This is a genomic window from Psychromonas sp. MB-3u-54, assembly GCF_002836415.1.
In the GTDB taxonomy this organism is placed as follows: Bacteria; Pseudomonadota; Gammaproteobacteria; order Enterobacterales; family Psychromonadaceae; genus Psychromonas.
Window position 1 is genome coordinate 1 of the sequence record NZ_PJBP01000126.1, and the last position, 42,860, is coordinate 42,860.

Genomic DNA, 42,860 nt, shown 5'->3' on the forward strand with positions numbered 1-42,860 from the left:
AAGCATGAATTTAATGGATTGGGTATTACATACTCTTTTTTCTGATTTAAAAGGACAGATATCAATATGGATATTCAACAACAAGCCATCGGTTTTTTAGGGGGCACTTTTGATCCCATTCATTTTGGGCATTTACGGCCGGCACTGGAAATCACTGAAGCGCTTTCTCTGCAGCAGCTTTTTATTATGCCAAATCATATTGCGCCTCACAAATCAGCCAGCCATGCCAGCGCCAAACAGCGCAGCGAAATGGTGGCATTAGCAATCAGTCAGCAAGCTAGAATGACCATTGACAAGCGTGAATTAAAACGTCACAAACCCAGTTATACCATTGATACATTAAAAGAATTAAAAATTGAATACCCCGATACCCCAATCTGTTTCATTATGGGAATGGACTCGTTAATCTCTTTTGATAAATGGTTTGATTGGAAAAATATTCTTTCCTATTGCCATTTAATTATCAGCCATCGCCCCGGTTGGGAGAATAAATTCAACCAACAAGTCGCTGCCCTTGTGGCAAAACACCAAACGACGGATAAACACGATTTACATAATATTCAATTTGGTAAAATTTACTTTCAGGCCACCAGCCAATTAGCGATTTCATCAACTGAAATACGCGAACTATTAAGTCATGACATCAGTATTGACTTTTTAACCCCGGACAGCGTAATCAGCTATATTAAAGAACAGCATTTATATACTTAACACCAAAAAAATAATCTGACCCAACGTATTAATAAAGCAATCAGATTTAAAACAGACTTAAAATATTAAGAGATTGATTTAATAGCGTATTTTCACCTTTTAAATTAGAACGTAATTTTATTTGTTTTGATATAAATCACTTAAAGAGGCAGGAATCAACAGACGATAAATGAGCATATTCCAGGCAGAAGGCTGATAAGCTACTGATTCCAAATCAAAGCCTGCTAACAACAAAAAGCATCATTTAGAGAGAGTCGTCCGAAAGCTCGACACCTGAAAAGGGGATAAAAGCAGATGCTCAACAAATAATTTTGATGCATCCACTGCCCCATAATATTTAAACCATACTGCAGCAACGAATTATGACAGCTTGATTTTTAAGAAAAATTTTTTATCTATAAAATGGGAAATAGTAGCGTTGCTTTCTATCGAAATAGCCCGCGACAAATCATACATCACTCTGCTCTTATTCCTTTTTCCTTTGCAATCCCAGATCACTTTATTAAGCCGAATGGTATTTTTAAATTTATTCTGCGGACCTTGTCATTGTACCCAGCAATCGGCAGTCGCTATTAACGACGGAATCCAAGTTCAAGGGTACAAACTATTTATCTACAGGAAGCCCAAATATTAGTCAAAAAGCAGTTTCCTAAATACTAATTGAAATGTTAAATTATCGTTACCATCGCGTAATTGCAAAACTAAATCAAAAGGCCCGTATCTTTATGCAGCAGCAGGGAAACATTCAAGTAGCACTTATCGAAGATGATACCATTGTCCGCCACGCCACCAGCCAATGGCTGCAGCTGGCTGGATATCAAGTACTTGAATTTGCAGACGGGCTCTCTGCCCTGCGGGGGATTCCAATTGATTTTCCTGGTGTCGTCATTAGCGATATACGTTTACCCGATATCGATGGTATGCAGTTATTACCGCAGCTTCTAGAGCGGAAGCATGATCTGCCTGTTATATTAATCACCGGCCACGGCGATGTCGATATGGCTGTTCATGCACTGCAGGATGGCGCCTTTGATTTTTTCGAAAAACCCTTTGATCCTGATAGATTAATCGAGGCCATTGCCTCAGCCGTTGAAAAGCGTCAGCTGCAGGATAGTGCCAATGAACGCGAACAATACCTGCAGCAAGTTCAGGGATTGGAAAAAACGCTTATCGGACGATGTCCTGCAATGGTCGCCCTGCGCGAGCAGCTGGTGAAAATTGCAGCTTTCGATACTAATGTGATAATTTACGGGGCCACAGGCTGCGGCAAAGAGCTTGTTGCACATAGCCTGCATCAGGTAAGTACACGAAGCAAAAAAGCTTTTGTGCCCATCAATTGTGCAGCAATCCCTGAATCATTATTTGAGAGTGAATTGTTCGGTCACGAGTCAGGCGCCTTTACCGGTGCTATAAGACAACGCATTGGTAAATTTGAATACGCAGACCAAGGTACCTTGTTTTTTGATGAAATTGAAAGCATGCCCGCTAATATGCAGGTCAAGGTACTGCGTACCCTGCAGGAAAATACCATAGAGAGGATCGGCGGTAATAAACAGATACATATTGCTTTACGGGTTGTAGCCGCAGCCAAGGAAGAGCTGCTTGACCTCCCGCAATTCAGGCAGGATCTATTCTACCGCCTGAATGTTGCCCAGCTGTATTTGCCACCGCTTAATGAACGAGGCGATGATGTATTACTACTGTTTAGCCACTATACTCAGCAGATTAAAAAAGATTGTCGAAAAATAAGCCCCAGTGAACAGAATATTCTGCTCAACTATCCTTGGCCGGGTAATGTCCGTGAACTGAAAAACGTCGCCACCCGTTTTTCATTGGATAAGACCCTCAGTGTCGGAGATATATTATCAAGGGGACCTAATCAAAATAGCTCACAACCCCAAACTAAACACTCTCAGCTTTCGTTGGCGATCCAGCTGCAAAGCTATGAACGAAAAGTACTGCATGAAACTCTTAGCTTTTATAACGGCAGTATCATTGATGCCATGGATGCGTTAGATCTGCCTCGTCGTACGTTGAATCAGAAGATGGTCAGATACGGGTTATCACGCGCCGACTATACTAACCCTTAAATTTCATAGGCAATTTATTGCCTATGAAATTTAACATAAAAGTTACATCCCACCTTTTCTTGCAACATGCCTCACTGCAACGCTACGTAGCAGGGCCGTTGTACAAAACCAACAATAGGCTGTTTTTTGCTTATATAAAAGCAGCTAAATAAGCTAAAACTTGCCTATTTGTAGACATCAATATTTAAGAACCCCTTAATATCAACAAGTTGAAAACTTGGCACTAAATTTGCTCTACCTAGTTAACTGAAGATGATTTTAGTTAACCTTTCATAATGCACTATACGGAGAGTAAAAATGTTTAAGAAAACACTGATCACATTATTATTGGCATCAAATATCAGCATCGCTTCTGCGGCTGAAGAACGCAGTTATATTTTATCAACCGCTTCAACGGGCGGTACCTATTATCCTGTCGGTGTGGCGCTTGCCACCTTAAGTAAAATAAAGCTCGAGCCTAAACACAATTTTTCTCTGGCCGCTATCAGCTCTGCCGGCTCCAGTGAAAATGTTAAACTGTTAAATGATGACGAAGCACAGTTTGCCATTCTACAAGGGTTATACGGTGCTTGGGCATGGCAGGGTGAAGGTCCGTTCAAAACTACTGGCCCGCAGACCAAACTTCGTTCAATCAGTATGTTATGGCAGAATGTCGAACATTTTATCATTCGCTCTGAACTGGCAAAAACCGGCACTATTGAAGACTTGAATCAGCTGTCAGGCAAAAAGTTTTCAATCGGCAAGAAAAACTCAGGAACCGAAGGATCCGGTCGTCAAATAATGTCTTCGCTCAATATTGATCCTGAAACCTTCAATCTGGCTTACCTAGGTTACGGCGGCAGTGCAAATGCATTGCAGAACGGCTCCATCGACGGTATGAACATACCTGCTGGCATGCCTGTTAGCGCAGTTACCCGCGCCTTTGCCGTATTGGGTGAAGATATTAAGATTCTTGACTTTTCTGATAAACAACTCGAACAGGTTAACCAGAAGTTTGATCTGTGGAGCAAGGTTGTAATACCAGCCGACACTTATCCAGGTCAGGACAAAGCAGTAAACACCATCGCGCAACCAAACTTCCTGGCAGCACGTGCAGACGTCTCTGAAAATGATGTTTACCTGTTAACTAAAACCATCTATGAAAACCTAACTTTCCTAAACGGTATTCATCAATCGACCAAAGCAATGGCCATTGAAAAAGCGATTGCAGGCCTTCCGTTGCCGCTTCATCCAGGTGCAGCACGTTATTACAAGGAAGTGGGTATTACTATCCCTGCCAAGTTAATTGTACAGTAAACGTTTCCTCTAATATTCCAACGACCTCAAACCACTTAACTTGCTGGTTTGAGGTTAACTTCTCCAAGGATATCTACCCATGAATGATAAAACCGAGCTGGATTTTGAAAAATTTGAAGTCCCGACCAGAAGTGATTTCCCCTGGCTAAAAAAACTTGTCTCCATATTTGGAGCATCGCTAGCTCTGCTCCATATTTGGTTTAATACTCTTTCTACCCTGCCGGAACTCTGGGTGTCTGCAACTCACTTTTCTGGCTTTGCCATTATTTGTGCCCTGTTATATCCGCCTCATAAAAGTTTAAAAAAAAGTAAAGTCGCCCTTGTCTTTGATATCTTTATCGCCATAGCCGCCTTCAGCTGCATGCTCTATATTCCCTTCGCTGAAGATGCGCTTTATGAAAGGGGCGTACGTTTTGTCGCCACCGACTGGTTCTTCTCTATTCTCGCAATCACTATCGTTTTAGAGTTAGTGAGGCGGACAATGGGCTGGTTTATTCCTGTACTCATTATACTGGCATTAAGTTATGTCGTCCTGTGGGGGCAGTGGGTTTCGGGTATGTTTCATTTTCCAGGTCTGAGCTACGAAACCCTGCTTTACCGTAGTTTTTATAGCTCTGGAGGTATGTTCGGTGCAATTGCACGGATCAGCTGGAGCTTTGTGGTGATGTTCATCCTGTTCGGCGCATTTTTGGTGCGCTCAGGTGTCGGTGATTATATTATTGATGTCTCCCGCGCGGTTGCCGGAAAAATAATCGGCGGCCCAGGTTTTATTGCGGTGTTGAGCTCAGGATTAATGGGTTCGGTATCCGGATCAAGTGTTGCCAACACAGTATCAACAGGCGTCATTACTATTCCCTTAATGCGACGTGCCGGATTTCCTGCGCGTTTTGCCGCCGGTGTTGAAGCGGCCGCGTCAACGGGTGGACAGTTAATGCCGCCCGTTATGGGAGCAGGCGCATTTATTATCGCTTCCTACACGCAGGTTCCTTATCTCGATATTATCGCAGTATCTGTTGTTCCGGCCCTTATATATTTTTTATCGGTCGCATTTTTTGTACGAATTGAAGCTAAACGAAGTGGTGTTCATCAGGTATCAACTTCCGATAAATCTCTGTTTAAAGTATTTATCTCCGGCTGGCATAACCTGATACCGCTAGTGGTATTAGTTAGCTTGCTTGTAAGTGGTTTCACCCCGACCTATGCCGCAGGTTTATCTATCATCTCAGTCGTGGTCTCATCATGGTTTTCACCGAATAATAAAATGGGCCCGAAAGCAATATTCGAAGCACTTGCACAGGGTTCACGTAATATGGCCACTACTGCGATTTTGTTAGTCGCTATTGGTTTATTAATCAACGTGATCAGCACCACAGGTGTGGGTAATACCTTCTCTTTAATGATCAATGAATGGGCAGACGGTAGCTTGATTATCACGATCCTATTAATCGCCCTTGCATCATTAATTCTCGGCATGGGTTTACCCGTCACAGCCGCTTATATCGTGCTAGGCACCCTTTCCGCTCCTGCTTTATATACATTGATTGCAGAAAGCCAAATAATCCAGCTGCTGGTAGACGGACAGCTACCCGAAGAAGCACGTACCATCTTCTCCTTGGTTGCACCCGACCAGCTCTCTGCACTTAGCGCACCTATGCTACCAGAACAGGCTCACTCATTACTGGCATTAGTTCCTGCCGATTTTATGGGAACACTGTTAGAGCAGGGACTTGGTGCACAACAGGTTGCATTAGTCTTATTAACCGCACATTTGATTATTTTCTGGTTATCACAAGATAGTAACGTGACACCGCCAGTCTGTCTGACTGCTTTTGCAGCTGCAACCATCGCGCAGACCCCGCCAATGCGCACCGGATTAACAGCCTGGAAGATTGCTAAAGGTTTGTATTTAGTTCCCTTGTTAATGGCTTATACCTCTTTAGTTAGCTGGGATTGGGTTGAAGTGCTAACCGTCGGAGGCTTCGCAATTATCGGCACCTACGCATTTATCGGGGCAATGGAAGGATACCTCGAAGGACCGCTTAATTTATTTATTCGGCTTGTTCTACTCATCACAGGCCTTGCTCTGACTTGGCCGGATATGCCAATTTACGTTAGGTTGATATCTATAGTAGTTTTCGTCTTCCTATTTATGTTCAGTCGTAAAAATACAGAGGATGTTACTAACAGCCACCAAGAAACAGTAGCAAGCACAGCATGCTAGCTTCCAAAAATACAATAATAACCGACCACTTACTAAAAATTGGAGTATAGACCTGTGGATAAAATTTACGATTACATTATTATCGGCGGTGGCATTGTTGGTGTTTCCACCGCTTGGCAACTGCAGAAGAATGAACCTGAAAAATCAGTTCTACTGATTGAAAAAGAAACGCAGTTATCACAACATCAGACCGGCCATAATAGTGGCGTTATTCATGCTGGCGTATATTATGCGCCGGGAAGTTTAAAAGCAGAATTTTGTAAAAAAGGCGAGCAGGCAACGGTTAATTTCTGCCGTGAGCATGATATTGAAGTTCAGAACTGCGGGAAATTACTGATCGCCACTAATGACGTTGAATTAACGCGTATGCAAGCGCTTTACGCTCGCTGCCAGGAAAATGATATTGATGTTGAGCTACTCGACAAAAACCAGCTACAGCAGCGTGAGCCAAATATCACTGGAGTAGGCGCTATTTTGGTTGCTGCTACCAGTATTGTTGATTACCGTTTGGTCACAGAAAAGATGGCGGCGGAATTCAGCAAAATTGGCGGTCATATTCAACTGGAAACAAAAGTTGTCGATCTTAGTGAAACAACTGAACTGATAAAAGTAGAGTGTGAAAAGGCAGGCCTGCATCAGCAGTTCAGTTGCCGTTTTTTAATCTCCTGCTCTGGTTTGATGGCAGATCGCGTTACTCGTATGCTAGGCATCAAAACCGATTTTCAAATCATTCCTTATCGTGGTGAATATTACCGATTAGCACCAAAATTCAACAATATAGTGAGTCACCTGATATATCCTATACCGGATCCCGATATGCCCTTTTTAGGGGTGCACTTAACCAGAATGATAGACGGTTCGGTAACAGTCGGTCCCAATGCAGTACAGGGGTGGAAGCGCGAAGGGTATGGTAAAATCAATATCGATCTAAAAGATATTGGTGATATGCTCGGTTTTGCTGGTTTTTGGAAAGTATCAGCGAATAACCTGCTGACGGGTTTAAAAGAGACTAAGAACTCTTGGTGGAAACCCGGTTACTTAAAGCAGGTTAATAAATATTGCCCGCAGCTGAAAGTTAATGATTTATTACCTCATCCAGCAGGCATTCGTGCTCAGGCAGTATTAAAAGACGGCTCCCTTGTGCATGATTTTCTGTTTGCAGAAAGCCCACGCAGCCTGCATGTTTGTAACGCCCCTTCACCGGCGGCCACTTCAGCCATTCCGATCGGAAATTATATCTGTACTAAAGTATATGAAAAAATGAACACTTAATCTGAGGAAGCGATTAAAAAAGTCAGGCGGAAGGTCATTCCCGGCACATTGCCGTCCTTCCCCATGATTTTAGCATTATTAACGGCAGCGATAGTCCCCTGCATATCGCGTACGCTGTTAGCCGTAATGGCCAGCCCTAGGCCTAAACCTTCACCTATTTTTTTGCTGGTATAAAAGGGCTCGAAAAGGTGTTCTAACTGCTCTTCACTAACCCCGGGTCCATTGTCAGTCACCTCAATAATAATGTTACCCTGCTCCTGTACTGCCGAGATATTCAAGGTCTGACTATCATTGCCCTGCATCGCATCCAGCGCGTTGACAATCAGATTTCCGAGCACCTGATTCAGCCTGTGTGATTCGCCAAGTATTGAGTTGAGCTGCGCCGGCATACGCACCCTGACATCACATTGGGCTAACCGATGCTGATGAATTCGCAGCACCTGCTGCAGCGTATCAGATACCGAAACGGCTTGCAGTTTCTCGGGACGGTTAAATGCAAACATTTTCAACTGCTTTGTCATGGCCGACATTCTGTCAATAAGTGTATTTACCAGCTTCATATTAGCGCTTAGTATCTGCATTTCACCACGCTCAATCAACAATTTATTGCTTGATAAAAGCGTCCGTAGCCCTGTTAATGGCTGGTTCATTTCATGGGTGATCGCACTGGACATTCGCCCTAATGCAGCCATTTTACTGCTCTGCACTAACTCTTCTTGAGCATCACGCAATGCTGCTGTTCTTTGTTCAACACGCACCTCTAACTGCTGGTTAACAGAGCGCAGTGCATTCTCAGCTTTTTTACGTTTACTGATATCAATAACAGTCAGCAAATAAACCTGTTGCTGATGAAATGACAGGTTTATTAACGATAATAAAACGGGGAATTGCGTTCCGTCACTTCGTTTAGCGATACTTTCAACAGCAGAAAACTCTGAAACTGGACCTTTGTTACACAGGTTTTTCAGCCATAGCTGAATGATATGGCTGCAATCCTGTAAAGGGAATAACTGATTAACGGAAATATTTTTAACCAAAAAGTCGGATAAGTAAAAATAACGTTTCGCAGTGTGGTTGAGATACTTAATCGCACCGTTTGTGTCCAGCAGCATTAGTCCGACATTGGCTTTATTAAATATCAACTGCAGTCTGTGTTCCGACTCTAACAGCAATTGTTGAAACTGCTTTTTAGATAATAATTTCTGACGTCGTTCATAGATAAACAGCAGTAAAAACAGCAGCAGAACCAGCAAAGTCAACACCAGTAATGTCACTATATTAATACTTTTATTAATGTCGGAAATTGGCGCTAAATAATAGATATTCCATTTTAAATCATCGAGCAGTACCTGCTGCACTAAATATAACTGCCCTTCAACTTCCCATATATGAAGTCTGGTTCTGTCAAATAACACACGCTTCTTCCATAGATCCGGCTCAAACTTCTGGGTATTTATCTTCTTGTTAGTGGAGAGAAAAAACGTCTGCTGCTCATTACTGAAAAGTACAAATTCGTCACTGGCTAACCAGGACTCCGTTAAGGCACTTAAATTAACTTTAACGACTGCTATACCCAACCGTAAATTACCTTCATAAATGTCAGCCGCAAGATAATAATGTCCGTTACCTTCTGTGATATAACTTAGTGTTACAACCTCATCCTGCTGCTCAGCAAGACGTTGTGCTATCAGCTTGCCGTCATTTTTTATCCAACCGGAATGATCGCGGCTGGATGCAATTAATACACCCTCTGGATCGAGAATATACCAGCCATTTGTTTCTGCAGATTTATCTAGCTGCTCAAGATGCATCTCCACCTCGGAGATACCCGCTTTATCTCCTTGAAGCAGTAACTTGTTTTTACTGTTTTCTGCAATAAGGGAAGGTAGATAATAATAACGCTTTAGCACCCGCCGAGTATCTCCGACATAATTTAAAAAGCGGTTTTCACTCTCAGTCTGAGCTGCGGATAACATCCACTCTTCACTGATAAAGCGACTCAACAGTGCAGTTGATACAAAAGCGCACAAAACAAAAAAGATAATCAAATATTTTTTAATGCCGGCAGACAAATTACATTTCCTTTATTGTTGACGGGAGGAAGAAGATTATAAAATATGGAGATAAATTAACATAAGATAATGAGGATATTCAAAATAAAACAACAATTGCAAATATATAATGATGATTTTTGAATTCCAGAGGTATTAACATTTCTCGCTAGGCTTTAAATTGGGATCACGGCAACAGTCCTGTCTTGATTTCTAATATAATCAAGCACCACTTTTTCCTTTCAAATATCCAACAACATTTGAAACTGGAAACTTTGCAGGGATATTCAGGCAAATAGATACATAATTTTTTATTAAGTGGATTATCACTCCTTGTTTTTGCTAATTAATGAAACGTATCACCTAAATGTTCTCTCGTCGCTCCATATATCCACTTTTTTCTTTCCATATATCCACTTTTGTCTTTTTTAGAGATAATACCAATTCCACTCATTAAGTGATCTTTTTAGGCGCCGGAAAAATGCATGAAAACAAGGCATTGATTGCAGTAACTGTTCTAATTATACAAAATAGCAGGAACTATTTTAAACAGCTTCAGCTGGACACAAAATGTTTAATAACAGTCTGTTATAAATAAAATTAATAGCAAAGACTAAAATGTAGTTTTCTGTCTAGCGAGCATGTATTTTAATCGGTATAAATAAACATAAAATTATCGGCTTTGGTATTATTTACCTGAATCACCCTATTCCTGCGATTGGTCCCGATAAAATAAAGTAATAGTTAGTTTTAATCCGCAAGGTTATTTAGAGATGCACGTCATTTAATATAAGATAGGGATCTGTTTACTACCTCCGGGGCTGAAATGTTCACTATTATTAACATAGTTATGTATATCGTTATTACCTATTTTGTCATTGGGTTATTATATGCTTTAAAGCTAAATGCCAAACCTATTGAGCAAAAACCGCTTTGGACAAGCAGTCACGAACCATTAAAAAGATTATTTGCTATATTGATATGGATGACAACCTGGCCGCTAGTGTTTGTGAAAAAAAACAATAAATAATAACCGCTGTAATCCCCCTGTATCAGCCCCTCCCGTCACTAGTAACTTAGTGACGGTTTTTTTAACTGCTAGCATCAGCCTATAGGCCAACTGCATAGTTTATAATATGGCCGTATTTTTTTGTGCAACAATCTGTGCATTACGCACTTGTGAACAAGCCCGTTTCAAGACTAAATTCTCATTCCCCTGCAAAATTGCAATCTTTCCTGCTCTCATACATTCCCACTCGCTTACGGGGTACATCTTATTCCAAGCATTCATTAATTGTCGTTGTGAGTTGTTCATTTTGTAACGCGGATAAGTATCTTCCATATACATATAAGTTCGAGCAATGCGCCCCCTTGCTCTTACCGGTGGCTCTGTTTTACGATTATCTATTTTCATCTCACAGCTACCAAAATTACTCTTTTTATTCGGTAACATAGTAAAATTATAATTGCTCCTAAGACCATTCACAGCACCGACAGCAGGATAAAGGTTAAACATGTCAGCCTGCATATATCGATATTCAGTATTTACTTTTTCAGCACACTTCCTACCTTTAAAGCTTTTACCTTTACTGGTTACGCATTGTTTATCACCTTCACGCCACTCTTTGAAAGTACGTCCGAAGTTTTCCGCAGGCACAACATGCTCCCACTCATTTTTTTGGGATCTCTTAACGTACTTATCAGTATAAAAACCTTTAGGTGGAATAATGTTTTTCTGAGCATCAAAGGAAGCACCACAATAAAGGGTTATCCTGTGGTTCTGATACACATCTGTTTCAAGTATTTTCTTAGCCTTGCGGAATGAGTCATTGGTTTTATTAGCGGCAAAAGAAGGGAGAGAGACGATTAACAGCGTGAATACTGAACGTTGTAATAACTTCATTTATATATCCATATTTTACAGGTGGTAAGTAAAGGTAATTTAATTTAAAAATTCTATCAAAATCAGAATGTTATAGCTAGTTATTCTGTTTTGAAATGAAAATATGAATTGAATTTAAATGAAAAAATAAATAAAGGCATGCTTATCTTATTTGAGGAACAATCTGAACAATTAGAGCAAGGGCGAAAGGCAGAACAGCCAATCTTTTTATTGAAATTAGATATTAATAAAGATGTACCTTAGCGCCTAATATAAGCGGGTATTTGTGCTATAACGCCACAGAAAAATATTTTAGAAGGGGTTGAATTAAATAATAGGGCACTGAAAAAGCTGGACGGTCAATCTTTTGATTGAAATGAGCTGTTAATAAAAATGTACCTTAGCGCTGAATATGCGGGAAGAATAGATTTTCGTTTACAAGCCGCCAACGCAGAACTTATTTAAAGCCTATAACGAAAATGCTACAGCGGAGCGCACCTTTAGCGCATCCGCTGTAGCATTTTGTTCTATTTTGGAACCCAATTGTTGTTACTGCTTAGGTGGAAGAGGCCATTGAATGAAGGCCGTTGTCGGCTCTATTCCGGGAAGAAGATAGGACGGGACGGAGCTGTTAACAACACCAAGATGCTGGATGTACTTGTAGATTGCACGCAGATCTATTTCAGTCATCCTATTTAACGCCCACCATGGCATTGGCGGCCTTGTTTTAGTGTCTTAGCTTTACTAACCCAATCATCTTCGGAAAGTCCTTCGACATATTCGCGTAAGTTAGCAGCATAGGTCGTACCCCAGTCTCCTCGGAAACCCAGAGAGTCGCCTAAAAGCCACTCTTCCTCGAGTATTGCACCACCGCTTTGGCCGTACCCGGCGGTATGGCAATCATTACATCCGCCTATTTCCACGAGATACTTTCCTTTTGAGATATCAGATTCACCCGCTATAGCCGCACTGCTAATAAATAATAAAATGCTTCCGGTTACAAAAAATTTGATGATTATGGTTTAACATTTAGGGTCATTATTCTACTTCCTGTGATTGAGGCATTGGAAGGTACTTAAATATACACTTGTTAGATTTTAACCCAGCCCCCAAGCACTCTTTTCTGTATCAGACATCGCGTTATAAATACTGTTAAATGTATCACCGTATTCATTGCTCGCATTACCAAAGACCTTATAATTTGTTATGAGGTATCTTTTTACTGTCCTCGGCCATTTTCCAGAATGATGAGCATCATTTATGATACCTTTTGCATCGAGGTAACTTGTCCCTTTTCTAAGCTCTGACAAACGGTTTTCAAAAGAACCATAACTCCACTCATCAGTTCTGGATTCAAATTCGTTTAATAATTCGTCTTTATACTTTTCCATTTTTGGCATAGGGCAGATCTCCATTTTATTGAGCTAAAGCTAACGGCGTATTAGCCTGCATTCGCACTAATGTGTGAATGAAAACTGTTTATTGAGAGTATTTATAACAGGTTCTTTCGTGGGGGACTGATTATTATGTTGTTTTCTTGACTTACCGTTGACTTTTTTAACGTAAATCGTACATACCGGCCTATCAATGCGAAAATCAAATACTGACTCTCAGGGTCATCTTCACTACTAATGACTTTTAACTGGTTTTTAGTCAACAAAAAAGTCAACTTGAAATCAAAACACGGTTCTATCTGACTGTTTTATAAATCTATTGCGATATGGTTTTTATCAACACATCAAATTTTTACAGTGTATTGCTGAGAATGCAGACTAATACCAAAAGAACTAAAAAGGTGATCACCCTTGCTGGTTAAAATCATCCCTAACTGCGTTGTGAGTTTTGAAGTGAGAATAACTATCTCCTGCAACTCACGCCTTATTAGTGCTGATTTTTCCTTCGCAATCATTGATCACTTAATTAATTCTTTTGGTATAATACACTGTTAATCCACACCAGGAGTGAGCATGAAAAAACTATTAATATTCTTTGCAGCGGGTTGCTTGGGAGCACTAGCCAACAGCATCGCTGTTTGGCAATTTGGACAGCTTGGTATCACTTCGGAGTTTGGTGTTTCAATTGCCCCCTCTTTAAGCCCTGCATGGCTGTATCCAAGGATTGTGTGGGGCGGTCTCTGGGGATTTCTTTTCATTTTACCAATGATGCAATCAAGGCTACTTCTTAAGGGAACAATCTTAAGTCTCTTTCCAACCGCTGTTATGCTCTTGATAATTTTCCCATATGTGGCAAACAAAGGCATTGCTGGCATAGAGCTTGGACTGATGACACCCGTGTTTGTCATATTCTTTAATTGGGTGTGGGGTATTATTACAGCTATCACAATTAAATATGCAAAGTAATAGGGCTAATATGGTAAAGGCTGGATGGCAAGGAAAGGAAAGCTTGAAGGCAGGAAGGCTTGAAGGCTTAAGGGCTGGAAGCAGGAAGGCAGGAAGACTGAGCAGCCAATCCTTTTATTGAAATTTTGTGTTATTAAAAATTCATATGATCGCGTATTTGTGTTGTTACGCCATAGACAAAAATATTAGAGGCTGTTGAATTAAGTCATAATGATTTTTAAGGGATTAGAATATCAATCCCTTAGTCAGGCGCTGGTCAGCTGTATTTTTTATCAATTTTTTTTAGAGAGCGTAAAAACAGTCCTAGGCCACCTACCGCTAAAACCAAAATAACAATAAGATCAAACGATGACATAGTGCGTAAACTAAAACGAACGGATGATATGACTCCAAATATTAATGCTGTCATTGAACATATTGATAGTAGCCACCCTAAAATATTTTTCGCGTTATAGAAAACCAGACCCACACCAAAGATAAACGGAATCATCACCGTGCCACCCGTAAGCCCTACGCTAGTGCCAAAAGCATTCAGGTTATATAACCTATTCCCTAATCCAAAATTTGAAGTCACTGTGATTGCATTTAGCAGCAGATAAAAACCACCGCTCATCATTAATAAACCAATAAAAAAATGCCCTATGCCACCCGAACTTCCACCTGCTCCTTTCATTATCACTACCTTCCTTAATATGACTAAAATAATTTTTCCCGTACGAATTTTAAGTACAGCTAATGACTTAATAACGCGAGGAATTCTCAGTATATTATAGGCAAAAGGCTGGACAGCCAATCTTTTTATAGAAATTCTGTGTTAATAAAAAATGCACATTATCATCAAATATAATCGAGCAAAAAGAAGTGGCTACCCTAAATTAGGAGCAAAGCCTGGATGGCAGGAAGGCTTAAAGGCTGAACAGGCAATCTTTTTATTGAAATTAGATGTTAGCACCTTATCGCCTAATATGATCGAGCAAAAAGGTTTGGCTGTCCTCAATTAGAGTGTCGCCAGCACGCAACATAGGTTGGCTAGATCTCATATGTGCTCTTGCTCTGTCCTGAAATAGAAACATTCAACAGAGGGAATTGTTCAACAAGTTTAAAAATTTCATCTGGAGAAAGAGTCAATTCAGCGAGTCGGCGTATTTCTACACGAAAAAGATACTCTTGCTTTAAAAACGAATCAATCATCCCCTCATCAATTATCGCTGTAACATTCAAGATAATTGTCACTAATTCAGGCTCTTCTACGGACTTGGGGGACGTATTAAAAAACATGTTTTTATCTAACTCAATGATTTCTTTTAGCTTCTTGTCGCTCAAATCCAATAAGAATGAAGTACTCAAGTCTAGTAATGTTATCGCCGCATCTACAATGGGCATTGCATCGTCTTTTAACGACTTCTCTGTTCTTTCGTGTATGAGTAGTGAAAAATCCCGGAATAGCAAAGGACCCTCGTTATTGTTTTGGTTGCTTGAATTCGCTTTGGACTCATGTTTTGTAACCAATGAATTGATTACTTCGTCATAAATCTCGCTCGATGTAGCATTCCTGATTGCCTCAGTAACATAATAAACGCATGCCCCAACAATTTCTGAGATAAAAGGCAAGGCAACTTCCTGTTGGAAGGGGATTTCCTTTATCTGATCCGCTTGATGTAGAAGCTCCTTTCGCGAGTCAGATTTATGAAGGCCCGCTGTAATGGCGTGTTTTATAAAATCCGCTGTGTCTTTATCGCAAAGCATAGCGGAAAAGTCAGATAGATTAGAGAGCCCCTGATGGGAAACATCTTTCTTAGCAAATGCGAGACAGTGTTCAGTAACAGTGAAAGCAATATCTGACACTGATGTAGGGCGACTAGTAACTTCAATATAGTGGCTCAAGCGCGTTCGCAGCTTAGTAACTGAACTGCGAAGGGCTGTCAGTTTTTGCGTTTCCTTCTCGGAATTGAACTTTTTTATTTGATAATAAATACCGATTGCCGCAAGTAGAACGCTTGCTAGAGGAAGGTACATAAGAATCAATTTCTGAGTCGTTTCTAGCATACAGCCAACCCCCATCCAATAAGTTATAAAAACTTCACATCACTCGTTTGTTACCATAAGGGCAGAATTCTATAGCAATATCAACGTGTCAGCACACTTGTTAATATGCTCGTCTCTCATAACTCAATTCCTCGAATCTCTACACAGATAACGCCTCGCATCAGCGGGCACTTTGGCCCGACTGCCTGCGCTTGTTAGGTGGCACCAGAGGTTGGCGCCCTTGTTAAGAATACATAAAGTGTATAAAAGCTCAGACATATACAGGAAACTAAAAGGACATCTAGAATACCTGAAGCTCCCCACCAGTCCCGCACCCATATTGCCATTCCGCAACCTAGAGCGAAGACTACGGCAATAAACCCCATTACGAACTTCGCCCAGGTAAGACCCCGCCAAAGCCAGAAAGCTGATACGAAGACGGAAGTTGCCGATAGCAACATCAGCATGATTTCTGCTATGACCTCTGTATCATTGAAGGGGTATAACTGAATTATTTCCACTAAGTAAAAAAAGAAAAAGAAGATGCCTAAAGCACCCCAAATTACAGACAGAAATAGGTAGTATGGCATTGTATATCCGGCACCTAACTGCATTATTACTAATACACATTTTAAAATTTTTTTATTGTTAAAGATTAGACCAGAAAAAGCATAAAAACAGTTAGAAGGTATTTATAATAATTTGTAAATTGAATCTTTATCTGGGGGAAATCAGGCATTTGTATCTATAGAGATCGCTATAAATGCAAATCACAATAAAACAATTCTTTATTTTCAATAAGTTTAACGTATTAAAAATGTGGAACTTTTGCATAACGTATTCATATAATGAGCAATAAAAGTGGATAAATGAATCAAAACAATTATAACTGCATATAAAGACAGTAATTCGTGAGGTAGTTGATATATCAGCTCTTCTCTCACCCTGTCTTTAGAATTGTCATATCGTAATCCAACTAATCAGAGTAAATAACTGAATTTACAATTAGCAGTAAGTCCACCAGCGGTATCTTACAAAAAATGGGACATCCAAAGCTTTCACTTCTAAAGTACCAAACCAATGCGGCTAGGCAATTTCCGACCATTTTTATTGATCAATCAATTCCTTTAGCAAGTGGAAAATGGAGCGACAAATTTGTCAGGAAAAAATTTGAACGTTGGAGTTTACGACAACGACCTGAAAGGCGTAGGGCAGGACGCTGAAGTCATTTACACCAGTTCCGGATCATCAGCGGGCTAAGGTCTGCGTGCCCTTGTTGTTTCCACAGACTTGGCTCTGCACAGGGATGTGCTATTCAAGCCGGAGCCCTATTTGTTAAAAAAGAATAAAGGGATTTATTTATCAAGATAAAAAACGTCTAGGAGAATTGAATGGCGGTTCAGGCTTATGAGCGGGACAGGCCCTGTATACGTGCACTCTTTTGGGCGAGTTGATTAATAATTAGGGTCAGGTTAAATTTAATAATTAGGGTCAGGTTAAATTTAATAATTAGGGTCAGGTTAAATTTAATCAGCCATTGAGTGAATTATAAACAACAATTTAATTTTAACCTGACCCCATTAATACATTAACCTGACCCCATTAATACAATAATTATGGGTGGCTATGTAACTTGCTCAGGGCTGAATAAAACAGAGAAGCTGATTAATATTCCGTTAATTAGATGGGTGTCGAGTTATTTTATAATACTCAATAACTATTACTGGCTTCAATTATTAACTACTACATGACTCATTTAATTTTTTGTGCTTGAAGTTAATTTGGTTCATTAGAAGATTATTAAGTTGATCATAAATGCATCCGATAATACTCAATAATTGCGGTAATCGCTTTTTATTGAGCTTTATAGTACTCAATAACCATTATCATCGCTCACTATTGAGTCTTATAGTACTCAATCACTAGTTCAACCGCTATATATTGGGGCATGAGCGTCAGGTCTTTTATTTTGCACAGTCAAAGACTCGCGATGAAGCTATTGTCAAATATTATCAATCCGGTAATAATTAGGGTCAGGTTAAATTTAATCAGCCATTGAGTGAATTATAAACAACAATTTAATTTTAACCTGACCCCATTAATAATCAAGAGAGGGGTCACTTACAGATAGTTGAAAAATTAAGCTTTAAGCACATAACCAGCGTTGGCAGTTTGCTGCACCGTGGCGTCGCTTTCGGTCTAAATGTTCACAGTATTCTGTTAATGCCGGTAAGGCACCCACCGCCCCTTTAAATAAATGACCAAATTCGGTGGTAATTTTAAGCCAGTTGTCTGCAGGCATATTAAGTCGGTTTAGAATGCCTTGGCTGCTTGAGCTAATGGCACCGCGCCTACCTTCTCGTATCATTCGCCCGGTATCTTCAACAAGCACAATGTAATCTTTGACACTAAACATCAGCCCGTCAGGCATGTTTAGGCATTCATCACCTACAAACGGCAGTAATTCTGCTGGCTGCTCACCTTTTATAGCTGAGCGAATTCTTCGCTGAATGCTGGTGTGATCTGAGGTTTCAGGGGTTGTCGCCATCTTGGCGCGAATGGGGTTTAAATCAACATATGCCATACAAGCTAATACGGCTGTTTCATCAAGTAATGCCTGGGATTTAAAGCGTCCTTCCCACTCATTTATAAGGAATAAATGAGAACAGCTTTAGCTGGCCCGAAGGGTGAGCGCCATGGATGGCAGCGAATAAAATCTGCCGGTACAGCTATCTTCTTTATTGGCCTGCCTGGCAATCGGCTCACTGAGTGAACGCATAAACCAACGAATATCGATTAAACGTCGACGATATTCGGCAATGCAGCCATTAACAGTTTCAAGTTCAAACTCATTAAGGTCTCCATTGTTAACAAACTTCTGTGTCAGTAACGTCCCTTTAAAACCTTTGTGCCATTGAATCAGTACTGCTTTATCTGACCAGCTTTTAGCTTTATCAGCATCCACTTTAAGGACTACATGTAAGTGATTACTCATGACTGCATAGGCACAGATATCAATCGCAAAGATGGTCGCAAGCTCAATAATGCGTAAATCAACCCATTCACGACGATGCTCATAGTTGTCACCTGTTGTGTTATCAATGCCACATAAGAATGCTTTGCGTACAACACGTGAGCAGCAGTGATAATAAGGCGTGTCATCTAAGCTCACTATCGTTTGTCTTGGTCTGGCCATCATTCATTACCTGCAAGTAAATAAAGGTAACTAAAGACTAGACCAGTGCGCAAATATTCGCCAATAATTATGGGTGGCTATGTAGTTAGGTGGCTATATAGTTAGTTCCGAGACGTTTTTTTATCTTACTAAATAAATCCCTTTTTAACGCACCAGTCCGGACAGCACATCCATGTGCAGAGCCGAACTTAGTAGAAACATCCATGTTTCCACTTGCTAAAGGAATTGATTTAACAAGAAAAACGTACGGAAATTTTCGTAGCCGCATTGGTTTGGTGCTTTAGAAACGAAAAGCTTTGGATGTTCCGCTTTAGGTGCTTTTTTCGTCGTGGATATACGCGGCAATATTAATATTTAATTGATTAGAGTATGATATTTATTTTAACGTAATGATTTAAAAGAATATAAGGAATGCGTGTCCAGCCTTTTTCTTTTTATAGTTATTAACTAGCCACAGAAGTATTGTATTAATACGCTAAGCATATTCCATATTTTTCGGAGAATTAAATGAATTTACAATATATACAGTTTAAGCAAGTTAATTTAGCGGATCCATTTTTTGATTCATTAAAGGCTGATTATGCAGAGTTTTCTGATTGGTTCCATAGAAAAGCAGATGATTCTGCTTATGTATTTATCAATGAGAATGGAATGATCGATGGTTTCTTATACTTAAAAGAAGAACCTGAAGCGATGATGGATGTGATCCCTCCTCTTCCTCCTAAGAATAGATTAAAAATAGGTACATTAAAGATAAACCCTCATGGCACCAGAATGGGTGAACGCTTTATAAAAAAAGCAATTGATCATGCATTGTATCTGAGGTCCGAAGAAATATATGTAACCATCTTTCCAGCCCACGAAGCTCTGGCTAACCTATTCAAGCGTTATGGTTTTCAACATGTCGCAAATAAGCAAACTGGTCAGGATACTGAGCTTGTCTTAGTAAAAAAAATGGAGGGATTAGTATTTGATGTGAATAAAGACTATCCATTTATTAATGCAAACAGTAGAAAATTTTTACTTGCCTTGCAACCTATGTGGCATAGTCGGTTATTACCAGATTCAATTCTAAATAATGAAGATTCTACTGCGACTGTTACTGATGTCTCTCATACAAATAGCATTCAAAAAATATATTTAACAGCAATGAGTGGTGTGGAGAATCTTAGAGCCGGTGATACTCTATTAATTTATAGAACTGGCGATGGGCAAGGTCCTGCGTATCATCGCGCTGTAGCAACATCTCTTTGTGTTGTGGATGAAATTCGTGATATTAATAGTTTTGCTACTCTAGATGAGTTCATACAGTACGCTCGATCTTATAGTATTTTTTCAGATCATGAGCTAGTTGGCTTTTACCAAAGAAGAAAATACCCAACTATCATTAAATTCACCTATAACTGTGCCTTTAAAAAACGCGTAAATCGAGCGTATATGTTAGATGAATTAGGTATGAATGGTTCTCGATATTGGGGCTTTTTCCAACTTAATGATGCTGATTTCTTTAGAATCGTAGAGCGTGGAGAAGTTAATGATTGTCTTATTATCAATCCAGCCTGCGTATCGATATAAATTAAGATGAATTATCTGAAGTAGGTCTTAAAACAAGGTGACTATCGGAAATTATGGTCAGCCAACGGAATAAGTCTGTTGGCTATTACCTCTATCCAAAACTCTTTTTTTTCAACCAAAATAGGAAATGTAGATGAATAAAAACATTTTTTTTGTTGGCGGCATTCATGGTGTCGGTAAATCATATTTTTGCAAAGATGTTTCCAGTAAACTGGGAATTAAGCACTATTCTGCTAGTGAACTAATAAAGTTGATGAAATCAGAGCTTGTGAAAGCCAATAAAAAGGTTTCAGATATTGAGGGTAATCAAGACGTTTTAATTACTGCCATTGAAAGACATGTCAAAGAAACTACAATATTGTTGGATGGTCATTTCTGCTTATTCGACAATGAAAATAAAACACAAAAAATACCATTAGATGTGTTTTATTCATTAAACCCAAAAGCTATTCTTGTAATTCAAGATGATGTTAAGAAAATATTAAATAGAATTGCAGATCGTGATAGTTTAGAGCATAACGAAGAATTGTTTGATGAGCTTCAAGTTAATGAGATTAGCCATGCCAAAACAGTATCTGAATGTATAAATACTCCTCTTTATCAGCAAGTCACTGGGACTGTTAACGAAGACTTCATAATGTTAATAAGAAAAATGATGGAAGACAATACCGATTGAACTAGGTCATGTTTTTTTAAACAGTGTTCTTCGTAAATATATCGTGAATAAATATACACATATTTTAAAATTTATTTATAATGCGGCATCCACAAAAAGAGTAGCCAGAGGCCTATTAATTTCACTATATGGTCAATAAATGTCGATTTATGGCATTTAGCCTTAGTAATCAGCCGTTTATCAGATAGCTCTATTAGGTAAAGTAAATGAAAGTATTATTATCGATTAAACCTGAGTTTGTTGAAAAAATTCTCGATGGAACTAAAAAGTTTGAGTTCAGAAAAAGTGTATTTAAGAGAGAGGGAATTAAAAAAGTAATTATTTATGCAACGATGCCTATAGGTAAAGTAGTTGCTGAATTTACTATTGAAGAAATATTACACGAAAAGCCAGATACAATTTGGGATTTAACAAAAGATTTCTCAGGGATAACACGTAAGTTTTTTGATGAATATTATGAGGGGAAAGAAGCGGCCGTTGCTATTCGAATAGGTAACGTAACTAAGTACTCAAAGCCTCTTTGCCTGTCAGAGCTCGGAGATGGTATAGTTGCTCCTCAATCGTACCGATATTTAAATTAAGAACGAACTCTTTAATAACAATAAGCCTTGTATCTTGTGATATATGATTCTAGGTCAAGGCCGTATTATTAAACATATTCAGTATCTTCTCTAATACTAAGAACAACATACTCATTGGCGATCCCATGTTGACCCCCTTTTAAAACATGTGTAATTACCACACGCTGTTCATTCCCTGTTAATTTATCCCCATCGAATTCTTGCAATATTAATAAGTCATTACTTTTATAGCTGCGATCGTTATACCTGACTTCAGAACGTTTTTTACCAGCCACAACATCGGCGAAGTGTTCAGTATCAATTTTTAATTTGTGTGTTTGTCTATTCACGATTATTTCCTTTTTTACCTAGCAGTAACAAAATGAAGGTCAGCAGGTAGTCATAAAGTAGTTTAAATAATTTATAGGTGGCCGCAATGTGGTTACTGCCCACTGTGACCTATTGATTGCATGGTCTGTCGTAAATTAAAAATTACTGGTTGATAAATAAAAGTCAGCTTATGGGTACACTGTTACTGAAATCTGTAATGTAATATCCCCAAGCTAATATTGAAAAAATTGATAAAAAGTAATGTGCAAAACTAAAAATACGATAGGTAAATATTTTTAGTTTATAATTAAAAATTATTTTTGGAAACGAGGGTAATTCATCGTATTCTTTTTTATAATCATAACTAGCGATCAAATAGTCTTGAGGAATATGGTTCTCATGACGATTCAAATTTCCGTAATACTCACCTACAAATTTTGAATGTTCATATTCACTAGATTCATAACATTGAATAACTTTATAATTAATTTTTCTCGCAAGTTTTGCAAGTTGCAAACCACATTGGTGAATATTTGATGAACGAGCAGAAAAGTCACCCATACCTAGTAGTAACGAGTAGGTTAACACTACAACAGCAAAAAATAGAGAAGCCATGTCTAATTGGCTTTCTGGAATACTCGGGTCTACTAATTTAAAGGCCGAGAGTAGAGCAAAAACTATTTGCCCTACAGCCAAAAATGCTAATGTCCATTGAGAAAACCAACTATGTTGCATAAGTCTTTTGCTTCCTTCATAACGAGCTTTTGAAGTTATAAGTATTCTTTTATGTAAATATCGATATGAATTCATATATGAGCTTACTTAGTTAAATTGTTGGAGAAGTAATTGTACTTTATGCGATTGGTGTTAGCTATTTGTTATACAACTGTTGTTGTGGATTGTTCGTTACAATTTTTAAAAAAAAGGCTGGACACCCATACCTTATATTCTTTTAAATCATTACGTTAAAAAAAGATAGGACAGCCAAAGGTTTTCACTTCTAAATTACCAAACCAATGCGGCTAGGCAATTTCCGAACGTTTTTCTTGATCAATTAATTCCTTTAGCAAGTGGAAACAGGAAGTTTCCACTTGGCTTGGCTCTGCACATGGATGTGCTGTCCAAGCCGGTGCGTTAAAAAGGGATTTATTTATTAAGATAAAAAAACGTCTCGGAACGGCATTCTTTTGGGCGAGTTATGCAACAGCATAATGTCACGAGCGGGCTTAGCTCTGCGTGTCCTGTTTTCTTTTGCTGTTGAAAGAGCATGACTCCCTCGAACTGCGAAACTGCGTTTCGGTTTCTCATCATCTACACGCTGTCAAGGGCGGAATACCAACAATAAAAGTTAAACCAAACGCCTACAAGCGAAAGCTTACAATAACTCAATACGCCATCAACATTGCCGCGCAGAGTAAGGGAATGAAACAGATAAATTGGACACCCATAATTTTTTGCTAATAATCCAACCAATGCGGCTACGAGATTCCCCTTCCATTTTTCTTGCAATGAACAAACGCTTTAGCAACGGAAATCATGGAGCGAATTGAACGCCAGTTCAGGATTATGAGCGGGCTAAGCTCTGCGTGCCCTTGTTGATTTCATTAAGTTCGGCTCTGCACATGGATGTGCTGTCCGAGCTGGTGCGTTAAAAAGCGGTTGGGCAGTGCAAACAAAAAATGGGACATCCAAAGCTTTCACTTCTAAAGTACCAAACCAATGCGGCTACGGAAATTTCCGTACGTTTTTCTTGTTTGAGAAATCACTTTAGCAAAGGAAATCATGGAGCGAATTGAACGCCAGTTCAGGATTATGAGCGGGCTAAGCTCTGCGTGCCCTTGTTGATTTCATTAGGCTCGGCTCTGCACATGGATGTGCTGTCCGAGCCGGTGCGTTAAGAAGTTATTGAGCAGACAAGAATAAAAAACGTCTCGGAACGGCATTCTTTTGGTTACTTTTCTTTTGCTGTTGAAAGAGCATGACTCCCTCGAACTGCGAAACTGCGTTTCGGTTTCTCATCATCTACACGCTGTCAAGGGCGGAATACCAACAATGAAAGTTAAACCAAACGCCTCAAGCGAAAGCTTACAATAAACCAATACGGCATCAACATTGTCATGCAGTGTAGGGGAATGAGAAATTCTCGCCGTCAAGGGCGAAACCACCAACAAAGAAAGTTAAACCAAACGCCTACAAGCGAAAGCTTACAAATAACCAATGCAGCATCAACATTACCACGCAGATCGTGGGAACGAGACGATCACTCTCAGGCAAAGTTTGTATCTTAGAAATGAAAAAACCCCGTTACAATTGCTTGTAACGGGGTTTTAAATGGTTGGAGTTGGCCTATAAGCCGGGTTTTGTCGTTGAATCGTCATTCGTCTAGGCCTGCAATCACTCACAGGCTCAAGCAACCTACCCGCTTCCAGTATGGGCCATACCTCAGGAAGCCTATTTGGTCTTGCTTCGGGTGGAGTTTACCTTGCACCAAACTATTACTAGATGGCCGGTGCGCTCTTACCGCACCCTTTCACCCTTACCTGCATTTATTTACATAAACACATAGGCGGTTTCCTCTCTGCTGCACTTGTCGTTAGCTCGCGCTACCCAGGCGTTACCTGGCACCCTGCCCTGTTGAAGCCCGGACTTTCCTCCCCTTTTATTGCAAGCAATAAAAGCGGCGACGATCTGGCCAACTCCGCGGCAGATTATACGGGATAATGAACGCCAATGACAAGGCAAATCGTTGTTAGCGGCTTATAAGTTTTCTAATCCCCACTTATAGAGCTCATTTTTTTTCTGATCGTGAATTTGCGCCGTTAAAGCAGCTGCTTTTTTAAGCGGCAGCTGCTCCTTTAATAAAGTCAGCGTATTCAGCGCGACCTGCGGAATGGCATCATCATCTTTTTTAGTGCCTGCCACCATTAACACAAATTCACCACGGCAATGGTTAGTATCCTCATTCAACCAAACTAACATCTCCTCTGCAGTCAGTGCATAAAAGGATTCAAAGATTTTAGTTAATTCCCGTGCAATAACCAATTTACGATCACCACCAAAGATACTGATAATCTGCTCAACGGTATCCTGCACACGGCGCGGTGACTCATAAAAAATCATGGTCCGGGTTTCTTCAATTAATGCTTTTAATTTATCCTGTTTACTTTTTCCCTTGGCAGGTAAAAAACCTTCAAAAGAAAATCGATCCGAGGGCATTCCCGCCGCACTTAATGCGGTTATTGCGGCACAGGCACCGGGAATAGGCACAATATCAACCCCTGCTGCGCGGCATTCGTTAACCAGGTGATAACCCGGATCACTTATTAATGGCGTGCCCGCATCGGATATTAATGCGATTGACTGCCCGGCTTTAATTTTTTCTATCAGCACTTGTCCGCGTTGACGCTCATTATGGTCATGTAACGGAAACATCGGTTTTTTAATGTGATAATGACTTAATAATTTTCCGCTATGACGTGTATCTTCAGCTGCAATCAAATCGACTTGTTGTAATGTTTCTATTGCCCGATAGGTAATATCACTGATATTTCCAATGGGGGTAGCCACTATATAAAGTTTGGCAGGTAGTTGAGATGAAATTTGGCTCTTTTCGAACATATAATCGCCTTGATAAAGTGAATAAGATTGTTTAACTGATGCGGCAATATTACACTATAGCCATCTTGATACCTACATCGAATACTTGCGAGCTAAAAAGGGATGATATTTTGAATGTTTTAACCTCAGCACAACGCTTTTCATACTTGTTAATGATCTTAACAATGACATTTTTAACGGCGTGCAGTACGAGTCCTTCATCCCCAAAGGATAGTCCACCAGAACTCTTTTCCGAATTAGCGAACAGCTCGGCATACTATCTGCAAAAGGATCAATTAACGCCAGATTCAAATAATGTTGATTGGCAGCTTTTAGCCGTTCAAGCGCTTATTGAGGAGGGCAAAGTTGTCCTTGCTGATTCTATTATTGACCATCTGCAAAGCAAGACACTTTTGAGTCAGAATAAAACATCACTGGATTTATTAATCGCGCAGAATTTATTTTCCAAAAATCAATTCGACGAATCACAAAAGGCCTTAAGTGCAATTGATCCTGGACAGTTATCACAACTTGCCTCTATTACCTCTTTATCACTGCAGGCGGATCTTTATATAAAGCGCGAGAATCATTTAGCGGCATCAAATCTGTTATTAGCCTTCACCCCTTTATTACAAAGTGATAAACGTAAACAAAAATACAATGATATTTTATTAACTCAGTTATCCCTATTACCAGCAAAGACCCTTAATCAATATGAAAAGGTCGACGCCGGTAAAATATACAGTGTTGAAAATGACTTATTTAAAAAAGGCTGGTATGCCCTTGCGAGTATTTATCAGCGTTACCAGTTACGCATTAACCTTTTAAAACAAGCCATCAGTGATTGGAAAAAAAGCTATCCACAGCACCCGGTACTGTTATTTATGCCGACAAAACTGATTAACATTCAAGAAATTGAACCTTTTCAGCCTGAAAATATTGCCGTTTTACTGCCAATGTCGGGACGTTTTCAGGCACAGGGTAAATCAATTCAGTTAGGGATATTAGATGCATTTTATCGTCAGCAGCAGTTGAATAAATCGACAAGCAACGACGCGCTTACTATTAATGAAATGCACTCACCGACACTGCATTTTTATGATAGCCATGCGCAGACGGTGGAAGAGATCACCGCTCAGTTTGCACAAAATAAGATCGATTTTGTTATTGGTCCATTATTAAAAAATGAGATTGAAACGTTTTTACCTTTGGTTGAAAAAATGCCGGTTTTAGCCCTAAACGGTTTTCCGGAAAGCAGTCTGGACAGTACTATTAATAGTACGCCTGAAACAGTCACGGCGGTAAAGCCTTGGCATTATTCATTTTCACTTTCCCCCGAACATGAAGCCAAACAAGCGGTTCAATTTATAAGCGCAAACAAACACCAAAATCCGCTTATTATTGCGCCTGATTCTGAATACGGAAAACGTGTTGCCGCGGCATTTAAAAATGAATGGCAAACACGCTATAACCGGGAAATTGAACAACATTTTTTCACTTCCAAGTCTAAATTAGATTCTTTTATTGAGCGCGTTTTACATACAAATCAAAGTCAAACCCGTATTAATCAGATAGAAAATCTGACCCTTCTTCCGCTTGAAACAGCAGTACGCAGCCGTACCGATATTGATGCGATTTACCTGGTCAGTAAACGTGATGAACTGATCTTACTTAAACCCTTTATCGACGTCACCGTCAGCCCTTTTGCTGACAAGATACCACTCTATGCCAGTTCTCGTTCTCATCAATTTGACCGTGGTGGTCTGCAAAATAAAGAGTTATCAAATTTTACATTTTCAGATATGCCCTTTCTTATCGATCAACAGGGTGAAATAATAACCACGCTTGATAATGTGTTGCCAAGACAATCCTACGCAGCGTTACGCTTGTTCGCCTTGGGTTTTGATAGCTACCAACTGATTGGACAATTAATGCAGTTACAAACCAGTGAAGGTTATTACTATCCGGGTTTAGTCGGTCAGTTAAGCCTGAATTTAAGCAATACGGTTCAACCAACATTGAGTTGGGCAACGTACTATCAGGGAGAATTAATTGAAGTTACCTCGCCTACTACAAGCGAGTAACTCAAAAGGGGTACTTGCAGAGAAACAAGCCTTATCTTATTTACAAGAGCAAGGCTTAAGGTTAATTTGCCAAAATTATTACTGCCGTTTTGGTGAAATAGATTTGATCATGATCGATCAAGATACCGTCGTTTTTATTGAAGTGCGCTATAGAAAAAACTGTGATTTTGGCGGGCCATTTGCTTCTATTAATAAAAGTAAACAGCGTAAAATAATTACCACTGCTAAGCATTATTTGAGAACATTAGAGAATGAACCTTTTTGCCGCTTTGATGCTATTGCCATCGACAGCAAATCAACCACACCCGCTTGGATCCAAAATGCCTTTCAAGAATAAGATGATATAACATAATGATAAATGAAAAAATTCACGCACACTTTGCCGAAAGTATTCAAACATCAATAGTGGCAGCTGAAGCGCTACCGGAATTAATTGAAAAAGCGGCCATATTATTGAGTAAAACACTGATCAGAGGCAATAAAATACTGGTTTGCGGTAATGGCGGCGCAGCCGCTTTGGCGCAGATTTTTGCCTCGCATCTGCTTAATAAATATGAAAAAGAACGCCCTTCTCTTCCGGCTATCGCTATCACAGCCGACTCGGCGCTGTTATCGGCGATTGCCACGGACAGCCATTTTAATGAGATTTACGCAAAACAGATTGCGGCACTGTCTCAAGATGGCGATCTGTTATTAGTTATCAGTCATGGCGGTAATAGCCGTAATTTAATTAAAGCCGTAGAAACTGCGCTGAGTAAAAATTTACAAATTATTATACTAAATGGCGTGGATGGCGGCGAACTTGCCGGTTTGTTAGGCTCCGATGACATAGAAATCAGAGCGCCAAGTGACAAAGGATCACGTATCGAGGAGATTCATCTTCTGGTTATTAACTGCTTGAGTGATTTGATTGATCAACAACTTTTCCCACAACAATAGGGCTTAATATGCAGAAAATATTTCTAAGCGTCTTTCTTGGTACTTTGTTACTGCTGCAGGGCTGCGCCGGTGGTTTAATTGTAATAGCAGGGACGGCGGTCACCGTTAGCAGCGATGAACGCAGTATTTCTGAGCAGCTAAGTGATGATTCATTGTCCATGGATGCCTTATATAAAATTAATGAACTTGACATTAATGATGAAAATATTCGCATTAACTTAGTCAGTAATAGCGGTTATCTGCTGGTGATAGGCCAAGTGACAAACCAACAATTAAGTATGCAGATAGAGGAAGAATTAAACACCCTGGAAAATGCAAAAGGCATTTATAACCAGTTAAGAATTGGTCAACCTATTGGTTTTGCACAGCAAAGTAAAGACAGCTGGATCACTGCAAAAGTTAAAGGCAAACTGACCGCCAATGATAATGTAAATCCCCTTAAAATTAAGGTCATAACTGAAAATTCAGAAGTGTTTTTAATTGGTAAAGTCACCACAGAAATGGCGGCTCAAGCAACGGCTATCACCCGTCAAGTTGATGGAGTAAAACGAGTAAATCGCGTTTTTCAGCTCAAATAACGTCATCATACTCGGTCTAAATTAGCGCATAAAAAAAGGCTTAATCCACAGGATTAAGCCTTTTTTATTACCCTGAAATAAGGGCGCTTTACGATTATTCTTCTATTAACGAGTAAATCGCTGAGGATTTACTTTTTAATTCATTACACTTAACACACCATAAATTTGCCGCACCGCAGGCCTGTAAAAGTTCAAGTTGGAAGCCGCACTGGCCACATAGCAGATCAAGTTTTAAGTCACTGCTGCAGGCATCACAATGATAATGTTGTTTTTGGATGCCGTTGGACTCTATTTCATGGCCACATTTAGGGCATGTTAATGCCATTAATATTTAGTTTTCTTATGAAACTTCATCAGACGTTGACGTTTATACATCTGATTCGGTGTTAATTTATTACGACGCCCTGCAAAAGGATTCGTACCTTCACGGAATTCAATACGAATAGGTGTACCCATAATCCCCAGTGAACGGCGGAAGTAATTCATCAAATAACGTTTGTATGAATCCGCTAATTTTTTAACTTGATTACCATGGATAACAATCAATGGCGGATTGTAACCCCCTGCATGGGCATAACGTAATTTAACTCGACGGCTGCCTACCATAGGTGGCTCGTGATCAGCTGCTGCCATGGTCATAATACGCGTTAAAATTGAGGTAGAGATACGTTTTGTCGAAGAGTCATAGGCTTCTTCAACCGATTCATATAAATGGCCGACACCTGTTCCGTGCAGAGCAGAGATAAAATGAATCTTTGCAAAATCAATAAAACCTAAACGGCGATCCAGTTCACTTTTAACCCGATCCTTGTCGTATTCGGTCATACCATCCCATTTATTAACGGCAATAACGAGTGAACGTCCCGCATTCAGGGTAAAACCTAACAAACTTAAATCCTGATCCGAAATACCATCGCGTGCATCAATAATCAATAAAACAACATTACTGTCTTCAATCGCTTTTAATGTTTTGATGACAGAAAATTTTTCAACGGTTTCGTTTACTTTTTTACGCTTGCGCACACCGGCAGTATCAATCAGAATATATTCCCGATCATCACGGCTCATAGGAATATAAATACTATCACGTGTAGTCCCTGGCATATCGTATACAAGAACACGTTCTTCGCCTAAAATTCGATTGGTAAGCGTAGACTTACCCACGTTAGGACGGCCAATTAAAGCCAGTTTAATGGGTAAAGCCGCCAGGCGTTCCTGCTCTTTTAGCAATGCGGCTTCGTCTTCTTCAACAAATTCAAGACCGGTTTCCAGATCAGAAAAATCGTCTTCCAGCTCGACATCATCAAAGAAACCATCCAAGGCGATTTCAATCATTTGGCGCACGCCTTTACCCTGTGCAGCCGCGATATGATAAACCTCGCCAAGCCCAAGTGCATAAAACTCGGCACAAACAGAGTCAGCATCAACGCCATCTGTTTTGTTAGCAACAACAAAGACTTTTTTATCTTGTTTACGCAGGTGATCTGCAATCGCTTCATCTGCGATGGTCATGCCGGCGCGTGCATCAACTAAAAATAAAACCGCATCGGCTTCATCAATCGCCAGTAAAGACTGACCCGCCATTAGAGCATCAATGCCCTCTTCATCGCCGGTAATACCACCGGTATCAATCACGATAAATTCGTGTTCATCTATTTTCGCCTGACCGTATTTACGATCTCGCGTTAAACCTGGAAAATCCGCGACTAATGCATCACGCGTACGCGTTAAGCGGTTAAACAAAGTTGATTTACCCACATTTGGGCGGCCGACTAAAGCGACAACTGGTAACATATTTCAATCCTATCTAACAAAAAAAGCCCCTCCGCAATCAATGCGAGGGGCTGTAAGTATACAGTAAAAATGTAAAAGATTATTCTACATTTATTGATGGTTTTTCAATCGCAACTAATTCTCCGCTGCGAGACAGTAAATAAAGGTGTGTTGCTGTCGTAACCGGTTCTTTATATAACCCTTTAGAATCAATTTTTTGTTGCGCAACAAACTGACCGGTATCACGATTGATCCAGTGTAAGTAACCTTCTCCATCGCCAACCACAAGATATTCATTAGCAACAGTGACGGCGGTGACATTACGGTAAGACAATTGTTTGTTTACCCAAATTTGATCGCCTGTGCGGCGGTCAACGGCATATACCCAGCCGCGATAATCCGTTAAATAAAGACTATTGCCCGATAAGGTAATATTATTAAAACCGGAATACTTAGTTGACCAGAGCTGCTCACCCTTGAGAAGATCAATGGCCGCTAAATTTCCGTTATAAGCGAGTGCAAAAATCTGACCGTTGGAGATGACCGGTTGCATATCGACATCCACAATACGATCTAATTCAGTCGCCCCATGCGGACGGGCGATTGGGAGTTGCCACAATGCTTGACCGGTCTCAAGTAACGCAGCTGAAACAAAACCATCTGCTCGACCGTAAATAATGCCGCCTTGAGAGATTGAAGGGGCAGAACTACCGCGTAAGGTTAAATTAGGCTGTTTATTGGTCAATGACCAAAGTTGTTCCCCGGTCTGGCTATCCAAAGTAATCAGATCACCGCGGCTGGTATGCACAACAACTTTACCGTTTGCATAGGCGGGGTTAGCCAGCACTTCACCGCTGACGGTAGATAACCATTTTAACTCACCCGTGTTTTTATCAATCGCTAAAACTTGCGCATTTTCAGTGCCGATAAATAAGGTATCTATTGCCAGTGTGACACCACCGGAAAATCGTGCTGAACGGTTTGATTGATTACTTTCATGCTCACTAAAATCATTGGACCAAAGTAATTCACCCTCATCCAAGGTAAAAGCTTTTATTTCCCCTTCACGAGAAGCGGCATAAATAACGTCTGAATCAACGGCAGGTTGTAATTGTGAATAATATTTATCAACACCGTTACCCACACTTTTTTGCCAAGCAATCTTCGGTTGATAGGACGTTTCAAAAACAGGCAGTTCAGCCATCACCACAACATCTTCTTCACTATTAAAAAGCGAACAGCCCGTTAATAAAAAAGCGGTTCCCGAAATAACAGCAATACTTTTAAGCCATTTTTTCATCTGGTATCTCAATCTATTTTTCAGTTTCAAGCGTGGGAGCGGCAATCGTTTTATCATTGACTATGGCAAGATCATCAAATTGTAATTGCAGAATAGGTCCAACATTTCCCTCACTGGCATTAACTGCATTCTGAAATGCGCTACGTGCTTTTTCAGTATCACCCATTTTTAAATATATGCTGCCTTTAACTTGATTTGCTTTCGCTAAAAAACTGGCTTCAGTAATTAATGTCAGGGTTTTTAACGCCTGTTCATATTCACCTAGTTGGCCTTCAACGCGGGCTAAACGTAAATTGATAACGGCATTGAGTGGTGCATATTCATTTTGTGATTGAAGTTGTACAAATTGCGCTTTAGCGAGCGCGAAATCTTTTTGCTTTACTGCTTCTTTGGCAAGCAGTAAAGCAGCTAATACACCGTAGTTATTATTTTGGTTGTCAGCGATAAAAGCTCTGAGATTGTCAAGGCCTGCTTCACTGCCTTGGCTTTCAAACTTAACTAACATGTCCGAATAAGCCTGCGAAGCCTCTTCTTGGCCAGTGATCACCGACTCGTTATAAAAACGCCAGCCCCAAAGCCCGGCCAGACCGATAACGGCAGCAATCATTAATGTATTGCCGTTTTCTTTCCACCAGCTTTTAATGGCAATAACCTGCTGTTCTTCTGTTTCGTAACCTTCAATAATATCAACCACTTGTTATTCCTTATTATAGATTTAAATATAATTTAATCCCCAAACTACTTGAAGATGCAGATTCAGCATTTCGAGTAATTGGGGATATTAATTAAAAATAGCTAGGTAATACCTTAATTAACTCATTCATTGCAACACTTTGTTGCTCATGCTTACCCTGCAAGTCTTTAATTGTGACACAACCACTCTCTAACTCACTTTCAGCAATGATCAGCGCCAAACGTGCACCGCTTTTATCAGCGCGCTTCATCTGTTTTTTAAAGTTACCAGCACCGCAATGGTGCATCATTTTAAGCTGCGGCAATTCAGTTCGAATCAGTTCTGCCATTTTAAAACCGGCGATATCAGCACCGTCTCCAACGACTATGCTGTATATATCAACATCTTTTTTAACATCGTCATTTAATGCCAGTGTTTCCAGCATCAGGATAATTCTTTCCAGACCCATTGCAAAGCCTACCGCAGGCGTTGCTTTACCGCCGAGTTGTTCAACTAATCCATCATAACGACCACCCGCACAGATGGTACCTTGTGATCCAAGGCTAGTGGTCACCCACTCAAAAACAGTGCGGTTATAATAATCTAAGCCACGTACTAAACGCTCATTAATAACATATTTAATACCCGCTGCATCAAGATATTTTTGCAGTTGGGCAAAGTGTTCGACAGATTCGTCATCAAGATAGGCAGATAGTTTAGGTGCATCGACTAATAACGCTTGAATGTCAGGATTTTTACTGTCCAGAACACGTAATGGATTACTGACCATACGGCGCTTGCTATCCTCATCCAGCTGTTCAACATGAATCGACAAATACGCAACTAATGCTTCTTTGTATAAAGCGCGCGCTTCGTTAGACCCTAAAGAGTTCAACTGCAATTCAACATGCTCGTCTATTCCCAGCGCTCGCCATAAACGCGCTGACAGTAAAATCACTTCGGCATCAATGTCTGCACTGCCTATACCGAAGGTTTCCACACCAAATTGATGAAATTGACGGTAGCGTCCTTTTTGCGGTCGTTCATGTCTGAACATTGGGCCGGTGTACCATAAACGGCGCTCCTGATTATATAATAAACCATGCTCGTTTCCGGCACGCACGCAGGATGCGGTTCCCTCAGGACGTAATGTTAAGCTATCGCCGTTACGATCGGCAAAAGTATACATCTCTTTTTCAACAATATCGGTTACTTCACCGATTGAACGTTTAAAAAGAGTGGTATTTTCAACAATTGGCATACGTATTTCAGAGTAACCGTAACTGCTCACTACTTGTCTGAATAATGACTCTAGTTTTTGCCAAACGGGTGTTTGTTCAGGAAGGGTATCGTTCATGCCACGAATTGCTTGAATCTTTTTTGCCACAATGATTTCCACATACAGTTGAGAATAAAAGAGTGAGTCATTATAGGGACTTTTCAAATTAGATGAAACCATGCAGCTGGGTTTCTCAGACAATTTTTAATATCTTATTGAGTAACTTATAAAAAAGCCCGTTATTGTTTAAAAATAACAGGCCGAGTTAGAGAAGAATGATTTAAACTTTTAGGATAATGTTGTTCTGATCCATACGGCTGGCGCGCGCGCGAATTTTTGCTTCAAGCTGATCAATCACGTCATTATTATCAAAACGATCGCGCTGACGCTTTCCATCCTCGTAAAAACCACTTTTGTTTTTACCGCCGGTAATGCCCAAATCAGAAATTAATGCTTCTCCCGGCCCATTAACGACACAACCAATAATAGAGACATCCATTGGCATAATGATATCTTCAAGACGTTCTTCTAAGGCATTGACCGTCGCAATAACATCAAATTCTTGACGCGAACAAGTTGGACAGGCAATAAAGTTAATGCCTCGGCTGCGGATACGTAATGATTTTAGAATATCAAAACCCACTTTAATTTCCTCAACAGGATCAGCAGCCAGAGAGACTCGCAGGGTATCGCCTATACCCTGAGAAAGTAACATGCCTAAGCCAACCGCTGATTTAACCGAGCCACTGCGCAGTCCTCCCGCTTCGGTGATCCCTAAATGCAGAGGCTGGTTTATCTGTTTTGCAAGCAGTTGATATGATTCAACCGCCAGCTGTGCATCCGATGCTTTCACACTCACTTTAAATTGATCAAAATTAAGCCGGTCTAAAATATCCACATGGCGTAACGCAGAATCAACCAGTGCTTGTGCCGTTGGCTCCCCGTATTTTTCCTGAATATCAGCTTCCAGTGAGCCGCCGTTTACCCCTATTCGAATAGGAATATTATAATCACGTGCACAATCAACAACACTGCGGATACGCCGTTCATTACCAATATTACCCGGGTTAATACGCAGACAATCAACGCCATATTCAGCGACTTTCAGGGCGATACGATAATCAAAGTGGATGTCGGCTATCAGGGGGATATTACTTAAGGCTTTAATTTCTCGAAAAGCCTCCGCTGCATTCATAGTCGGCACTGAAACGCGTACCATATCTGCACCAACCGCTTCTAAGCGTTTGATTTGTGCAACGGTGGCGGCAACGTCCGTGGTCAAAGTATTGGTCATAGATTGCACTGTAATTGGCGCATTTCCGCCAACAGGCACATTACCCACCATGATCTGCTTTGATACACGACGTACAATTGAAGAAGGATGGCTCATAATACTTTTACTCTTTGCTGATAGACCACTGTTTCAAAAAAACAGTTCATTCTATAATAATATTTTCCCTCAAACCACGCTAAGAGGCTGTCTTCGTTTTTAAAGAAAACCTCCACTGCTGCGTCGTTAGCTGGTTTAAGGATAAGATTGACTGTGCAGATTTTTGCCGTTCCAACCAGGTTTTATTCTGGAATAGAAAACTGCATCGTTTGTCCCGCGGTAAAATCACGAGCGATTATTTTTCCTTGATATTTGACTGCAACGGCGTCTGGCGCACCTAATTTCACTTTAAATGGCGCGATCCCCTCGATTGACAAAACATCATCCTTTTTATAAAGATTAAAAGCTAAACGTTTACCCGTTGCATCCACTATTTCAGTCCAGCAATCGGCTGAAAAAGTTAAATAAAGAGACTCGGCAAGAGCCGTTTGTGGCGACTCAAGCGGCTCATTATTTTCAACTGCGACACTTTTATCCTTTGTATTTATTTTATTTTCACTGCTGGTTTGGAAGGCTGTGTTGTCAATGACTGTCTCGCTGATCGATTCATCAACCGCTGCGACTGCAGTTGTCTCTTTTAATGCAGGCAAGCTGTCGTTATTGATAGTGAAAGATTTATTTTCACTGCTATCTGCTGTTACGTCTGTCACTGACTCACCCGCGACAAATTCACTGCTTTCTGTTGTGACTTTAAGCGCTGAGTCTTGTGCGACAAATTGACTGCTTTCTGTTGTTACTTTAAGCGCGGGATCTGGCGCGACAAATTGACTACTTTCTGTTGTTACTTTAAGCGCGGGATCTGGCGCGACAAATTGGCTGTTTTCTGCGCTGACCTTAGCCGCTGGCTCTCCCGCGATAAAGAAACCTGACTGCTTAGCAAGCACTGCGGCAAGTATTGCGATTAACAGTAAAACAACTAAAAGCCACAGAGGTATTAATCTTTTTTTGCCGGTGGGCGCCATACTGGCCGTCGCTCGAATACGAGAGTCCGGCTCCTGGGGTTTGGAAAGTTGTTGATATTCAACAAATTCATCTAAGGATTTTAAAGCGACTAATTTTGCATAGTTAGCAAGGTATCCACGCAGATAGATAGGTGCATATTGTCCACTTTCAATCAAAACAGAGACATCACCTTCCAGCTCTCTCACCACACTTTCGTTTAAATTCAAAAGATTAGCAACCTGTTCGACTGATAGTGAAGCTTTTAATCTGGCATTATGCAATGCGAGACCCAGTGGGGTCATAATTTGATCTGTGTCGTTATTCATAGTATCCATGATTTAAATAGTCTAGTGCTTGATGGGATTGTGGAAATGTTTCTAATAATATTCCGGCATATTTATTCAGACCTGCATGTTTTCCGGTAGCATAGCTTAAGCGAATCCATTGCCATAAACTCTCCGCAGAATATGCACTTTGTTTTTGGTAATTGAATAGATTTAACTGTGCTTCTTTATAATTTTTTTGAGTGATATTTATCTTTGCCAGTGCCAGATTCAAATATAATTTATTCGGATTATGTGCAAGTGAATATTGGTAATAAAATAATGCTTTGTCTAAATGGTTTATCTCTTCGGCACATAATCCCGCATTCTCATAGGTATCAGCAACATTGCTATAACTGAGCTGTTCAAGTGCGGTTAAAAATGCATTTTCTGCTTCTTCGTAACGTTTTTGCTGACACAGAAATGTACCATAATTATTGTAAGTATCCGAATTTTGGGGATCTAGGGACAGGGACTTTTTATACATCTGTTCAGCTTTTTCATTTTCCTTGACTGCTTGATAATAATAAGCAAAAACACGGTAAACAGTGGCATCTTTCGGCTGGTATGCTAATGCTTTGTCAAGATTTTCTTTCGCTTGCTGCATCTGCTTATTTTCTAAATAAACCAGGGCAAGTTTCACACGTATTTCGGATGCACCCTTTGGATCCAATGTTCTTTTTTGACCCGCACCAGAGTTTTTTGTAGTAGTCGTCGTTGCACTGGAAGTACAGGCCGACAAAACCAGCAGGAGCAAAATAGAAACAAAAGTTTGACGCATATATTCCTTAAAATGGCGTTAACTAATCTAATACATCAAAGAAATAATGCATTAATTTTAGAGATCCAAATATTCTCAAAGCAGTAATCATATTGTGACGGAAAATACTGGCTCTCTCATTCCTGTTATTGCCCTAACGGAACGTCAAGCAGCTGTTCAAGCTATTAATTCTACTTGTATCGCTACTCGACTTCAAGGTACAAATTCAGCGGGAAGCTCGGACAAGTAAACTAAGCATAATGTGCAAAGAATAGCCTGCCCTTGGTAATAAAATTAACCCGCGCTAATGGCGATATTTTCACCCTGCAGGCGTTTTTTCATGGTGCGTTTAGTCCGATCAATCACATCTCCGACAAGTTGCCCGCAAGCAGCATCAATATCATCACCGCGCGTTTTACGAACGGTAACGGTATAACCATATTCCATTAACACTTTATTAAAGCGATCCACTCGGCTGTTGCTTGGTTTTTGATAATCATTACCCGGGAAGGGGTTAAAAGGAATCAGGTTTATCTTACAAGGTGTATCTTTAAGTAAAATTGCCAACTCATGAGCTTGATCAGTCGAATCATTAAAATGGTCCAGCAGTAAATACTCTATATACACTTTACCACGGTTAGCCTTTGATTTTGCGATATAACGTTTCACACCCGCTAAGAAATCAGCAATATTGTACTTATCGTTAATGGGCATCATTTGAGAGCGCAATGTATCGTTTGCAGCATGCAATGAAATGGCCAAAGAAACATCAATGCGATCGCCTAAAATATCAAGCGCAGGAACAACGCCCGACGTTGATACGGTGACACGGCGTTTTGAAAGTGCATAACCAAAATCATCTAACATCAACTCCATGGCCGGGATCAGATTATTAAGATTAAGTAACGGCTCTCCCATGCCCATCATGACCACATTAGTAATGGGCCGCTTACCGCTTTCCCCTGTTACACCGACAATTTTAGCCGCACGCCAAACTTGACCAATAATTTCGCTAACGCTTAAATTACGGTTGAATCCCTGCTGAGCAGTAGAGCAGAAATTACAAGCTAATACACAACCTACCTGCGAAGAAATGCACAAAGTCGCACGATCTTTTTCTGGAATATAGACAGTTTCAACTTCTTGATCACCCACCGTCATTGCCCATTTTATCGTGCCATCATTACTGCGTTGTTCGACTTTAATCTCTGGTGCAACAATTTCTGCGCATTCTTTTAATTTTTGGCGCAGTTTTTTATTAACATTACTCATCAGATCAAAATCTTCACAACCGTAATGATAAATCCATTTCATCACTTGCTCTGCACGAAAGGGTTTTTCGCCCAATTCGACAAAAAACGCACGTAAACCTTCGCGGTTCAAATCCAGTAGGTTTACTTTTTTTATATTCATGAAAGCCTCGTTAACAACAATAAATTACTTAATACTGCCGGGAGTGTTCACTTTTCAGCGTTGAAAAGTTAACACTCCCGGTATAATCAAAATTAGGAAAAGGATTGTACAAAGGTTAGACGCATTTGGCTAGGGCGAAAATAACAAATAAAAATACATTAGCCCATGAAAGATATGATTTCCTATTTAAACAACTGTCAATATTGGTATTTGTTGTTTTTTTAAGCAACTGTAATAAATTTCAGGGTGAAGCTTTTCTCCCCTGTTATTAATCGTTTTCTGAATTTTACCGCGCTTTAATAAAACCGTCATCATAGGCGATAACCCTTCGGCTCTTAAGTGGAAGTGTTTAAGCAACTGTTTTTCTTCAACGCGCCCTGTCTTTTTCACATAGTCTAAAATGGCTGATAAGATCATTAATAAACCGCCTTTAACTGCACTTCCGCTAATACATTACCGCTGCGGTTAAGGCCATAAAGCACGGCTAAAATAACCGTTGCCGATAGCATTAAATACATTAAGCTTGTTAACGGGTGTTGTGTGAAGGTCATCAATTGGTAATAACAAACGGAAACAATATAAGCGGCGGTTGTTGACCACAGCGCAATAAAACGCGCCCAGGTAACGCCCACCTCGCGCACTATAGCTCCCATCGCCGCCGCGCAGGGTGCATACAACAATATAAACAGCAGGTATGCAAAAGCCGCCTCTTTGCTGACAAAAGCCTTTCGAATATTGCTATAAATAGTAAGATCAACCCCCTGCTCTTCGGCAGCTTGCGCTAAATCGGTCATGTCGCCCACACCGATTCCCAGCGGATCACCAACATTGATACCGAATAAGTTTTCAGGGATCGTTTGCAGCGCTGTATTGAATTTTTCAAGCAGGGTTAATTTTTCCTCGTATTCAGCAGACTGAGTTGAATAGAGATTATTTAGGGTTCCGACTACTGCTTCTTTGGCAAAGATTCCGGTAACAATACCTAAGGTTGCCGGCCAATTATCCTGCGTAATACCGAGCGGAGAGAGTACCGGCGTAATAATTTTAGCACCTTTGCTCAGTAATGATTGATCACTGTTCTGGTGGCCAAAACTGCCGTCTGAACCGACGGAGTTGATAACATTTAAGAGTGTTACCACCAGGACGATAGTTTTTCCGGCCCCCAATACAAAACCTTTCATTTTATGCCATGTTTTAATCAAGGTGTTTTTGAGTGTCGGCAGTTCATAATCGGGTAATTCTAAGAATAGATTTTCACTTTTACCCGGTAAGATTGTATGGCTTAAAATATAACCGGTTATAACAGCAACTAAAATACCGATCAGGTACAGTAAAAAAACAATATTCTGTCCTGATTCAGGAAAGAAAGCACTGGCAAACAGCGCATACACAGGTAAACGTGCCCCGCATGACATAAACGGAGACATTATCACCGTTAACAAACGTTCGCGTTCTTTTTCAAGCGTTCGCGTTGCCATCACCGCCGGCACAGTGCAACCAAAACCCACGATCATAGGCACAAATGATTTTCCGGGCAGCCCTAAATACTGCATGCCTTTATCTATCACAAATGCCGCACGAGCGAGATAGCCTGAACTTTCTAATACGGTTAAAAACAGGTATAAACAGCCTATAACAGGGATAAAGGTCATCACGGTTTGTATACCGTTACCGACGCCATAGGCTAATATATTAATTAACCATTCGGGTGCTGATATAGCGGCTAATAACTGCGCACTGCCATCAACAAAAATAGCACCTGCAGTAATATCAAAAAAATCAATAAAGGCACTGCCGATATTAATTGAAAACATAAACATCAGGTACATAACCAATAAAAAGAAAGGAATGCCGGTAAATCTGTTTAAGGTAAGCGCATCTATCTTTTCCGTGATGCTTCTTCCTAAATGCCCCTGTAAACGAATGGCTTGTTGTGATAACTGGTAAATAAAACCGTAGCGTGTATCGGCTACCTGTAAATCGATATCAATAGTGGCAGCCAACTTAGCGTTGGTAAGCAATTGGTTTTGCTCTGCCGAAAACAGTTGTATGAGACTTTGGTCATTTTCTAACAGTTTGATTGCTAATGCGCGATTTTCGAGTTGGTGCTCAACCGTCGCTAACAAAACGCTTGCCTGGTCAATCATTACCTCCAGAGTTTCACCGTAATCCAGCTTAAGAGGGGTAGTTGAGATTTGGCGATTAAAATCTTGCAGTTTGCCTTTAAGTTGCTGCACTGCATTTTTATCATGGGCAGATAAACTAATAATCGGGCAGCCTAACATTTTTTCGATGCATTTCTCATCGATCACCAATTTTTTATTCTCTGCGATATCCATCTTATTGAGCACTGCAACGACCGGTAAACCGAGCTCTTTAAGTTGCAGGGTAAGGTATAAGCTGCGCTCCAAATTACTGGCATCAATCACATTAAGCAGCAAATCCGGGCTATTTTTCATAATATAATCAAAGGCAACTCGCTCATCAAGCGAGCTCCCGTCCGGATCGTAATCAAGGCTATAAATACCTGGTAAATCAATTATCTGAACGTCACAATTGGCATCTATATTAAAATAACCCATTTTTTTTTCAACCGTTACACCGCTCCAATTGCCAACATGCTGATTGGCGCCGGTTAATGCATTAAATAATGACGTTTTTCCTGAGTTGGGGTTACCAATAGTGGCGACGGTTAATGTCATAGGGACAACTCCACCTTAATTTGACTGGCTAACATTTTGCGCAGGGCAATATTGTTGTTTGCGCAACGAATAGCGAGAGGATCACCCATTGGCGCTAAACGTAATAATTGAATTTTTGCTTTCGGTAAAAAGCCTAAATTAAGTAGCTTTTTACGCATCACTGGCTCCATATCATGCATGCTGACGATATTAGCCGTTTGCCCTGCTTTCAGATCCGATAAAACCATTTGCAACCCCTTTCAAATCTTAATGCTAATTATTATCATTTAGATTTAATGTTAATACAAAGACTTGCTCCGTTTAATGTTCCAGATCATCTTTATTTACAGTATTTAAAAAAGACTCTGGTAAACTTAGGCCCACACAATGCAGAGAATAGGAATTCATATGGACTTCAGCGACCTTAATCTTGTTTATTCGACCGACGGTGGCAAGATTGATAAGCCAAAAATTGAAAAAAAAGCGGCTAAAGGTGACGGCATTATTCGCATTCATCGTGAAACTAAAGGACGTAAGGGAAAAGGGGTAACGCTAATAAAAGGGTTAGAATTGGATGAAAAAGCATTAAAAGCCCTTGCCAAAGAGATCAAGAAACGCACCGGAACCGGAGGTTGTGTTAAAGATTTCGTGATAGAAATTCAGGGCGACCAACGAGAGATTGTTAAACTTTTTTTAGAGCAAAAAAATTACAATGTAAAATTGGCCGGCGGTTGATAGGCCTTAACAGCGCTAAGAAGCAGCATCTTAATCAGGTGCCTACTAGGCTCACTCAGCGCTAAAATAATAATAGGCAGTTAGCAGGACGGTTAAGCTGTTGTCTTGAGATCACGTGCTTGAGATGAAAAATCAATGCCCTGCCAAC

36 protein-coding genes, 1 other RNA gene and 1 pseudogene are annotated in these 42,860 nt (G+C 40.2%); 15 read left to right on the forward strand and 23 right to left on the reverse strand.

Annotation, left to right across the window (positions count from 1 at the left end):
• The first annotated feature begins 66 nt into the window (after positions 1–66).
• The 5 genes from nadD to lhgO all read left to right on the forward strand — a co-directional run bounded on the left by nadD (position 67) and on the right by lhgO (position 7,590).
• Complete coding sequence (gene nadD / locus CXF72_RS09145) at positions 67–711, forward strand: nicotinate-nucleotide adenylyltransferase (protein WP_101038666.1); 645 nt, start codon at positions 67–69, stop codon at positions 709–711.
• A 725-nt stretch (positions 712–1,436) separates the two neighbouring features.
• Positions 1,437–2,801: a sigma-54-dependent transcriptional regulator gene (locus CXF72_RS09150; protein WP_101038698.1), complete on the forward strand. Its 1,365-nt coding sequence runs from the start codon at positions 1,437–1,439 to the stop codon at positions 2,799–2,801.
• Positions 2,802–3,098: 297 nt separating this feature from the next.
• On the forward strand, positions 3,099–4,097 hold the full coding sequence (locus CXF72_RS09155; protein WP_101038667.1) for a TAXI family TRAP transporter solute-binding subunit: 999 nt from the start codon (positions 3,099–3,101) through the stop codon (positions 4,095–4,097).
• Positions 4,098–4,176: 79 nt separating this feature from the next.
• On the forward strand, positions 4,177–6,318 hold the full coding sequence (locus tag CXF72_RS09160) for a TRAP transporter permease (RefSeq protein WP_101038668.1): 2,142 nt from the start codon (positions 4,177–4,179) through the stop codon (positions 6,316–6,318).
• A 54-nt stretch (positions 6,319–6,372) separates the two neighbouring features.
• Positions 6,373–7,590, forward strand: coding sequence for an L-2-hydroxyglutarate oxidase (gene lhgO / locus CXF72_RS09165; protein ID WP_101038669.1), 1,218 nt, complete (start codon positions 6,373–6,375; stop codon positions 7,588–7,590).
• On the opposite strand, the gene CXF72_RS09170 is transcribed toward lhgO, so the two are convergent.
• Together CXF72_RS09170 and CXF72_RS09180 are read right to left on the reverse strand one after the other, a co-directional pair.
• On the reverse strand, positions 7,587–9,662 hold the full coding sequence (locus CXF72_RS09170; protein WP_198552547.1) for a PAS domain-containing sensor histidine kinase: 2,076 nt from the start codon (positions 9,660–9,662) through the stop codon (positions 7,587–7,589). The two genes, lhgO and CXF72_RS09170, sit on opposite strands and share 4 nt — an antisense overlap.
• A gap of 1,108 nt (positions 9,663–10,770) precedes the next feature.
• Positions 10,771–11,544 carry an endonuclease gene (locus CXF72_RS09180; RefSeq protein WP_101038671.1) on the reverse strand — a complete coding sequence of 258 codons (774 nt, stop codon included), beginning with the start codon at positions 11,542–11,544 and terminating at the stop codon, positions 10,771–10,773.
• Between the two features lie 108 nt (positions 11,545–11,652).
• On the opposite strand from CXF72_RS09180, the gene CXF72_RS20035 reads away from it, so the two are divergent.
• The gene (locus CXF72_RS20035) at positions 11,653–11,787 is read left to right on the forward strand and encodes a hypothetical protein (RefSeq protein ID WP_269801171.1); all 135 of its coding nucleotides are present in this window, start codon (positions 11,653–11,655) and stop codon (positions 11,785–11,787) included.
• Between the two features lie 431 nt (positions 11,788–12,218).
• Here the strand turns inward: CXF72_RS20035 and CXF72_RS19570 are convergent, their stop codons facing one another.
• The gene (locus CXF72_RS19570; protein WP_198552548.1) at positions 12,219–12,446 is read right to left on the reverse strand and encodes a hypothetical protein; all 228 of its coding nucleotides are present in this window, start codon (positions 12,444–12,446) and stop codon (positions 12,219–12,221) included.
• A gap of 174 nt (positions 12,447–12,620) precedes the next feature.
• Entirely contained in the window at positions 12,621–12,923 is a 303-nt protein-coding gene (locus CXF72_RS09190) for a hypothetical protein (protein WP_232784931.1), read from the reverse strand.
• A gap of 567 nt (positions 12,924–13,490) precedes the next feature.
• On the opposite strand from CXF72_RS09190, the gene CXF72_RS09195 reads away from it, so the two are divergent.
• The gene (locus CXF72_RS09195) at positions 13,491–13,883 is read left to right on the forward strand and encodes a hypothetical protein (protein WP_101038673.1); all 393 of its coding nucleotides are present in this window, start codon (positions 13,491–13,493) and stop codon (positions 13,881–13,883) included.
• Positions 13,884–14,139: 256 nt separating this feature from the next.
• Here the strand turns inward: CXF72_RS09195 and CXF72_RS09200 are convergent, their stop codons facing one another.
• The 3 genes and pseudogenes from CXF72_RS09200 to CXF72_RS09215 form a co-directional block, all read right to left on the reverse strand.
• On the reverse strand, positions 14,140–14,556 hold the full coding sequence (locus tag CXF72_RS09200; protein WP_101038674.1) for a hypothetical protein: 417 nt from the start codon (positions 14,554–14,556) through the stop codon (positions 14,140–14,142).
• Between the two features lie 356 nt (positions 14,557–14,912).
• Positions 14,913–15,929 carry a hypothetical protein gene (locus CXF72_RS09205; protein ID WP_101038675.1) on the reverse strand — a complete coding sequence of 339 codons (1,017 nt, stop codon included), beginning with the start codon at positions 15,927–15,929 and terminating at the stop codon, positions 14,913–14,915.
• 2,125 nt (positions 15,930–18,054) lie between these two features.
• A pseudogene (locus CXF72_RS09215) lies at positions 18,055–19,104 on the reverse strand (transposase).
• A 507-nt stretch (positions 19,105–19,611) separates the two neighbouring features.
• Between CXF72_RS09215 and CXF72_RS09220 the strand changes: the two are divergent.
• The 3 genes from CXF72_RS09220 to CXF72_RS09230 all read left to right on the forward strand — a co-directional run bounded on the left by CXF72_RS09220 (position 19,612) and on the right by CXF72_RS09230 (position 21,936).
• Complete coding sequence (locus CXF72_RS09220) at positions 19,612–20,679, forward strand: N-acetyltransferase (protein ID WP_101038677.1); 1,068 nt, start codon at positions 19,612–19,614, stop codon at positions 20,677–20,679.
• Between the two features lie 133 nt (positions 20,680–20,812).
• Entirely contained in the window at positions 20,813–21,355 is a 543-nt protein-coding gene (locus CXF72_RS09225) for an ATP-binding protein (protein WP_101038678.1), read from the forward strand.
• Between the two features lie 206 nt (positions 21,356–21,561).
• Positions 21,562–21,936: an ASCH domain-containing protein gene (locus CXF72_RS09230; RefSeq protein ID WP_101038679.1), complete on the forward strand. Its 375-nt coding sequence runs from the start codon at positions 21,562–21,564 to the stop codon at positions 21,934–21,936.
• 68 nt (positions 21,937–22,004) lie between these two features.
• Here CXF72_RS09230 and CXF72_RS09235 read toward each other — a convergent pair whose 3' ends face one another.
• From CXF72_RS09235 to rsmI, 4 genes are all read right to left on the reverse strand, one after another.
• Positions 22,005–22,265, reverse strand: coding sequence for a DUF3850 domain-containing protein (locus tag CXF72_RS09235; protein WP_101038680.1), 261 nt, complete (start codon positions 22,263–22,265; stop codon positions 22,005–22,007).
• Positions 22,266–22,428: 163 nt separating this feature from the next.
• Positions 22,429–23,055 (reverse strand): SLATT domain-containing protein, encoded by a 627-nt coding sequence (locus tag CXF72_RS09240; RefSeq protein ID WP_157823226.1) that lies wholly within the window; start codon positions 23,053–23,055, stop codon positions 22,429–22,431.
• Between the two features lie 1,523 nt (positions 23,056–24,578).
• Positions 24,579–24,945: RNase P RNA component class A (rnpB, locus tag CXF72_RS09245), an RNA gene on the reverse strand.
• 57 nt (positions 24,946–25,002) lie between these two features.
• Complete coding sequence (rsmI, locus tag CXF72_RS09250) at positions 25,003–25,863, reverse strand: 16S rRNA (cytidine(1402)-2'-O)-methyltransferase (RefSeq protein ID WP_101038682.1); 861 nt, start codon at positions 25,861–25,863, stop codon at positions 25,003–25,005.
• Between the two features lie 110 nt (positions 25,864–25,973).
• Here rsmI and CXF72_RS09255 point away from each other — a divergent pair, with 110 nt between their 5' ends.
• Genes CXF72_RS09255 through CXF72_RS09270 form a run of 4 tightly spaced genes read left to right on the forward strand, consistent with a single transcriptional unit; the run spans position 25,974 to position 29,443 of the window.
• The gene (locus tag CXF72_RS09255; RefSeq protein ID WP_101038683.1) at positions 25,974–27,926 is read left to right on the forward strand and encodes a penicillin-binding protein activator; all 1,953 of its coding nucleotides are present in this window, start codon (positions 25,974–25,976) and stop codon (positions 27,924–27,926) included.
• On the forward strand, positions 27,895–28,263 hold the full coding sequence (locus CXF72_RS09260; RefSeq protein ID WP_101038684.1) for a YraN family protein: 369 nt from the start codon (positions 27,895–27,897) through the stop codon (positions 28,261–28,263). The genes CXF72_RS09255 and CXF72_RS09260 overlap by 32 nt, the downstream gene beginning before the upstream one ends.
• Positions 28,264–28,280: 17 nt before the next feature.
• Complete coding sequence (locus tag CXF72_RS09265) at positions 28,281–28,865, forward strand: D-sedoheptulose-7-phosphate isomerase (RefSeq protein WP_198552550.1); 585 nt, start codon at positions 28,281–28,283, stop codon at positions 28,863–28,865.
• Positions 28,866–28,873: 8 nt separating this feature from the next.
• Entirely contained in the window at positions 28,874–29,443 is a 570-nt protein-coding gene (locus CXF72_RS09270; RefSeq protein WP_101038686.1) for a BON domain-containing protein, read from the forward strand.
• 94 nt (positions 29,444–29,537) lie between these two features.
• On the opposite strand, the gene CXF72_RS09275 is transcribed toward CXF72_RS09270, so the two are convergent.
• The 12 genes from CXF72_RS09275 to CXF72_RS09330 all read right to left on the reverse strand — a co-directional run bounded on the left by CXF72_RS09275 (position 29,538) and on the right by CXF72_RS09330 (position 42,225).
• Entirely contained in the window at positions 29,538–29,768 is a 231-nt protein-coding gene (locus CXF72_RS09275; RefSeq protein WP_101038687.1) for a zinc ribbon domain-containing protein, read from the reverse strand.
• Positions 29,768–31,237 carry a ribosome biogenesis GTPase Der gene (der, locus tag CXF72_RS09280; RefSeq protein ID WP_101038688.1) on the reverse strand — a complete coding sequence of 490 codons (1,470 nt, stop codon included), beginning with the start codon at positions 31,235–31,237 and terminating at the stop codon, positions 29,768–29,770. Before der ends, CXF72_RS09275 begins: the two co-directional genes overlap by 1 nt.
• 79 nt (positions 31,238–31,316) lie before the next feature.
• Positions 31,317–32,516 (reverse strand): outer membrane protein assembly factor BamB, encoded by a 1,200-nt coding sequence (gene bamB / locus CXF72_RS09285; protein ID WP_101038689.1) that lies wholly within the window; start codon positions 32,514–32,516, stop codon positions 31,317–31,319.
• A gap of 13 nt (positions 32,517–32,529) precedes the next feature.
• Positions 32,530–33,210: a tetratricopeptide repeat protein gene (locus tag CXF72_RS09290; protein ID WP_101038690.1), complete on the reverse strand. Its 681-nt coding sequence runs from the start codon at positions 33,208–33,210 to the stop codon at positions 32,530–32,532.
• A 91-nt stretch (positions 33,211–33,301) separates the two neighbouring features.
• Positions 33,302–34,576, reverse strand: a complete 1,275-nt coding sequence (gene hisS, locus CXF72_RS09295; protein WP_101038700.1) for a histidine--tRNA ligase — start codon at positions 34,574–34,576, stop codon at positions 33,302–33,304.
• Between the two features lie 172 nt (positions 34,577–34,748).
• Complete coding sequence (gene ispG, locus CXF72_RS09300) at positions 34,749–35,858, reverse strand: flavodoxin-dependent (E)-4-hydroxy-3-methylbut-2-enyl-diphosphate synthase (protein WP_101038691.1); 1,110 nt, start codon at positions 35,856–35,858, stop codon at positions 34,749–34,751.
• A 182-nt stretch (positions 35,859–36,040) separates the two neighbouring features.
• The gene (locus tag CXF72_RS09305; protein ID WP_198552549.1) at positions 36,041–37,126 is read right to left on the reverse strand and encodes a RodZ domain-containing protein; all 1,086 of its coding nucleotides are present in this window, start codon (positions 37,124–37,126) and stop codon (positions 36,041–36,043) included.
• A complete protein-coding gene (gene pilW / locus CXF72_RS09310; protein WP_101038693.1) occupies positions 37,119–37,904 on the reverse strand; it encodes a type IV pilus biogenesis/stability protein PilW in 786 nt (261 codons plus the stop codon). Before pilW ends, CXF72_RS09305 begins: the two co-directional genes overlap by 8 nt.
• A 273-nt stretch (positions 37,905–38,177) precedes the next feature.
• Positions 38,178–39,296 (reverse strand): bifunctional tRNA (adenosine(37)-C2)-methyltransferase TrmG/ribosomal RNA large subunit methyltransferase RlmN, encoded by a 1,119-nt coding sequence (locus tag CXF72_RS09315; protein ID WP_011769564.1) that lies wholly within the window; start codon positions 39,294–39,296, stop codon positions 38,178–38,180.
• A gap of 186 nt (positions 39,297–39,482) precedes the next feature.
• A complete protein-coding gene (locus CXF72_RS09320; protein WP_101038694.1) occupies positions 39,483–39,713 on the reverse strand; it encodes a FeoC-like transcriptional regulator in 231 nt (76 codons plus the stop codon).
• Positions 39,713–41,998 (reverse strand): Fe(2+) transporter permease subunit FeoB, encoded by a 2,286-nt coding sequence (feoB, locus tag CXF72_RS09325; protein ID WP_101038695.1) that lies wholly within the window; start codon positions 41,996–41,998, stop codon positions 39,713–39,715. Before feoB ends, CXF72_RS09320 begins: the two co-directional genes overlap by 1 nt.
• Positions 41,995–42,225 (reverse strand): FeoA family protein, encoded by a 231-nt coding sequence (locus CXF72_RS09330; RefSeq protein WP_101038696.1) that lies wholly within the window; start codon positions 42,223–42,225, stop codon positions 41,995–41,997. Before CXF72_RS09330 ends, feoB begins: the two co-directional genes overlap by 4 nt.
• A gap of 160 nt (positions 42,226–42,385) precedes the next feature.
• Between CXF72_RS09330 and yciH the strand changes: the two genes are divergently transcribed.
• The gene (yciH, locus tag CXF72_RS09335) at positions 42,386–42,712 is read left to right on the forward strand and encodes a stress response translation initiation inhibitor YciH (RefSeq protein WP_101038697.1); all 327 of its coding nucleotides are present in this window, start codon (positions 42,386–42,388) and stop codon (positions 42,710–42,712) included.
• The last annotated feature ends 148 nt before the right edge of the window (positions 42,713–42,860 follow it).

Excerpts from the sequence above, each read along its gene's own strand:
- nadD (WP_101038666.1), top strand. The coding sequence starts at position 67 with ATGGATATTCAACAACAAGCCATCGGTTTTTTAGGGGGCACTTTTGAT.
- CXF72_RS09150 (WP_101038698.1), top strand. The coding sequence starts at position 1,437 with ATGCAGCAGCAGGGAAACATTCAAGTAGCACTTATCGAAGATGATACC.
- CXF72_RS09155 (WP_101038667.1), top strand. The coding sequence starts at position 3,099 with ATGTTTAAGAAAACACTGATCACATTATTATTGGCATCAAATATCAGC.
- CXF72_RS09160 (WP_101038668.1), top strand. The coding sequence starts at position 4,177 with ATGAATGATAAAACCGAGCTGGATTTTGAAAAATTTGAAGTCCCGACC.
- CXF72_RS09180 (WP_101038671.1), bottom strand. The coding sequence starts at position 11,544 with ATGAAGTTATTACAACGTTCAGTATTCACGCTGTTAATCGTCTCTCTC.
- CXF72_RS09190 (WP_232784931.1), bottom strand. The coding sequence starts at position 12,923 with ATGCCAAAAATGGAAAAGTATAAAGACGAATTATTAAACGAATTTGAA.
- CXF72_RS09195 (WP_101038673.1), top strand. The coding sequence starts at position 13,491 with ATGAAAAAACTATTAATATTCTTTGCAGCGGGTTGCTTGGGAGCACTA.
- CXF72_RS09200 (WP_101038674.1), bottom strand. The coding sequence starts at position 14,556 with ATGAAAGGAGCAGGTGGAAGTTCGGGTGGCATAGGGCATTTTTTTATT.
- CXF72_RS09205 (WP_101038675.1), bottom strand. The coding sequence starts at position 15,929 with ATGCTAGAAACGACTCAGAAATTGATTCTTATGTACCTTCCTCTAGCA.
- CXF72_RS09220 (WP_101038677.1), top strand. The coding sequence starts at position 19,612 with ATGAATTTACAATATATACAGTTTAAGCAAGTTAATTTAGCGGATCCA.
- CXF72_RS09225 (WP_101038678.1), top strand. The coding sequence starts at position 20,813 with ATGAATAAAAACATTTTTTTTGTTGGCGGCATTCATGGTGTCGGTAAA.
- CXF72_RS09230 (WP_101038679.1), top strand. The coding sequence starts at position 21,562 with ATGAAAGTATTATTATCGATTAAACCTGAGTTTGTTGAAAAAATTCTC.
- CXF72_RS09240 (WP_157823226.1), bottom strand. The coding sequence starts at position 23,055 with ATGAATTCATATCGATATTTACATAAAAGAATACTTATAACTTCAAAA.
- rsmI (WP_101038682.1), bottom strand. The coding sequence starts at position 25,863 with ATGTTCGAAAAGAGCCAAATTTCATCTCAACTACCTGCCAAACTTTAT.
- CXF72_RS09270 (WP_101038686.1), top strand. The coding sequence starts at position 28,874 with ATGCAGAAAATATTTCTAAGCGTCTTTCTTGGTACTTTGTTACTGCTG.
- CXF72_RS09275 (WP_101038687.1), bottom strand. The coding sequence starts at position 29,768 with ATGGCATTAACATGCCCTAAATGTGGCCATGAAATAGAGTCCAACGGC.
- der (WP_101038688.1), bottom strand. The coding sequence starts at position 31,237 with ATGTTACCAGTTGTCGCTTTAGTCGGCCGCCCAAATGTGGGTAAATCA.
- bamB (WP_101038689.1), bottom strand. The coding sequence starts at position 32,516 with ATGAAAAAATGGCTTAAAAGTATTGCTGTTATTTCGGGAACCGCTTTT.
- ispG (WP_101038691.1), bottom strand. The coding sequence starts at position 35,858 with ATGAGCCATCCTTCTTCAATTGTACGTCGTGTATCAAAGCAGATCATG.
- CXF72_RS09305 (WP_198552549.1), bottom strand. The coding sequence starts at position 37,126 with ATGAATAACGACACAGATCAAATTATGACCCCACTGGGTCTCGCATTG.
- pilW (WP_101038693.1), bottom strand. The coding sequence starts at position 37,904 with ATGCGTCAAACTTTTGTTTCTATTTTGCTCCTGCTGGTTTTGTCGGCC.
- CXF72_RS09315 (WP_011769564.1), bottom strand. The coding sequence starts at position 39,296 with ATGAATATAAAAAAAGTAAACCTACTGGATTTGAACCGCGAAGGTTTA.
- CXF72_RS09320 (WP_101038694.1), bottom strand. The coding sequence starts at position 39,713 with ATGATCTTATCAGCCATTTTAGACTATGTGAAAAAGACAGGGCGCGTT.
- feoB (WP_101038695.1), bottom strand. The coding sequence starts at position 41,998 with ATGACATTAACCGTCGCCACTATTGGTAACCCCAACTCAGGAAAAACG.
- CXF72_RS09330 (WP_101038696.1), bottom strand. The coding sequence starts at position 42,225 with ATGGTTTTATCGGATCTGAAAGCAGGGCAAACGGCTAATATCGTCAGC.
- yciH (WP_101038697.1), top strand. The coding sequence starts at position 42,386 with ATGGACTTCAGCGACCTTAATCTTGTTTATTCGACCGACGGTGGCAAG.